General features: G+C 72.4%; 53 protein-coding genes, 5 tRNA genes and 1 pseudogene (2 of these 59 cut by a window edge). 16 read left to right on the top strand and 43 right to left on the bottom strand.

Annotation, left to right across the window (positions count from 1 at the left end; all coding sequences use genetic code 11):
• From smc to ACIQF6_RS13305, 4 genes are all read right to left on the bottom strand, one after another.
• A protein-coding gene (smc, locus tag ACIQF6_RS13320) for a chromosome segregation protein SMC (protein ID WP_400893775.1) crosses the window boundary here: on the bottom strand, positions 1-555 show its start. Its footprint begins 3,072 nt before the window's first position; 555 of the gene's 3,627 nt are visible here — the first part of the coding sequence; its start codon is at positions 553-555; its stop codon lies off the left edge, out of view.
• 280 nt (positions 556-835) lie between these two features.
• Entirely contained in the window at positions 836-1,039 is a 204-nt protein-coding gene (locus tag ACIQF6_RS13315) for a hypothetical protein (protein ID WP_400893773.1), read from the bottom strand.
• Positions 1,040-1,421: 382 nt separating this feature from the next.
• A complete protein-coding gene (locus ACIQF6_RS13310) occupies positions 1,422-1,715 on the bottom strand; it encodes an acylphosphatase (protein ID WP_400893771.1) in 294 nt (97 codons plus the stop codon).
• 131 nt (positions 1,716-1,846) lie between these two features.
• A complete protein-coding gene (locus tag ACIQF6_RS13305) occupies positions 1,847-2,644 on the bottom strand; it encodes a hypothetical protein (RefSeq protein ID WP_400893769.1) in 798 nt (265 codons plus the stop codon).
• A gap of 169 nt (positions 2,645-2,813) precedes the next feature.
• On the opposite strand from ACIQF6_RS13305, the gene ACIQF6_RS13300 reads away from it, so the two are divergent.
• Positions 2,814-4,076, top strand: coding sequence for an MFS transporter (locus tag ACIQF6_RS13300; protein WP_400893767.1), 1,263 nt, complete (start codon positions 2,814-2,816; stop codon positions 4,074-4,076).
• A gap of 54 nt (positions 4,077-4,130) precedes the next feature.
• Here the strand turns inward: ACIQF6_RS13300 and ACIQF6_RS13295 are convergent, their stop codons facing one another.
• A complete protein-coding gene (locus ACIQF6_RS13295) occupies positions 4,131-5,519 on the bottom strand; it encodes a hypothetical protein (RefSeq protein ID WP_400893765.1) in 1,389 nt (462 codons plus the stop codon).
• 201 nt (positions 5,520-5,720) lie between these two features.
• Here ACIQF6_RS13295 and ACIQF6_RS13290 point away from each other — a divergent pair, with 201 nt between their 5' ends.
• Positions 5,721-6,635: a hypothetical protein gene (locus tag ACIQF6_RS13290; protein WP_400893763.1), complete on the top strand. Its 915-nt coding sequence runs from the start codon at positions 5,721-5,723 to the stop codon at positions 6,633-6,635.
• Between the two features lie 154 nt (positions 6,636-6,789).
• On the opposite strand, the gene mutM is transcribed toward ACIQF6_RS13290, so the two are convergent.
• The 10 genes from mutM to ACIQF6_RS13240 form a co-directional block, all read right to left on the bottom strand.
• Positions 6,790-7,644 (bottom strand): bifunctional DNA-formamidopyrimidine glycosylase/DNA-(apurinic or apyrimidinic site) lyase, encoded by an 855-nt coding sequence (gene mutM, locus ACIQF6_RS13285; RefSeq protein WP_400893761.1) that lies wholly within the window; start codon positions 7,642-7,644, stop codon positions 6,790-6,792.
• A 1-nt stretch (position 7,645) separates the two neighbouring features.
• Positions 7,646-8,428 carry a ribonuclease III gene (gene rnc, locus ACIQF6_RS13280; RefSeq protein ID WP_400893927.1) on the bottom strand — a complete coding sequence of 261 codons (783 nt, stop codon included), beginning with the start codon at positions 8,426-8,428 and terminating at the stop codon, positions 7,646-7,648.
• A gap of 20 nt (positions 8,429-8,448) precedes the next feature.
• Positions 8,449-8,622: a 50S ribosomal protein L32 gene (rpmF, locus tag ACIQF6_RS13275; RefSeq protein WP_035866499.1), complete on the bottom strand. Its 174-nt coding sequence runs from the start codon at positions 8,620-8,622 to the stop codon at positions 8,449-8,451.
• Between the two features lie 49 nt (positions 8,623-8,671).
• A complete protein-coding gene (locus tag ACIQF6_RS13270; RefSeq protein WP_400893759.1) occupies positions 8,672-9,265 on the bottom strand; it encodes a YceD family protein in 594 nt (197 codons plus the stop codon).
• A gap of 157 nt (positions 9,266-9,422) precedes the next feature.
• Positions 9,423-10,556: a cell division initiation protein gene (locus tag ACIQF6_RS13265; protein WP_400893756.1), complete on the bottom strand. Its 1,134-nt coding sequence runs from the start codon at positions 10,554-10,556 to the stop codon at positions 9,423-9,425.
• 129 nt (positions 10,557-10,685) lie between these two features.
• Positions 10,686-11,171, bottom strand: a complete 486-nt coding sequence (coaD, locus tag ACIQF6_RS13260) for a pantetheine-phosphate adenylyltransferase (protein WP_400893754.1) — start codon at positions 11,169-11,171, stop codon at positions 10,686-10,688.
• 32 nt (positions 11,172-11,203) lie between these two features.
• Positions 11,204-11,788, bottom strand: a complete 585-nt coding sequence (gene rsmD / locus ACIQF6_RS13255) for a 16S rRNA (guanine(966)-N(2))-methyltransferase RsmD (RefSeq protein ID WP_400893752.1) — start codon at positions 11,786-11,788, stop codon at positions 11,204-11,206.
• A gap of 140 nt (positions 11,789-11,928) precedes the next feature.
• Complete coding sequence (locus ACIQF6_RS13250; protein ID WP_035866487.1) at positions 11,929-12,438, bottom strand: hypothetical protein; 510 nt, start codon at positions 12,436-12,438, stop codon at positions 11,929-11,931.
• A gap of 104 nt (positions 12,439-12,542) precedes the next feature.
• Entirely contained in the window at positions 12,543-14,747 is a 2,205-nt protein-coding gene (gene recG, locus ACIQF6_RS13245; protein ID WP_400893750.1) for an ATP-dependent DNA helicase RecG, read from the bottom strand.
• Between the two features lie 37 nt (positions 14,748-14,784).
• A complete protein-coding gene (locus ACIQF6_RS13240) occupies positions 14,785-16,392 on the bottom strand; it encodes a DAK2 domain-containing protein (protein ID WP_400893748.1) in 1,608 nt (535 codons plus the stop codon).
• Positions 16,393-16,633: 241 nt separating this feature from the next.
• On the opposite strand from ACIQF6_RS13240, the gene rpmB reads away from it, so the two are divergent.
• A complete protein-coding gene (rpmB, locus tag ACIQF6_RS13235; protein ID WP_073813963.1) occupies positions 16,634-16,819 on the top strand; it encodes a 50S ribosomal protein L28 in 186 nt (61 codons plus the stop codon).
• 292 nt (positions 16,820-17,111) lie between these two features.
• On the opposite strand, the gene thiD is transcribed toward rpmB, so the two are convergent.
• The 3 genes from thiD to ACIQF6_RS13220 form a co-directional block, all read right to left on the bottom strand.
• Positions 17,112-17,912: a bifunctional hydroxymethylpyrimidine kinase/phosphomethylpyrimidine kinase gene (gene thiD, locus ACIQF6_RS13230; RefSeq protein WP_400893746.1), complete on the bottom strand. Its 801-nt coding sequence runs from the start codon at positions 17,910-17,912 to the stop codon at positions 17,112-17,114.
• A gap of 31 nt (positions 17,913-17,943) precedes the next feature.
• Positions 17,944-18,969, bottom strand: a complete 1,026-nt coding sequence (locus ACIQF6_RS13225) for an ATP-dependent 6-phosphofructokinase (protein WP_400893744.1) — start codon at positions 18,967-18,969, stop codon at positions 17,944-17,946.
• 134 nt (positions 18,970-19,103) lie between these two features.
• The gene (locus ACIQF6_RS13220; RefSeq protein ID WP_400893742.1) at positions 19,104-20,072 is read right to left on the bottom strand and encodes a thiamine-phosphate kinase; all 969 of its coding nucleotides are present in this window, start codon (positions 20,070-20,072) and stop codon (positions 19,104-19,106) included.
• A 170-nt stretch (positions 20,073-20,242) separates the two neighbouring features.
• On the opposite strand from ACIQF6_RS13220, the gene ACIQF6_RS13215 reads away from it, so the two are divergent.
• Both ACIQF6_RS13215 and ACIQF6_RS13210 read left to right on the top strand, forming a co-directional pair.
• Positions 20,243-20,476 (top strand): Lrp/AsnC family transcriptional regulator, encoded by a 234-nt coding sequence (locus tag ACIQF6_RS13215; RefSeq protein WP_400893740.1) that lies wholly within the window; start codon positions 20,243-20,245, stop codon positions 20,474-20,476.
• Between the two features lie 19 nt (positions 20,477-20,495).
• A complete protein-coding gene (locus ACIQF6_RS13210) occupies positions 20,496-21,032 on the top strand; it encodes a DUF3515 domain-containing protein (RefSeq protein WP_400893738.1) in 537 nt (178 codons plus the stop codon).
• Between the two features lie 20 nt (positions 21,033-21,052).
• Here the strand turns inward: ACIQF6_RS13210 and ACIQF6_RS13205 are convergent, their stop codons facing one another.
• The 3 genes from ACIQF6_RS13205 to ACIQF6_RS13195 are packed head-to-tail and all read right to left on the bottom strand — an operon-like array spanning position 21,053 to position 24,027.
• On the bottom strand, positions 21,053-22,195 hold the full coding sequence (locus tag ACIQF6_RS13205) for a D-alanine--D-alanine ligase family protein (protein ID WP_400893736.1): 1,143 nt from the start codon (positions 22,193-22,195) through the stop codon (positions 21,053-21,055).
• Positions 22,196-22,225: 30 nt separating this feature from the next.
• Positions 22,226-23,227, bottom strand: a complete 1,002-nt coding sequence (locus tag ACIQF6_RS13200) for an NAD(P)H-dependent glycerol-3-phosphate dehydrogenase (protein ID WP_400893734.1) — start codon at positions 23,225-23,227, stop codon at positions 22,226-22,228.
• The gene (locus ACIQF6_RS13195) at positions 23,224-24,027 is read right to left on the bottom strand and encodes a lysophospholipid acyltransferase family protein (RefSeq protein ID WP_400893732.1); all 804 of its coding nucleotides are present in this window, start codon (positions 24,025-24,027) and stop codon (positions 23,224-23,226) included. Before ACIQF6_RS13195 ends, ACIQF6_RS13200 begins: the two co-directional genes overlap by 4 nt.
• Positions 24,028-24,253: 226 nt before the next feature.
• On the opposite strand from ACIQF6_RS13195, the pseudogene cofC reads away from it, so the two are divergent.
• Positions 24,254-24,964, top strand: a pseudogene (gene cofC, locus ACIQF6_RS13190) (2-phospho-L-lactate guanylyltransferase); the annotation flags it as partial.
• Positions 24,965-25,216: 252 nt separating this feature from the next.
• Here the strand turns inward: cofC and ACIQF6_RS13185 are convergent.
• Together ACIQF6_RS13185 and ACIQF6_RS13180 are read right to left on the bottom strand one after the other, a co-directional pair.
• Positions 25,217-25,609: a hypothetical protein gene (locus ACIQF6_RS13185; RefSeq protein ID WP_400893730.1), complete on the bottom strand. Its 393-nt coding sequence runs from the start codon at positions 25,607-25,609 to the stop codon at positions 25,217-25,219.
• Entirely contained in the window at positions 25,606-25,851 is a 246-nt protein-coding gene (locus ACIQF6_RS13180) for a hypothetical protein (protein WP_400893728.1), read from the bottom strand. The genes ACIQF6_RS13185 and ACIQF6_RS13180 overlap by 4 nt, the downstream gene beginning before the upstream one ends.
• Before the next feature lie 141 nt (positions 25,852-25,992).
• Between ACIQF6_RS13180 and ACIQF6_RS13175 the strand changes: the two genes are divergently transcribed.
• Positions 25,993-26,733: a GntR family transcriptional regulator gene (locus ACIQF6_RS13175; protein ID WP_400893726.1), complete on the top strand. Its 741-nt coding sequence runs from the start codon at positions 25,993-25,995 to the stop codon at positions 26,731-26,733.
• A gap of 309 nt (positions 26,734-27,042) precedes the next feature.
• Here ACIQF6_RS13175 and ACIQF6_RS13170 read toward each other — a convergent pair whose 3' ends face one another.
• The 4 genes from ACIQF6_RS13170 to leuC form a co-directional block, all read right to left on the bottom strand.
• Positions 27,043-27,711, bottom strand: a complete 669-nt coding sequence (locus ACIQF6_RS13170) for an HU family DNA-binding protein (protein ID WP_400893724.1) — start codon at positions 27,709-27,711, stop codon at positions 27,043-27,045.
• 133 nt (positions 27,712-27,844) lie between these two features.
• Positions 27,845-28,135, bottom strand: a complete 291-nt coding sequence (locus tag ACIQF6_RS13165) for a hypothetical protein (protein ID WP_400893722.1) — start codon at positions 28,133-28,135, stop codon at positions 27,845-27,847.
• A gap of 134 nt (positions 28,136-28,269) precedes the next feature.
• The gene (gene leuD, locus ACIQF6_RS13160; protein WP_400893720.1) at positions 28,270-28,866 is read right to left on the bottom strand and encodes a 3-isopropylmalate dehydratase small subunit; all 597 of its coding nucleotides are present in this window, start codon (positions 28,864-28,866) and stop codon (positions 28,270-28,272) included.
• A 3-nt stretch (positions 28,867-28,869) separates the two neighbouring features.
• Entirely contained in the window at positions 28,870-30,309 is a 1,440-nt protein-coding gene (leuC, locus tag ACIQF6_RS13155) for a 3-isopropylmalate dehydratase large subunit (RefSeq protein WP_400893718.1), read from the bottom strand.
• Positions 30,310-30,543: 234 nt separating this feature from the next.
• Here leuC and ACIQF6_RS13150 point away from each other — a divergent pair, with 234 nt between their 5' ends.
• The gene (locus ACIQF6_RS13150) at positions 30,544-31,257 is read left to right on the top strand and encodes an IclR family transcriptional regulator (RefSeq protein WP_035866446.1); all 714 of its coding nucleotides are present in this window, start codon (positions 30,544-30,546) and stop codon (positions 31,255-31,257) included.
• A 199-nt stretch (positions 31,258-31,456) separates the two neighbouring features.
• Here the strand turns inward: ACIQF6_RS13150 and ACIQF6_RS13145 are convergent.
• The 8 genes from ACIQF6_RS13145 to ACIQF6_RS13110 all read right to left on the bottom strand — a co-directional run bounded on the left by ACIQF6_RS13145 (position 31,457) and on the right by ACIQF6_RS13110 (position 34,713).
• A tRNA-Gln gene (locus tag ACIQF6_RS13145) sits at positions 31,457-31,531 on the bottom strand.
• A gap of 4 nt (positions 31,532-31,535) precedes the next feature.
• A tRNA-Glu gene (locus tag ACIQF6_RS13140) sits at positions 31,536-31,608 on the bottom strand.
• 15 nt (positions 31,609-31,623) lie between these two features.
• Positions 31,624-31,696: transfer RNA gene (locus tag ACIQF6_RS13135), tRNA-Glu, on the bottom strand.
• A 35-nt stretch (positions 31,697-31,731) separates the two neighbouring features.
• Positions 31,732-31,804, bottom strand: a tRNA-Glu gene (locus ACIQF6_RS13130).
• A gap of 21 nt (positions 31,805-31,825) precedes the next feature.
• A tRNA-Gln gene (locus tag ACIQF6_RS13125) sits at positions 31,826-31,897 on the bottom strand.
• Between the two features lie 197 nt (positions 31,898-32,094).
• Entirely contained in the window at positions 32,095-33,612 is a 1,518-nt protein-coding gene (gltX, locus tag ACIQF6_RS13120; RefSeq protein ID WP_400893715.1) for a glutamate--tRNA ligase, read from the bottom strand.
• Entirely contained in the window at positions 33,609-34,406 is a 798-nt protein-coding gene (locus ACIQF6_RS13115) for a fumarylacetoacetate hydrolase family protein (RefSeq protein ID WP_400893713.1), read from the bottom strand. The genes gltX and ACIQF6_RS13115 overlap by 4 nt, the downstream gene beginning before the upstream one ends.
• 103 nt (positions 34,407-34,509) lie before the next feature.
• Positions 34,510-34,713, bottom strand: a complete 204-nt coding sequence (locus ACIQF6_RS13110) for a hypothetical protein (RefSeq protein WP_400893711.1) — start codon at positions 34,711-34,713, stop codon at positions 34,510-34,512.
• 523 nt (positions 34,714-35,236) lie between these two features.
• Here ACIQF6_RS13110 and ACIQF6_RS13105 point away from each other — a divergent pair.
• From ACIQF6_RS13105 to ACIQF6_RS13070, 8 genes are all read left to right on the top strand, one after another.
• Complete coding sequence (locus ACIQF6_RS13105; RefSeq protein ID WP_400893709.1) at positions 35,237-39,079, top strand: nitrate- and nitrite sensing domain-containing protein; 3,843 nt, start codon at positions 35,237-35,239, stop codon at positions 39,077-39,079.
• 13 nt (positions 39,080-39,092) lie between these two features.
• Complete coding sequence (locus ACIQF6_RS13100) at positions 39,093-39,506, top strand: roadblock/LC7 domain-containing protein (protein ID WP_097236138.1); 414 nt, start codon at positions 39,093-39,095, stop codon at positions 39,504-39,506.
• 169 nt (positions 39,507-39,675) lie between these two features.
• Positions 39,676-40,092 (top strand): DUF742 domain-containing protein, encoded by a 417-nt coding sequence (locus ACIQF6_RS13095; protein ID WP_400893707.1) that lies wholly within the window; start codon positions 39,676-39,678, stop codon positions 40,090-40,092.
• Entirely contained in the window at positions 40,073-40,657 is a 585-nt protein-coding gene (locus tag ACIQF6_RS13090) for a GTP-binding protein (RefSeq protein WP_400893701.1), read from the top strand. Before ACIQF6_RS13095 ends, ACIQF6_RS13090 begins: the two co-directional genes overlap by 20 nt.
• A 321-nt stretch (positions 40,658-40,978) precedes the next feature.
• Complete coding sequence (locus ACIQF6_RS13085) at positions 40,979-44,515, top strand: nitrate- and nitrite sensing domain-containing protein (RefSeq protein WP_400893705.1); 3,537 nt, start codon at positions 40,979-40,981, stop codon at positions 44,513-44,515.
• Between the two features lie 10 nt (positions 44,516-44,525).
• Entirely contained in the window at positions 44,526-44,939 is a 414-nt protein-coding gene (locus ACIQF6_RS13080; RefSeq protein ID WP_014138208.1) for a roadblock/LC7 domain-containing protein, read from the top strand.
• Positions 44,940-45,107: 168 nt separating this feature from the next.
• Complete coding sequence (locus ACIQF6_RS13075; RefSeq protein WP_400893703.1) at positions 45,108-45,752, top strand: DUF742 domain-containing protein; 645 nt, start codon at positions 45,108-45,110, stop codon at positions 45,750-45,752.
• Positions 45,733-46,317: a GTP-binding protein gene (locus tag ACIQF6_RS13070; RefSeq protein ID WP_400893701.1), complete on the top strand. Its 585-nt coding sequence runs from the start codon at positions 45,733-45,735 to the stop codon at positions 46,315-46,317. Before ACIQF6_RS13075 ends, ACIQF6_RS13070 begins: the two co-directional genes overlap by 20 nt.
• A gap of 82 nt (positions 46,318-46,399) precedes the next feature.
• Here ACIQF6_RS13070 and cimA read toward each other — a convergent pair whose 3' ends face one another.
• The 8 genes from cimA to ilvC form a co-directional block, all read right to left on the bottom strand.
• Entirely contained in the window at positions 46,400-48,004 is a 1,605-nt protein-coding gene (gene cimA / locus ACIQF6_RS13065) for a citramalate synthase (protein ID WP_400893699.1), read from the bottom strand.
• A 332-nt stretch (positions 48,005-48,336) separates the two neighbouring features.
• Positions 48,337-48,459, bottom strand: coding sequence for a hypothetical protein (locus ACIQF6_RS13060; protein ID WP_400893697.1), 123 nt, complete (start codon positions 48,457-48,459; stop codon positions 48,337-48,339).
• 57 nt (positions 48,460-48,516) lie between these two features.
• Complete coding sequence (locus ACIQF6_RS13055) at positions 48,517-49,629, bottom strand: branched-chain amino acid aminotransferase (protein WP_400893695.1); 1,113 nt, start codon at positions 49,627-49,629, stop codon at positions 48,517-48,519.
• 165 nt (positions 49,630-49,794) lie between these two features.
• Complete coding sequence (locus ACIQF6_RS13050) at positions 49,795-50,832, bottom strand: 3-isopropylmalate dehydrogenase (RefSeq protein ID WP_043916124.1); 1,038 nt, start codon at positions 50,830-50,832, stop codon at positions 49,795-49,797.
• Between the two features lie 67 nt (positions 50,833-50,899).
• Complete coding sequence (locus ACIQF6_RS13045) at positions 50,900-53,923, bottom strand: S8 family serine peptidase (protein WP_400893692.1); 3,024 nt, start codon at positions 53,921-53,923, stop codon at positions 50,900-50,902.
• Between the two features lie 95 nt (positions 53,924-54,018).
• Positions 54,019-54,180 carry a hypothetical protein gene (locus ACIQF6_RS13040; RefSeq protein ID WP_400893690.1) on the bottom strand — a complete coding sequence of 54 codons (162 nt, stop codon included), beginning with the start codon at positions 54,178-54,180 and terminating at the stop codon, positions 54,019-54,021.
• A gap of 290 nt (positions 54,181-54,470) precedes the next feature.
• Positions 54,471-56,057, bottom strand: a complete 1,587-nt coding sequence (gene serA / locus ACIQF6_RS13035) for a phosphoglycerate dehydrogenase (protein ID WP_400893925.1) — start codon at positions 56,055-56,057, stop codon at positions 54,471-54,473.
• Between the two features lie 221 nt (positions 56,058-56,278).
• Positions 56,279-56,487, bottom strand: the 3' portion of a protein-coding gene (ilvC, locus tag ACIQF6_RS13030; protein WP_035866415.1) for a ketol-acid reductoisomerase. It continues 790 nt past the right edge of the window; only the last 209 of its 999 coding nucleotides appear in the window; the start codon falls outside the window, past its right edge; its stop codon occupies positions 56,279-56,281.

Below are 56,487 nucleotides of genomic sequence, written 5' to 3'. Positions count from 1 at the left end.
CTGCATCGCGTCGATCTTCCGCAGCGCCTTCTCCTTGCGCTTGCGGTGCTTGAGGACGCCGGCGGCCTCCTCGATGAAGGCGCGCCGTCCCATCGGGTCGGCGTGCAGCACGGAGTCGAGCTGGCCCTGACCGACGATCACGTGCATCTCGCGGCCGATGCCGGAGTCGGAGAGCAGCTCCTGGATGTCGAGCAGCCGGCAGACCGTGCCGTTGAGCGCGTACTCGCTGCCGCCGTTGCGGAACATCGTCCGGGTGATGGTGACTTCGGTGTAGTCGATGGGCAGCGCGCCGTCGGTGTTGTCGATGGTGAGGCTGACCTCGGCACGGCCGAGCGGGGGGCGCCCGCTGGTCCCCGCGAAGATCACGTCCTCCATCTTGCCGCCGCGCAGCGTCTTCGCGCCCTGCTCCCCCATCACCCAGGACAGTGCGTCGACCACGTTGGACTTGCCGGAGCCGTTGGGGCCGACCACGCAGGTGATGCCGGGTTCGAAGCGCAGCGTGGTCGCCGAGGCGAAGGACTTGAACCCGCGCAGGGTCAGGCTCTTCAGGTGCACCCGCCCGTCCTCCTCGCCCTGCCGTGATCACCGGCCGCCGGGCCTTCCCGCACGGAGGCCCACCGCTGGCGACTGTATCCGGCCGGGCCGCCCGGCTGCCCTCAGGCGCGGGTTTGGCCACGCCGCGAGCGGGGCATGTTGGGTCAGAAGAAGACACGGACACGACGAAGGGACGTCCGCCTCGGACGTCCCTTGCAGGCAGCCATCCCCTCATCGGGGACGCTCAGTGCGTCACAGCGTCGATCGTGAGGACCACGAGCGATCGGTCGGACCTTGTCGATCAGGTGAGGGCCGGCTCGCGCTGGTCCAGGTCGATGCTGTTGAGCAGCGAGTGCTCGTCGGCGACGGCGATCAGCGCATCGTTCTCGGCCTGGAGCTTGATGAGCTCGTTCTCCAGGTCCTGGACACGCTGCTGCAGCCGTCGCATCTCGGAGAGCATTCGCGGGTCGGGGCCGCCGACGTACCCGAGAAGCGCCTTTGCCATGATGTGTGGTCCTCCACGCTGAGTGACCGAACCGTGTACGGTGTGGGTCTTGGGGGAAGGGATACGCACGAGCCTGCGCGCCGGACGTGCTGGCTGGGCACTACGAAACAGCCGCTGGTGAGTGGCATGCTCACGCGGCGGAGCTTCGCCGGTAAACTCAGACCTGTACGCGGGTTTCCAGCGTCTCACCAAAGACGGTACGGGTCAACACGATCACCGCACGCTACCGCGCCCCTGTCACCTGCATGGCGGGGTCGTCACGCCATCGGCCGGGGTAGTGGATCACTACGCTTGCGGAGTCAACCACGAGTCTGCCCGGTTGGCAACCACACGACACCGGCAGTTGCCGGCGGCTCTCCTCCGACCGGCAACCGCGGTGTACTCATCGGATCGCGAAGCCGTCGTACCCGTCGCCCACGGCGCTCCAGATTTCCGTGACCCCACTGACCCGACCTGGCGTTCCGGGCCCGCGCAGCGCGGCGAGCAGCCGCTCGCAGTCCGCGCGCGACCCCTCGGCGACCACCTGGACACGACCGTCACCGAGGTTGCTCGTGTAGCCCGTCAGCCCGATCTCCAGAGCCCTGGCCCTGGTCCACCAGCGGAACCCCACCTGCTGGACGCGCCCACGCACCCAGATGGTGGCGCGGACGGGACGGTGACTGTCGTGACCTTGCATGCGTCGACCATAGTCGGGCACTTCAGGGGCGCACGGAACGGGTTTCACGCCCCTTCCACCGTGCCTCCGCACCGGCCCGCGCGCATTCACGGCATCGGCATCGCGGCCATACCTCGCCGTGGCGTACGGGTTCAGCGGCGCGGCTCGGCCAGCCGGTGCAGCGTCCAGCCGCGGCCGGCCGGGTCCAGTGGGGCGGTGGCGGCGGTGAACAGTTCGGCGGCCCGGCGGTAGGAGAGCCGGGCCCGGCCGGTGAGCGGGCAGCGGTCGCGCTCCGGGGTGCCGGCCGGAGCCCGGCGGCCGGTGAGGAACAGCGGGCCCGCGCTGCGCCCGGCGATCAGCAGCGGCAGCAGCCGGGCGGTGCCGCCGCGCCAGCGCAGCGGACGCTCGCCGCCGGCGGGCCGGGTCTGCCGGTCGGCCGGGTCGAGCCGGTCCACGTCCAGCGCCAGCAGCCGTTCGATCGGCGCGCCGGTCTCCCGGACCAGGTGCCACAGCACCTTCTCGCGCAGTGGCGCCCGCAGCGCCAGCACGGCCCGCACCTGGGCGTCGGTGAGCGCGGGTTCGGGCGCGGCGGCGGGCAGCGGGCGCAGGCCCTCGGCGGGGTCGGCGGCCAGCCAGCCCCGCTCGCACCACCATCGGACGGCGGCCCGCAGCACGGACAGTTCGCGGTTGGCGGTGCGCACCCCGACCGCCTCGGCGCGGGCGGCGAACGCCTCGGCCACCCGCCGGGACGCGTCCGGCCCGTCCAGCCGGGCGAGCGGCAGCACCGGCGGCGCGGCCCGCCGCCGGTCGGCGCCGACCGGCGGGGTGCGGCCGACCAGCAGCCAGGCCCAGGTGTGCAGGGCGATCCGGTAGACCCGCCGGGAGCCCTCGGACAGTCGGGCCTCCGCCAGGTAGTGCTCGGCCGCGACGGCGAACTCCACAGGTGTCACAACCGCAGTAAACAGCGGACCCGAAGGATCGTCAACACCGCTCCCCACTGCGGTAAACGACCCATTTACTGCGGCCGATCGAGGCTCTCCGAAAATTGATGCCCCAACACTCAACTTTTTCGCCGGAAGCCCTTGTCGGACGCCTCTGCGGCGGGGCACTCTGCCGGTCATGGTGCTGACCTCACGGCGGCTCGCCGTCCTGCGCGGACGGGAGTTCCGCCTCTTCTTCATCGGCTTCGCCGTCTCCCTGTTCGGTTCTTCGATGGCCTCGGTGGCCGTGGCGTTCGCCGTGCTCGACAGCGGCGGGGGCGGCTCCGGGCTCGGCGTGGTGATGACCGCGCGGATCCTGCCGATCGTGCTGCTGCTGGTGCTCGGCGGCGCGGCCGCGGACCGGCTGGGCCCGCGCCCGGTGATGCTCGGCTCGGACGGACTGCGCTGCGCGACCCAGGCGGCGATGGCGGTGCTGATGTTCACCGCGCACGACCGGATCTGGGCGATGGCCGCGCTGATGGTGCTCTGGGGCCTGGCCGAGGCGGTGTTCATGCCGTCCCTGGACGCACTGCTGCCACGGCTCGTCCCGGCCGGGCAACTCGGCGACGCCAACGCCCTGTTGGGGATCGCCCGGAACGGCACCGCGGTGGCCGGCCCGGCCCTCGCGGGTGGGCTGACCGCCGTCGCCGGCCCCGGCTGGGTGCTGCTGGTGGACGCCGCCACGTACGCGGTCGGCGGCGTGGCGCTGGCCCTGCTCCGGCTGCCCGCCGTCGCCCGGGACACCTCCGACCAACCCTCGCTGCTGGCCGAACTGCGGGACGGCTGGGCGGAGTTCAGCTCCCGCCGGTGGCAGTGGGTGAGCACCCTGCAGGCCTGCCTGTTCAACCTGCTGGTCTGGGCGCCGTTCCTGATCCTCGGCCCGGTGGTGGCGGAGCAGCGCCTCGGCGGGGCCGGCGGCTGGGGCGTGGTGATGGGCGCGTACGGGGCGGGCGCGGTGCTCGGCGGGCTGCTGCTGCTCGGCCGCGAACCGGCCCGGCCGCTGCGGACGGCGATCGCGGTGACGGCGGGCTGGGCACTGCCCTCGGGCGCGCTGGCGCTGGGCTGGCCGCTGCCCCTGGTGGCCGTCGCGGCGGTCGGCGCGGGCATCACCTCGATCGTCTGCGGCACCCTGTTCGTCACCCTGACGCAGCGTCACGTCCCGGCCGAGGCGCTGGGCCGGGTCAGCGCGTACGGGACGCTCGGCGCGTTCGCGTTCGGCCCGGTCGGGCTGGCGCTGGCGGGGCCGATCGCGGACCGGGTCGGCACGGCCTCGGTGCTGGGCTTCGGCGCGGCCTGGCAGCTGGTGTCCTGCACGCTGACCCTGCTGGTGGTGGGCCGCCGGGAGCCCGCCGGCCCCGCGCCCGCCGGCGTCGCCGAGACGTCCGCCCCCGCCCGGGCATGACAGCGGCCCCCGGTCCACGAGGGGACCGGGGGCCGGGCAGCGGGCGAACGGGCGTCAGTCGCCGAAGCTCCCGCCGAAGTCGCCGCCGCCACCGAAGTCGCCGCCACCGCCGAAGTCACCGAAGCCGCTGCCGCCACCGAAGTCGCCGGAGAAGTCGGAGGAGTTGAAGGCCGCGCCCGAGTACTCGCCGGCGTCCGCGCCGCCGTTGTAGTCGACGTTGCCGCCACCGCTGTAGTCGTGGTGGCCGCCGGCGTAGGCGTAGCTCGGGCCGGAGAGCATCGAGCCGAGCATGGTGCCGACCAGCAGGCCGGGGAGCATGCCGCCGCCGAAGTAGCCGCCCGCCCACGGGCTGTAGGCCGGGCCGGCGTTCCAGTACGGCTGGTGGCCGTGCTCGGTCTCCACCGTGCGGATGTAGGGGTCCTGGCCGACGGCCAGGCGGGCCGCGTCGTCGGCGCACGCGGGGACGGAGCGCGGCGCGCCGCCGGCCGGCGCCCACTGGACGTCGGTGGTGGAGGGGCCGTGCCGCGGGTCGAAGAAGCACGGGACGCGGCGCTCCGGCAGCGGACGGCCCTCGCGACGGGCGGACAGGGTGGCCAGCGCGAACCGGCCGTCCTCCAGCGCCTCGGTGACCGGGCGGACGTCGTCGGGCTTGGTGGCCTCGTCCATGGTCCGCTTGGCGCGGTCGTAGGAGTCCAGCGCGCGGGTGTAGTCGGCGCGCTGGGTGTCGTCCGCGCCGGGGGCGCCGGGGTTGAAGTCGAGCCGGTCGAGTTCCTCGCCGAACGCGGTGATGTCCTCGTCCACCACGGTGCGCAGCTGGGCGAGTTCGGCCCGGGCCTTCTCCTCCTTGCGCTTCTTGGCGCGGCGGAACAGCAGGAACACGCCGCCGCCGGCCAGCACCAGCAGCACCACGGGGACGACGACCCAGGCCGCGGAGACGCTGTGCTGCGGGCCGTCGCCCTTGGTCTGCTTGGCGGCCTGGTCGACGAAGTCGTTGACGGTGCCGTTGATGTCGCCGCTGTGCGAACGGAAGGACGAACCGGCGATCTTCTTGGCGGAGGTGAGCGGCAGGGCCTTCGGGTCCGAGCCGACGTCGAACGCGTTGCCGCGCCACACGCCGTAGACGCCGACGATGCCGACCTGGGTGCGCAGGTCGCTCAGCAGGGTCTTCGGGGCGTACGCCTGGCTGTCCGGGACCACCGCGACGAAGATCGGCTTGTCGGCGTTCTTCAGCTTCTTCGCCAGCGCGTCGGCCTGGTCCTTGGAGAACCGGCTGCTCATCGCCGGGTCGACGTAGACCTGGACCTTCTTCAGCGAGTCGGCCGCGTCGGCGATTCCGGCCGCCTGCGCGGGCGCTGACAGGCCGAGGACCATCAACAGGCCGAGCAGAGCTGCCAGCACGGCGGCCGGCCCGGTGGCTCGGGAGCGGCGAAGCACAGTTCTCATACCGAAGACCGTACCGGGCCCGATGCCCGATCCACGCCCTCCCACGGGACGGTCCGACCCTGAGATCTCCCCCTACCCGGGGACGAGCCCGACCGGGAGAACCCCCGCCGACCGGCCGGAGTTGGGCCCCGAGCCACCGCGGCCGGGCGGCGAGCAGGCATAGTGGTGACGATCTTCCCTCCCGCGACAGGAGACCCCAGCGTGATCCTCGGCCTCGTCACCGCCGTCGCCGCGTCCGTCTGCTACGGCACCGGCTCGGTGCTGCAAGCCGTCGGCGCCAGGCGTTCGGCCCGGCAGGAGGCGGCCGACGGCACCGTCACCGAGCACGGCGGGCCGAGCCTGGCCTCCACCGCGAAGGCCGCCGTCACCTGGGAGTTCATCCTCGGCACGGTGCTGGACTTCATCGGCTTCGGGCTGGGCGCGCTGGCCGCGCGGCTGCTGCCGCTGTTCCTGTCGCAGACCATCATCAGCGCCAACCTGGTGATCACCGCGCTGCTGTCGGTCAAGCTGCTCGGGCTGCGGCTGCGGCAGCTGGAGTGGCTGTCCATCGGCATCCTGTGCAGCGCCCTGGTGCTGCTCGCCGTCGCCGCCGGGCCGGAGGGCGGCCACCACGCCGCGCGGGCCTTCCACTGGGCGCTGCTGATCGGCTCCGCGGTGCTGATCGCCGGCGGCTCGCTGATCGTCCGCCGGCTGGGTTCCGGCGGGGCGATCGTGGCGGGCCTGCTGTCCGGCCTCGGCTTCGGCGCGCTCGGCATCGGCGTGCGCATCCTGGACGGCATCGAGCCGTTCTCGATCACCGCGCTGCTCGCCGACCCGGCGCTGTACGCCATCCTGATCGGCGGCATCGGCGGCATGTACCTGCACACCGTCGCCCTCCAGGTCGGCTCGGTGAACGGCGCGACCGCCGCCCTGGTGGTCGGCGAGACGGTCGTCCCGGGCGCGGTCGGCGTCCTCTGGCTCGGCGACTCCTCCCGCCCGGGCCTGGCCTGGCTGGCCGTCCTCGGCTTCCTGCTGGCCGTGGTCAGCGCCGTCGGCGTCGCCTACTTCGGTGAGGACGGCGGCGCACTCCAGGCCGCGGCCGAGGAGGAGAAGGCCGCCGCCGGGAAGTCGAGCTGACGGCCTTTCACCGCCGCCGCACCGCGGAACGCCTCGGTCAGGCCGCCGTGACCGGCGGTGTCACGCCGTGGCCGGAACGGTGCGCGCAGGCGGGCGCCGCGTGCGCCGAGCGGCGGCTCCAGGAGATCGAGCGGGTCGCGTCGCGTACGGCTGATCAGCGCGGGCGGCGCTGGCACTTCGGGCAGTAGTAGCTGGACCGGTTCATCCAGGCGTCGCGGCGCATCGCCGTCCCGCAGCGGCGGCACGGTTCGCCCTCGCGGCCGTAGGCGTCCAGGTCGCGGGAGAAGTAGCCGCTCTCGCCGTTGACGTTGACGTACAGCGAGTCGAAGCTCGTCCCGCCGACGGCCAGCGCCGCCGTCATCACGTCCCGGGCGTGGCCGAGCAGTTCGAGGGCGGCGGGCCGGGTCAGGGTGGCGGTGGGGCGGTCGTAGTGCAGGCGGCTGCGCCACAGCGCCTCGTCGGCGTAGATGTTGCCGACGCCGCTGATCAGCGTCTGGTCGAGCAGCGCCCGCTTCACGGTGGTGCGCTTGGCCTTCAGCGCGGTGACGAACGCGGTGTCGTCGAAGCGCGCGTCGAGCGGGTCGCGGGCGATGTGGGCGAGCGAGAGCGGGGTGGCCTCGGGGTCGTCCGGCTCGGTCTCCTCGACGGCGAGGCCGCCGAAGGTGCGCTGGTCGACGAAGCGCAGCTCGGTGCCGCCGTCCGCGAACCGGAGGCGCACCCGCAGGTGCACCGAGTCCGCCAGGTCGGCTTCCTGGACGAGCAGTTGGCCGCTCATGCCGAGGTGGCCGATCATCGACAGGCCGTCGCCGAGCGGCACCCACAGGTACTTGCCGCGGCGCTGCGGCTCCCCGAAGGTGCGGCCACTCAGCAGTGCGGTGAACTCCTCGGCGCCGCCTGCCTGCCGGCGGACGGCGCGCGGGTGCAGCACCTCGACGTCGCTGACGGTCCGGCCGGCGGCCCAGCGGGCCAGGCCGCGGCGGACGACTTCGACTTCGGGGAGTTCGGGCACGTCAGGCGGTGGCGGTCGGCTGGTCGCCGTCCTGCTTGGCCTTGATGGAGCGCCACGCGGATTCGGCGGCCTTCTGCTCGGCTTCCTTCTTGGAGCGTCCGCTCCCGGAGCCGTAGTCCTGGCCGGCCACCCGGGCGGCGGCGGTGAAGGTCTTCTCGTGGTCCGGTCCGGACTCGGTGACCACGTACTCGGGAACACCGATGCCGACGGCGGCGGTGAGTTCCTGGAGGCTGGTCTTCCAGTCGAGTCCGGCGCCGAGCAGCGCGGATTCCGCGATCAGCGGGTCGAAGAGCTGGTGGACGAAGTCCGTGGCCGCCCCGAGGCCCTGATCGAGGTAGATGGCGCCGATCACGGCCTCGACGGTGTCGGCGAGGATCGACGACTTGTCGCGGCCGCCGGTTCCTTCCTCACCCTTGCCGAGCCGGATGAAGGCACCGAGGTCCAGGCTGCGGCCGACCTCGGCGAGCGCGCGGGAGTTGACCACCGCGGCACGCAGTTTGGCGAGCGTCCCCTCGGCGACCTCCGGGTGGAGGCGGTAGAGGGTGTCGGTCACCACCAGGCCCAGCACCGAGTCGCCGAGGAACTCCAGGCGCTCGTTGGTGGGCAGCCCGCCGTTCTCGTACGCGTACGAGCGGTGGGTCAGGGCACGTACCAGAAGGGCGCGCTCAAGTGGGTACCCGAGGCGCCCTTCCAGGACGTCGTATTCGGTCGAAGCCGGCCCGCCGCCCTTACCCCCGTTGGTCGCGGGGTTCGGCTTGCGAGAGGAATTGCTGCCGTCCGACATCGATCCGTGCACCCCGCCGATCAGACCGAGAGGACCTGGCGACGGTTGTACGTGCCGCAGCTCGGGCACGCGATGTGCGCGAGCTTCGGCTCGTGGCAGCGGTCGCACGCGACGAGCGCGGGCACGACGGCCTTCCAGTTGGAACGCCGGTGACGCGTGTTGCTGCGCGACATCTTCCGCTTCGGAACAGCCACGGTAAATCTCCTGGTTCTACGGCGAGACCCTCACGGGTACCGCTGTGTCTTATTCCTCGTCACCCTCGTCGCCGGGGGCGGCGGAGAGTCCCTGCAGAGCCGCCCACCGGGGGTCGGCGGCGTCGTGGTGGTGCGACGGGTCGTCGCTCAGGCGGGCCCCGCACTCGGAGCACAGACCCAGGCAGTCGTCCTGGCACACCGGCTGCAGCGGCAGTGCGAGCACCACCGCGTCACGCAGCACCGGCTGGAGGTCGAACAGGTCGCCCTCCAGGCGGTAAGTCTCGTCCTCGGACTCCTCGTCGAAGTCGCCCCCCGCGATCGCGCGGTGACGCTCCTCGGACTCCGGGTAGTAGTACAGCTCCTGGAAGTCGACCTCCAGGTCGTCCTCCATCGGCTCCAGGCAGCGGGAGCACTCGCCGGTCACGTGGGCTTCGGCGGTGCCGGTGACCAGCACGCCCTCGACCACGGACTCCAGGCGGAGCTCCAGCTTGATCTCGCTCTTCTCGGGGACGCCGATGACGTCTGCAACGCCCAGCTCCGCCGGGGCCTCCGCGGTGCGGGAGACCTTGCGCAGCGAACCGGGGCGACGGCCGAGCTCATGCGTGTCGAACACGAGCGGGTCGCGGTGGTCGAGGCGGTTCAAGGTTTCCTGACTTCCTGGCGGCGGCACGCATCCCTGCGTGGCGCGGATGTGGTTCCTGCAGTGCGCGGCCCGGACGCGGGCACACGGCGAACCCGGCACGAGCAGGCCGGAGTGGTCAGACTACCCGAGAGTCCGGGCCGAACCCAACTCGCCCGGTCTACCGGCCGCCGAGCTCCCGCAGCCGGGTCATGTCGATCATGCTGGTGTCGAAGAAGCTGGTCTCGTCCAGCCCGGGCTGCTGCGGCACCTGGGGCAGCTGCTGCGGCTGCGGCGGGTAGCCGTTCGGGTCGGCGGGCAGCGGGTTGCCCCACTGGTCGTAGCCCGGCTGCTGGTACTGCTGCTGGTAGTACGTCGGGTCGACCGGCTGCTGATAGCCGTAGGGCTGCCCGTACGGGTCCGCCTGCGGGACCGCCGCCGGGTCGTAGCCGCCCCCGTACACCTCGGCGTACTGCGGGGTCTGCGGCTGGCCGTACTGGTCCTCGGCGGGGTTCTGCCAGCCGGCCGCGGCCGGGGTCTGCTCCGGCCAGGTCTGCTGCTGCGGGACGTCCGCGTACCAGGACTGCTCGCCGTCGGTGGTGGCGAAACCGGCCGCCACCGCCTCGGCGCGGTCCTTGAGCTGCTGGGCCTCGTCGGCGGCGGCCAGGTAGGCGCCCAGCTCGTCGATCGGGGCCTTGCCGAGCAGTTTGTCCCGGCCCTTGCCGACCGCCTCCAGGGTCGCCGAGAGCACCGCCTCCAGGGTGGCGAGCTTCACATCGACGTACTCGTCGGCCTCGGGGCTGGGGCTGATCCGCTGCGGCTGGAACTCCTCGCCGTCCTCGGCGCTCTCGCCGTCCGGCTGGTACACCCCGGCCTCGCCGCGCAGCTTCTGCCGGCCGCGGCCGACCGCGCCGAGCGTCTTGGTGAGCACCACCTCGAAGTTGGCGAGCTTGGAGTCGACGTAGTCGTCCGCCTCGGCGCGCTTGGTCCGCTCCTCGGCCCGGGCCTCGCCCAGGATCCGGTCCGCCTCGGCCTGCGCCTGGCGCACCACCTCGGTGTCGGAGATCAGCGAGCCGCGCTCGTCGTGCGCGCCGCGGATGATCTGGTCGGCCTGCGCCTGAGCGTCCGCCACCATCTGCTGATGGTCCGCCACCACCGATTGCGCCTGGGCGAGTTCGGCGGGCATCGCGTCGCGCAGCTCGCGCAGCAGGCCGGTCAGCTCGGCACGGTTGACCACGCAGGAGGCCGACATCGGCATCGCCTTGGCCTTCTCGACCGTGGCGATGATCTGGTCGAGTTTCTGCTGCACGTCCACGGGCGTCTTCAGTCTTTCCGTGTGCCGCCGAGGTGCGGCGGAGGCAGTGCCACGGAGCCGCGAATCGCGGTCCCGGGGCCGGGAGTACAGACTGTACGGCCACCCACCCCGCCGCTCACAACGCCTCCGTCACTTGCGGCGTTCGGCGATCCGCTCGACCAACCGCCGGTGCACCAGGCCGGGCAGCAGGTGGGACACGTCGCCGCCCAGCGTGGCTACCTCCTTGACCAGGCTGGAGGAGAGGAAGCTGTAGGTCGGCGAGGTCGGCACGAACAGCGTCTCCACACCGGTCAGGCCGTGGTTCATCTGCGCCATCTGCAGCTCGTAGTCGAAGTCGCTGACCGCGCGCAGGCCCTTGATGATCGCCGGGATGCCGCGCTGCTTGCAGTAGTCCACCAGCAGGCCGCTGTGCGGCTCCACCTCGATGTTGCCCAGGTGTGCGGTGGTCTCCTCGATCAGCGCGATCCGCTCCTCGGTGGAGAACATCCCCTGCTTGTTGTGGTTCACCGCCACCACCACGTGCACCACGTCGTACAGCTTCGAGGCCCGCTCGATGATGTCCAGGTGTCCGTTGGTGATGGGGTCGAAGGACCCCGGGCAGACGGCGCGACGCATGGGTGTGCTCCCTTGTGGGGCGGGATGTTCTGCTACGAGTCTTGGTCAGCCCCGGTAGCGGCGCGACCGTACCAGAGCGTGCCCTCGCCGTACCGGCGCGAGCGCAGCCCCTCGAAGCCGTCCGGCCAGCCGAACTCGCCCCCTCGGGTGCTGCGTTCCACGGTGACGAGAACATGCTCGGACAGCCAGCCCCCCGAGCGGAGTGTGACCAGCATCTCCCGCAGCACGGCGTCCTCGACCGCGTACGGCGGGTCCAGGAAGACCAGGTCGTACGGCTGGGCCGGAGGAGCGCCCGCAATGACCTTCTCCGCCTTGTCGGCCCGCACCTCCGCGCCCGGCAGCCCCAGCGTCCGGACGTTCTCCCGCACCGTCCTCACCGCGCTCGCGTCCGCCTCCACCAGCAGCGCGTGCGCCGCGCCCCGGGACAGCGCCTCCAGCCCGACGGCGCCGCTGCCCGCGAACAGGTCCAGCATCCGCGCCCCGGCGATCGGCCCGAACAGCGACTCGACGGTGGAGAACATCGCCTCCCGCGCCTTGTCGGAGGTCGGACGGGTGTTCCGGCCGGGCGGCACGGCGAGACGGCGGCCTCCGGCACGGCCGGCAATGACGCGGGGCATGGAAAGTCCTTAAAGGCAGGGGCGCGTGGGGGTACCCCCAGCCCGCTGGGGCTGGGGGAGAACTGCGCCCGACCATAGCCGACAAATAGTGCACGGCAGGTCGGCGCAGCCCCTCGCGCCCCGGTGTCTAGAGCAGGCGGTCACTCATTGGACGCCGCGCCCAACAGGGTCGGCGACGCGTACCGGGACCAGGACAGGCACCCGTCCGGCGGGCAGTACTCCGGGCGGCGCGGGTCGTGGCCGAGTTCGCGCAGCTTGGTGCGGACGGAGTCGGGCGTGCGGCCGTAGCGGGCGGCGATCCGGGCGATGGTGTCGCCGTCGTGGAAGCGGCGGACCAGCTCCTCCTCGTGCTGCGGCACCCACGGGGAGCCGTGGCCGGGGTAGAGCTCGCGCAGCACGTCGCGGTCGGGGATGGGCTCGGAGACGTCGGCGACGATCGCCAGCGCGCGCAGGGCGCGGTTGAGCGCGATGCGCAGCGAGGCGACGTCCTCCACCGGGAGGCGGAGCTTGCCGGAGGCGACCGGGTTGGCGGAGTTGCCCTCGCGCCAGCCGGTCAGGGTGAGGGTGACTTCGCGGTCGTCCTCGCTGGCGACCTCGATCCGGAAGACCTTGTCGCCGAGCGGGAGCTCGTTGAGGTGACGGAATGCCATGCAATGACCCCCAAATCTCGCGCCGGGGACGCCACTTGGAGTGCGCCCCGAACACCTTCATTCTCTCTCGGGGCACTGACAGTCCGGCCTGATCACACGGCCCGTCAGCCCTTCTCCAGGTACTCCGCGCGGTCCTCGTCGAGCAGGCTCTCCAGCGCGGTGCGCAGGTCGGGGTGGGCGGCCAGCGAAGGGTCGGCGGCGACCAGCCGGGTGGCCTCGGCCCTGGCGGTGGCGATGACGTCCTCGTCGTCGAGGACGGAGAGCACCTTGAGCGAGGACTTCACGCCGGACTGGGCCTGGCCGAGCACGTCGCCCTCGCGGCGCTGTTCGAGGTCGATCCGGGAGAGCGCGAAGCCGTCCAGGGTGCCGGCCACCGCGTCGAGCCGGGCGCGGGCGGCGCCGGCCGCGGGCATGTCGCTGACCAGCAGGCACAGGCCGGCGGCGGAGCCGCGGCCGACCCGGCCGCGCAGCTGGTGGAGCTGGGAGACGCCGAACCGGTCCGCGTCCATGATCACCATGACGGTGGAGTTGGGGACGTTGACGCCGACCTCGATGACGGTGGTGGCGACCAGCACGTCGACCTCGCCGGCGGCGAAGCGGCGCATCACGTCGTCCTTGGCCTCGGGGGCGAGCCGGCCGTGCAGGATCTCCACCCGCAGCCCGGCGAGCGGGCCCTTGGCGAGCTTCTCGGCGGTCTCGACCACCGCCAGCGGCGGCCGGCGCTCCTCGCTGTCCGCTCCCCCGCCGACCTCCTCCGGCTCCTCCTTGCGCTTCTTCTTCCCCTTGGTCTGTTCGTCCTCGTCGCCGATCCGCGGACAGACCACGTACGCCTGGTGGCCCTTGCCGACCTCCTCGCGGACGCGTTCCCAGGCGCGGGTGAGGAAGTTGGGCTTCTCCAGGGCGGGGACGACGTGGGTGGAGATCGGGGAGCGGCCGGACGGCAGCTGGTCGAGGACGGAGGTCTCCAGGTCGCCGAAGACGGTCATCGCGACGGTGCGCGGGATCGGGGTGGCGGTCATCACCAGCAGGTGCGGGGGCTGTTCGCCCTTGGCGCGCAGCGCGTCGCGCTGTTCGACGCCGAACCGGTGCTGTTCGTCGACCACCACCAGGCCGAGGTCGGCGAACTGCACCTTGTCCTCGATCAGCGCGTGCGTGCCGATGGTGATGCCGGCCTTGCCGGAGGCCATGTCGAGCATCGCGCCGCGGCGGGCGGCGGCGCCCATCGAGCCGGTGAGCAGGGCGACCCGGGTGCCGATCTCGGAGCCGCCGATCATGCCCGCCTCGGCGAGGTCGCCCATCATCTCGACGATGGAGCGGTGGTGCTGCTGGGCGAGCACCTCGGTGGGCGCCAGCAGCACGGCCTGGCCGCCGGCGTCGACCACGGCGAGCATGGCGCGCAGCGCGACGAGCGTCTTCCCGGAGCCGACCTCGCCCTGGAGCAGGCGGTGCATGGGGTGTTCGGTGGCGAGGTCGGCGAAGATCTCGGCGCACACCTTCTGCTGACCGTCCGTCAGGGTGAACGGCAGCCGGGCGTCGAAGGCGTCCAGCACGCCGCCGGGGACGGCGCGGCGCGGGACGGCGGGCAGCGCGGAGTCGGCGGCCCGGCGCTGGGCGAGGGCGACCTGGAGGACGAACGCCTCGTCCCAGCGCAGCCGGTTCTGGGCGCGTTCCTTCTCCACCTGGTTGCGGGGGCGGTGGATCAGCTCCAGCGCCTCGGGCAACGGGATCAGGTCGTGCTCGGCGCGCAGTTCGGCGGGCAGCGGCTCGCCGACGTCCGCCAGGTGCTTGGTGAGGGCCATCTCGACGCAGAGCGAGAGCTTCCAGCTGGGCAGCTGGGCGCTGGCCGGGTAGACCGGGATGAGCCGGCCGGCGAACTGCTCCGCCGCCGACGAGCCCTCCTCGTCGTCGATCAACTGGTAGTCGGGCGAGGCGAGTTGGCGGGTGCGGTTGAACATGCCGACCTTGCCGGCGAACAGGCCCTGGAGGCCGGGCTTGAGGTCCTTCTGCCGCCAGCCCTGGTTGAAGAACACCAGGGACAGCCGGGACCGGCCGTCGGTGACCACCACTTCCAGCCGGTCGCCCTTGCGGCCGCGGAACGGGATCAGCGTCACCTTCTCGATCCGGGCCAGCACCGTGACGTGCTCGTCCACGTCCAGCTCGTCCAGGCTGGTGAGCTGGCCGCGCTCGACGTACCGGCGCGGGTAGTGGTGCAGCAGGTCGCCGACCGTGCGCAGCTTGAGGGAGTCGGCCAGCACCTTCGCGGTGCGGTCGCCGACCAGGTCCTTCAGTGGTTCATCGAGAGCGCCCATCGGGTCCCATTTCACACCACGGGACCGACGTCCCGGCTCACTCGACGCCGATCAGCAGCGGCGCGGCCTCCTGGCCGCCCCGGTAGGCGACGGTGTCGACCTCGGGGCGGGTGCGCCGGGCGTGCGCGATCAGCCGGTCGGCGAGCTCGGCGGGGGCGTCGTCGCCGAGCACCAGGGTGACGAGTTCGCCGGACGCCGCGATCATCCGGTCCAGCACGGTGAGCGCGGTCTCGGTGAGGTCGCGGCCGATCACCGCGACGTCGCCGTCGATCAGGCCGAGCACGTCGCCGGCCTGGCAGACGCCGGCCATCGTCCAGGACTCGCCCTCGGCGACGGCGAGTTCGGCGTACCGGGTGGCGCCGGCGGCGGACGTCATGGCGACCACGTCCTCGTCGAAGCGGCGGCCGGCGTCGTGCACGGCGAGCGCGGCCAGGCCCTGCACCGGGGAGCGGGTCGGCAGCACGGCGATCCGCACGCCCTCCTCGCGCAGCTGGTCGGCGGCGGCGCCGGCGGCGGCCCGCAGCTCGGGGTCGTTGAGCAGCAGGATCACCTCGCGGGCCGCGCAGCGGTGCACGGCGGCGACCAGCTCGGCGCTGGCCGGGGCGCGGTCCGGGTCCGCGGCGAGCACCACCGAGCCGGCCTGCTCGCACAGCTGGGCCAGCCCGCTGCCGGTCACCACGCTGAGCACGGCCCGGCCGTGCGAGACGGTCTCCTCGCGCTCGCCGGAGCGGGCCGCCGCCTCGGCGAAGTGCGTGATCCGGATCCGGTACGGCCGGCCCGCCTCGACACCGGCCTCGACGGCCGCGCCCGCGTCGTCCACGTGCACATGGACGTTCCACAGGCCGTCGCCGCCGCCGATCACCAGCGAGTCGCCGAGCCGCCCCAGCCGCTCGCGCAGCCGCGGCAGCCGCCCGTCCTCCGCCTCCAGCAGGTAGATCACCTCGAACGCGGGGTGGCCGGGGCCCGGCGGACGCTCGTGGCCCTCGCAGCCGGCCACCAGCACAGGGTCCACCTCGCGCCGCAGCGCGACCGGCCCCATCGGCTGCTGCCCGGACACCGCGTCCACCAGCGCGCCCAGCACCGCGACCAGGCCGCGACCGCCGGCGTCCACCACGCCCGCCTCGGCGAGCACCGCCAGCTGGTCCGGCGTGAGCAGCAGCGCCTGCCGGGCCGCCCGGTACGCCTCCCGCGCCTGGCCGGTCAGTCCCGCCACGGCCTTCGCGGCGTCGGCGGCGGCCGCGGCGACGGTCAGCAGCGTGCCCTCGACCGGCTCCGCGACGGCCAGGTACGCGGAACGCGCGCCGTTGTCGAGGGCCTCCCCCAGCTCGCCGTTCTCCGCCAGCACCTCGGCGAGACCCCGCAGCCACTGCGCGAGGATCACCCCGGAGTTGCCGCGGGCCCCGATCAGCGCCCCCCGGGCCGCGGCGGTCGCGGCGGCGGCCAGCTCGGGCGTCTCCCCACCCGCGAACAGGGTGTCGAGCGCCTCGGCGGCGGACTCCACCGTCAGATACAGGTTGGTGCCGGTGTCGCCGTCCGGAACCGGGTAGACGTTCAGCGCGTCGATCTCCTCGCGGGCCTGGCCGAGGGCCGCCAGCGCGAGCCGGCACCAGGTGCGGACGGCCGGGGCGTCTAGGGTGTCGAGCACCAGGTCTCCTCCGGGTGAACGCCACGGAAACGCGACGGGACGCGGTGGCGAGGGGCGATGCTGGCAGGTTATCGGCCCCCGGGACACCGCCTGCGGCACCCTCCGGTGCAGGTCGCGGGAACGATCACCCCGACGATCGTGGTAGTTTCGTTGAGCGGGAGTCACCGTTGTATGCTCTCCCGGTTGCCTGGAACACCCCGGGCTGTTCAAGTTCCTGATCTGAAGTCTTGGAGTGACTCCTGTGGCTGCCAACTGCGACGTCTGCGGCAAGGGCCCGGGCTTCGGCAACAGCATCTCCCACTCGCACCGCCGCACCCCCCGTCGTTGGAACCCCAACATCCAGACGGTGCGCGCTGTGGTTGGGCGCACGCCGAAGCGGCTCAACGTCTGCACCTCGTGCATCAAGGCCGGTAAGGTCTCGCGCTGACGCGCAGACCGGCATGCCGGTCACCTTTCTTGCTGTAGCGAAAGCCGATCATTCCCTCCGGGGGTCATGGTCGGCTTTCGTGTTTTTCGCGTTCAGGGGGGGGTGCGAATCCAGGGGCCCGGGGAACGGCGGGGTCCTGTTGCTGGCGGCCAGAGACAGCGGTTGGTCATGGCTGCGGCGGGCCTCAAGACAGGAACCCGAAACGGCGGAACGCCAAGCGCCCTGTTGATCACTCGCAGACATGGCCTCGCCGTTCCCCGAGCCCCTGGTGGTGCCCCCCCCTGACGGAGCGCTACCTCTGCTGCCAGAAGTGGTCCACCGGCCCGATGCCGGAACCCAGGGCGAAGCCGTGTTCGATGGCGCCCGTCACGTAGGCCTTGGCGTTCGCGACCGCCGTCGGCATCTCGTCGCCCTTGGCGAGCTGGGCGGCGATCGCGCTGGCGAGGGTGCAGCCGGTGCCGTGGGTGTGGCGGTTGTTGTGGCGGGGGGCCCGGTACCAGTGGGTTTCGCCGGTGGGGCCGAGCAGGAGGTCCGCGGCTTCGCCTTCGAGGTGGCCGCCCTTGACCAGGACCCAGCGCGGGCCGAGGTCGCGCAGCGCCTTCGCGGCACCGAGCATCCGGCTCTCGTCGGCGACTTCGAGTCCGGTGAGTTGGGTCACTTCGTGCAGGTTGGGGGTGACCAGCGTGGCGACCGGCAGGAGCCGCTCGCGGACGGTGGCGACGGCCTCCGCGGCGAGCAGTGCGTCGCCGTGCTTGGAGACGCCGACGGGGTCGACGACCACGGGGGCGGGGGCGTCGGCGAGGAGCGCGGAGACGGTTTCGACGAGTTCGATCGAGGCGAGCATGCCGGTCTTGATCGCCTGGACGCCGATGTCGTCGACGACGCTGCGGTACTGGGCGCGGACGGCTTCGGCGGGCAGTTCCCAGTAGCCCTGGACGCCGAGCGAGTTCTGCGCGGTGACGGCGGTGATGACGCTCATGCCGTGGACGCCGAGGGCGAGCATCGCCTTGAGGTCGGCCTGGATGCCGGCACCGCCGCCGCTGTCGGAGCCGGCGACGGTGAGCACCCGGGGCGGGGCGGTGTTGGTGGTCATGGGCCCCAACCTACCCACCGGGGAGGTCGGGTCAGAGCACGGCCTCGGACTCGACCCAGCGGTCCGGCGGGACGGTCTTGAGCCGGACCACGCCCTCGGCCATCGGCACGAGCCGGATCTCGGTGTGGTGCAGCGCGGTGAAGTGGCCGTAGGCGCCCTGGTGGACGGCTTCGACGGCGTGCCAGCCGAAGCGGGTGGCGAGGACCCGGTCGAGCGCGGTGGGGGTGCCGCCGCGCTGGGTGTGGCCGAGGATGACCGGTCGGGCCTCCTTGCCGAGCAGGTTCTCCAGTTCGAGGGCGAGCCGGGTGCCGATGCCGCCGAAGGTCTGGTGGCCGAACCGGTCGACCTCGCCGTGTTCGAAGCGCAGAGTGCCGGGCATCGGCTGGGCGCCCTCGGCGACGGCGATGATGGCGAACTTCTTGCCGCGCCGGAAGCGGTCCTCGATCATCCGGGCGACGGCCTCGATGTCGAAGGGCTTCTCGGGGACGAGGATGCCGTGGGCGCCGCCGGCCATGCCCGCGGTGAGGGTGATCCAGCCGGTGTGGCGGCCCATCAACTCGACGACCATGACGCGCTGGTGGGATTCGGCGGTGGTCTTGAGCCGGTCGATGGCCTCGGTGGCGACGTGCACGGCGGTGTCGAAGCCGAAGGTGACGTCGGTGGCGTCGATGTCGTTGTCGATGGTCTTGGGGACGCCGACCACCGGCAGTCCGGCGTCGCTGAAGAGTTTGGCGGCGGTGAGGGTGCCTTCGCCGCCGATCGCGATCAGCGCGTCGATGCCGATCCGGGCGGCGAGTTCGGCGCTGTTCTCGACCGCCCAGCGGATCTTCTCGCGCTGCACCCGGGCGGACCCGAGGATGGTGCCGCCGAGGGTGAGCAGGCCGGTGACATCATCGTGCGAGATCGGGCGGGCGCGGCCCTCGATCAGGCCGAGGAAGCCGTCCTCGATGCCGATGATCTCGTCGCCGTGCACGTCGGTGCCGCGGTGCACGACGGAGCGGATGACCGCGTTGAGGCCGGGGCAGTCGCCGCCGCTGGTGAGAACGCCGATGCGCATGGTGGCTGTGCTCTCCTGCTCCCGGGGGCCGGTGCAGGCCCCCGCGTAGGTGGGACCGGGCCGCCGACGTGGCCGGTCGGCCGACAGTCGCCACCCTACGCGTTCACCGAGCTACCGAGGGGTAGCCACAAGGCCTACTGCTCGGCGAAGTGGTCCCAGCCGGCGGTGCGGTCCCAGGGGGCGCCGTCGACCGTGACCACTCCCCCGCGGCCGGCCCGGGCGGGGCGCACCACTTCGCCGATCTGCCGCCAGCGGGCCGGGAGTTGGGTGCTCTTGGGGAAGGTCGCGACGATCGCGTGGTCCTCGCCGCCGGACAGCACCCACACCAGCGGGTCGACGCCGACGGCCTGGCCGATGTCGGCCATCTGCGCGGGGACGTCGAAGTCGGCGGCCCGCAGGTCGATGTCCACGCCGCTGGCCCGGGCGACGTGGCCGAGGTCGGCGACCAGCCCGTCGGAGACGTCGACCATGGCGGTGGCGCCGAGGTCGCTGGCCGCGGGGCCGGCGTGGTACGGCGGTTCGGGGCGGCGGTGCGCCTCGACGAAGGCCCGCGGGGAGCGGAAGCCGCGCTGGAGGACCGTCAGCCCGGCGGCGGACCAGCCGAGCCAGCCGGTGACGGCGACCACGTCGCCGACCTGGGCGCCGGAGCGGACCACGGGGCGGCGGCCCTGCAGGTCGCCGAGGGCGGTGATGGCGAGGGTGATGGTGTCGCCGCGGACCACGTCGCCGCCGACCACGGTGGCGCCGGCCACCTGGCACTCGTCGCGCAGGCCGTCCATCAGTTCGGTGGCCCAGGTGGTGGGCAGGTCGGCGGGTGCGACCAGGCCGAGCAGCAGGGCGGTGGGGACGGCGCCCATCGCGGCGATGTCGGCCAGGTTCTGGGCGGCGCACTTGCGGCCCACGTCGTACGCGGTGGACCAGTCGCGGCGGAAGTGCCGGCCCTCGATGAGCACGTCGGTGGTGGCCACCACCCGGCCGTCGGGGGCCTTGACCACCGCCGCGTCGTCACCGGGCCCGAGTTCCACCGCCGGCGTCATCGGCAGCCGTGCGGTCAGCTCCCGGATGAGCCCGAACTCGCCGAGCTCGCCCACGGTCCCCTGCATCAGCCCGTCCTCCCGCGTCCTTCACGTGATCCGTCTGGGGTGCGCCCCCCGCGCGGCAGCGTACGCCCTCCAGGGGTGCCGAGGTCTCCCCTGTGCCGCTGTCGCGCGGTAGCGTGGTGATCAGACTGCCGGTCAGCAACTCCCCCCGCCCAGCCGCCTGGAGGTCCACCGTGGTGCAGGCCTACATCCTGATTCAGACCGAGGTGGGCAAGGCCACCGCGGTCGCCGAGTCCATCGCCAAGATCCCCGGGGTGCTCACCGCCGAGGACGTGACCGGCCCGTACGACGTGATCGTCCGGGCCGAGGCGGAGTCGATCGACGAGCTGGGCCGCATGGTGGTGGCCCGGGTGCAGCAGGTGGAGGGGATCACCCGCACCCTGACCTGTCCGGTGGTTCGCCTGTAGGGGCGCTTACCATCGACGGGTGCCCTCTCGCGACCTCCTGAACCGCCTGCCCGCGCCGGTCCGCTGGCTCGCGCCCCCCGCCGTGCTGCTGGCGCTGACGGCGGGGCTGGTCGCGTTCTGGAGCGGCGAGCCCGACGTCACCCCGCCCACGCCGAGCGCCCAGGCCGCCGAGTACTGCCGGGCACTGGACGCGAAGCTGCCCGGCGAGGTGCTCGGCCACCCGCGCAAGGACCCGTCCCCGGCCTCCCCGTACACGGCGGCCTGGGCGTCCTCCCCGCGCACCGTGATGACCTGCGGCGGGGACCGGCCCGACTACCTGAACAGCGACCGCAAGGGCCCGTGCATCGACGAGGTCAGCTGGGGCCTGAACGAGGACGGGCAGGGCGGCTACTGGTTCGCCACCGGGCTGCGCAAGGCGTACGTGGAGGTGCACGTCCCGGCGGGCGCGTACGGCAACTACGCGGATCCGCTGAGCTCCTTCGCCGACGCCATCCGGTCGACCGTCCCGATCATCGACGGGCAGGCCGACTCGGACTGCTTCGGCGCCAACGCGTAGGGCCTGTCCGGCCGAGCCCGCTAGCGCAGGCCGGTGGAGCGGCGCAGCGCGGCCGCCAGCAGGCGGTCGATCAGCTCGGCGTAGGGCACGCCGGTGGCCTCCCACATCTTGGGGTAGGCGGAGATCGGCGTGAAGCCGGGCATGGTGTTGATCTCGTTGACCATCCACCGGCCGTCGTTCAGCAGGAAGAAGTCGACCCGGGCCAGGCCCTCGCAGCCGAGGCCCTCGAACACCTCGACGGCCTGGCGCTGGAGTTCGGTGCGCTCGGCGTCGGTGAGCTTCGCGGGGATCTCGACCTCGGAGGAGTCGATGTACTTGGCCTCGAAGTCGTAGAACTCGAAGTCGGCGTCGACCAGTACCTCGGCGGGCACCGAGGCGCGCGGGCCGTCCTCGAACTCCAGCACGCCGCACTCGATTTCGCGGCCCTCGACGCCCTTCTCCACGATCACCTTCGGGTCGTGGCGGCGGGCCTCGTCGATCGCGGCGTCCAGGTCGGCGAGGTCCTTGACCTTGGTGATGCCGATCGAGGAGCCGGCCCGGCAGGGCTTGACGAACAGCGGCAGGCCGAGCGCGGCGATCCGCTCGCGGGCGGCGGCCCGGCCGTCCTCGGACTGCCACTCGCGCGGCTTGACCACCGTGTACTCGCCCGCGTACAGGCCGAGCGACTCGATGATCCGCTTGGTGAACTCCTTGTCCATGCCGACCGAGCTGGCCAGCACGCCGGAGCCGACGTACGGCACCCCGGAGAGCTCCAGCAGGCCCTGCAGCGTGCCGTCCTCGCCCCAGGGGCCGTGCAGCAGCGGCAGCACCACGTCGACCTCGCCGAGCACCTTCGGCGCGGCCCCGGGCTCGCTCCACACCACGTCGCGGTTGCCGGGCGCGAGGGGCAGCGCGACCTGGCCCTCGGGGGACTCGGCGACCTGGTCGACGTCGGGCATCCGGCCGTCGGTGATCGCCATCCGGGCGGGTTCGTCGCCGACCAGGGCCCAGCGGCCCTCGTGGGTGATGCCGATCGGCAGCACCTCGTACTTGCTGCGGTCGATCGAGCGCAGCACGCTGGCGGCGGTGACCACGGACACGCCGTGCTCGGAGCTCCGACCGCCGAAGACGATCGCGACGCGCGGCTTGGCCGACTGGTTCGGGGAGGTCTGTTCGATGCTCATATCGGCCTTGAGACTACCGTCCGATTCCGGTCACCGGCGTTCAGGCTTGGCCGAACGGGCCATCAGCCCCTCCAGCACTTCCTGGGTCGGCCGGCCGTTGTGCACCACGTCGACCACGGCCTCGACGATCGGCATGTCCACACCGTTGCGGCGGGCCAGGTCGAGCACCGACTCGCAGGACTTCACGCCCTCCGCGGTCTGGCTGGTCGCCGCGATGGTCTCGGCGAGCGTCATGCCGCGGCCCAGGTTGGTGCCGAAGGTGTTGTTGCGGGACAGCGGCGAGGAGCAGGTCGCCACCAGGTCGCCCATGCCCGCCAGGCCCGCGAAGGTGTGCGCGTCGGCGCCCAGGCGCAGGCCGAGGCGGGTGGTCTCGGCCAGCCCGCGGGTGATCAGGGTGGCCTTGGTGTTGTCGCCCAGGCCCATGCCGTTGGCCATGCCGACCGCCAGGCCGATCACGTTCTTCACCGCGCCGCCGAGCTCGCAGCCCACCACGTCGGTGTTGGTGTACGGGCGGAAGTAGGGGGTGTGACAGGCCTTCTGGAAGCGCTTGGCGACCTCCTCGTCGGTGCAGGCGACCACGGTGGCGGCGGGCTGCCGGTTGGCGATCTCGCCGGCCAGGTTGGGGCCGGACACCACCACGACGCGCTCCGGGCCGACCTGGGCGACCTCCTCGATCACCTCGCTCATCCGCTTCGCGGTGCCCAGTTCGATGCCCTTCATCAGGCTGACCAGCACCGTGTCCGGGGCGAGCATCGGCGCCCAGTGCGCGAGGTTGTCGCGCAGCGTCTGGGACGGCACCGAGAGCACCGCGAAGTCCGCGCCGGCCAGCGCGGCGGCCGCGTCGGTGGTCGCCCGGATCGACGCGGGGAGCGCCCGACCCGGCAGGTAGTCCGGGTTGACGTGGTCCTTGTTGATGGCGTCGGCGAGTTCCTGCCGGCGGCCCCACAGGGTCACCTCGCAGCCGGCGTCGGCCAGGATCATCGCGAAGGCGGTGCCCCAGGAGCCCGTCCCCATCACCGCGCAGCGGGTCATCGGCCGTCCTCCTTGGCTGCCCGCTCGCGCTTGGCCTCGGCGGCCGTGGCCCGCTCCCGGGCGGCCTTGCGCATGTCGTAGCGCTCGGCGGGCGCCTGCTCGCCTCGGATCCCCTCCAGCACGGCGGTGATCGCCGCCATGATGTCGTCGGTGGCGTCGCGCAGCACCTGGGCGGTGATCTCCTGGCCCTGGTACTTGCTCAGGTCGACCGCCGGGCCGGCCGCGACCGTCACCTTGTGCCGCGGGAACAGGTGGTACTTGCCCTTTCCGCCCTTCCCGTACGGCGGGATGATCTCCTGCGCGCCCCAGTGCGCCACCGGGATCACCGGCGCACCCGTCATCAGCGCGACCCGGGCGGCGCCGCTCTTGCCGGTCATCGGCCACATGTCCGGGTCCCGGGTGAGCGTGCCCTCCGGGTAGAACTGCACGCACTGGCCGGAGTTGACCGCGTCGATGGCGGCCCGGAACGCGTCGGCGGCGTCGGTGGACTCCCGGAACACCGGGATCTGGCCGGTCTTGCGCAGCATGAAGCCGATGAACGGCACCGAGAACAGCGAGGACTTCGCGAGTATCCGCGGCGGGCGGCCCGAGTTGTACTGCCAGTGCCCGTAGAACACCGGGTCGATCACCGAGTTGTGGTTCACCACGGCGATGAACCCGCCCTTCTCGGGCAGGTTCTCCCAGCCCCGCCAGTCCGTCTTCGCCAGGGCGTTTGTCACCGGCTTCACGAGCACCGCCGCGAAGCGGTACCAGATCCCGTAGTCGGCGTTTCCGAACCTGGCATTAGAGCGGCGGGCCACCCCAGCTCCTCCTCATTCGCGCGGCGTCCCGCCCGAGCGGTGCCGCTGGTCTCTCTCCCTCGCCGGGGGGCCGGGCAGTGGCTCCGAGGCGCCGACCAGTCTCACCCGCGAGGGAAGTCCGTGTCGAGCAGCCACCACCGCCACCGGCCGTCCGGTGCCCCGCCGACGGCCCGGACTCCCCGGAACCGCTGGCCAGGCCTCCCCGGCCGACGTCACAATGACGCCGATGACAGAGGACACCGTACGCCCCGCCACCGTCCGCCCGTCCGTCCCGGGGCCGGGCCCGGGACGGGCGACACCGCGGCTCGGCTGGACCCTGGTCGTCCCGGTCAAGCCGCTCGCCGAGGCGAAGAGCCGCCTCGTGGCGCTGGGCGCGCTGCGGCCCCGGCTCGCCCTCGCCTTCGCGCTCGACACCGTCGCCGCGGCGCTCGCCTGCCCCGCGGTGGGACGGGTGCTGGTGGTCGGGCGGGATCCGCACGCCGCGAGTGCGCTGCGCGCGCTGGGGGCCACCGTCCTCGACGACGAACCCGGCGACGGCCTCAACCCGGCGCTCTCGCACGGCAGTAGCGCCGCGCACCGGCTGCACCCCCGCTCCCCCGTCGCCACCCTGTCCGCGGACCTGCCGGCGCTGCGGCCCGCCGAACTCGCCCGCGTCCTCTCCGCCGTGCCCCCGCACGGCCGGGCCTTCCTCGCGGACGCCCCCGGCACCGGGACGGTCCTGCTCGCCGGCCCGCCCGGCGTCCCGCTGCGGCCGGCCTTCGGGCCCGGCTCGCGGCACCGGCACGCGGCCGGCGGGGCGGCCGAACTCCACCTCCCCGACGTGCCGTCCGTCCGGCGCGACGTCGACACCCCCGAGGACCTGGCGGACGCCCACCGACTCGGCCTCGGCCCGGCCACCGGGGCCCTGCTCGAAAGCTCTATGCTGCTTCCCATGCAGGCCACCGCGTTCACCTTCGACCCCACGACCCGCTCCGGCTCGGTCCTGCTCGACGACGGCACCCCCGTCCCCTTCGACGCCCCGGCCTTCGACGCGGGCGGCCTCCGCCTGCTCCGCCCCGGCCAGCGCCTGCGCATCCGCACCACCGGCGAGGGCCCCGCCCGCCGCGTCGTCTTCCTCACCCTCTCCACCTTCCCGGACCCCGAGTCCGCCTGACGCTCCTCGGCGACCGCCGCGCGGCCGGGGCTCCGGTCAGGCGCTGCGCGGGAGGCGCAGCCCCGGGCCGGAGTACCCCGCCGAGTCGTGCAGGCAGAGCGCCATCACGGCCGGGGTGTCGAGCAACTCCAGGCGCTTCGGACCGAGTTGCAGCGGGCCCGCGGTGGTGGGCAGCACCCTGATCAGCCGGGTGTGGCCGAGCAGGGCGAAAGTCAGCACCAGGTGCCCGTCCCGGGCCAGGAACCCCTCGGTGCGCTGCGCGACGCCCGGGCCGAAGAAGTAGCGGTAGGCCTCGTACTGCGTCCAGCCGAGCGGAAGCGTCCGCAGGGTGCCCCAGAGCGAGGCGAGCGCGTCGGCGAGGGAGAGGAACGAGGCCGATTCGGTGATGCCGTCGATGCTGACGGCGTATCCGGACTGCTGGCCCTTCACGGCGGCTCCTGTGGCGGGTCGAGTTCGGCCCAGACGGTGTGGGACCGGGAGGTATGGCGATGGCCGTACCGGTCGGCTTCGGTGAGGACGTCGAGGAGCACCAGGTGGGCCTCGGCGTCCGGGTTGCCGGGGAGGGTGGCTTCGATCCGGTGGCCGCCGCCGGGAAGGCGGCGGATCCGGGCTTCGGCTCCGGTGGCGGCGGCGAGCCTGGATGCAAGGTCGAACACCCTGGTGGTTCGCACGCCACGCCTCTCCCCCGAAGTCGGCCGATCACGCAAAGTGAATCTAAGCCATTAGATTCCACCTGATGCATTAGATTGTCAAGCTGAATCACCCGTCCTGCCGCATCCCGGCAGGTCTCGCCTTTCGCCGGGAGATGCCAGATGCCCTCACAGGACCCGCCGTACCTCCGCATCGCGGACCATCTGCGACGCCGGGTGGCGGACGGCGAGTGGGCGATCGGCGAGCGACTGCCGTCCCGTGCACAGCTGGCCGTGGACTACGGCGTCGGGGCCAACGTGCTCCAGCGGGCACAGGAAGTCCTCATCGCCGAAGGCCTGTTGGAGGGCCGGGCCGGTTCCGGGACGTATCTGCGCGAGCCGGTGGAGCGGCGCCCGATGCTGCGCACCCGATCGGCCGGCGCGTTCCCCGTCTCCGCGGTGCCGAACGGGAGTTGGGAGTCCCACACCGACTCGCGGGTGCCCGCCCCGCCCGCGGTGGCGCGCCGACTGGCCATCGAGCCGGGCGAGTTGACCGTGCACACCCGCTACGAGTTCACCCTGGAGCACAAGCCGGTCCAACTCGCCGACTCCTGGGAGCCGATGGCGATCACCGACGGAACTCCCGTCCTGCTCCCGGAGTTGGGGCCGCTGAGCGGTCGCGGCGTGGTGGAGCGGATGGCCTCGATCGGGGTCCGGGTGGTGCGCGCCGAGGAGCGGCCGCGCCCCGGGCGGGCGACGCCGGAGCAGGCGAACCTGCTGGGGATCGGCGCGGGCGATCCGGTGATGCTGATCGAGCGGACGTATCTCGACGACTCCGGGCGGCCGGTGGAGACCTCGGATCTGGTGATTCCGGATTCCCGCTGGGAGATCATCTACGAGCTGCCGGTGGAACAGCCGGAGTAATTCCGGCCGGCCCCGCGCATTTCCCGGCCGGCCGCGCTCGCCCGGCCGCCGCCCGCTCGCCGTTCACCCGAACAGCCCGTCCCCCGCTGTCCGCCGCCGCTCCCCGAACAGCCTGCCCCCGCCGGCCGTCCGAGCGGTCCGACCCGCGGCGCCCCTCACCGACGCTCGCCGCCCCTCGCGGCCCCTCACGGACGCGAAAAGGCCGCGACGGCCCCGGTCCGGGGCCCCGGAGGTCCGGGTTCCCTGGCGTGGGGCCGTCACGGCCTGGCCGCCCCGGCGCCGGCTGATCCGGCACCGGGCTCGGTACGACTACTTGGCGGTGGACTTGCGCGCCGTGGTCTTGCGCGCGGTGGTCTTCTTCGCCGGAGCGGTCTTCTTGGCGGCGGCGGCCTTCTTGGTCGCGGCCGCGGTGGTGGCCTTCTTCGCCGCGGTGGTCTTGGTGGTGGTGGCCTTCTTCACCGCGGTGGCCTTCTTCGCCGCCGTGGTCGCGGTCTTCTTGGCCGCGGCGGTCTTGGCGGTGGTGGCCTTGGCGGTGGTGGCCTTCTTGGCGGCGGTCTTCTTGGTCGCCGGGGCGGCAGCAGCGGCGGCGGCGCGCTTGGTGGCGGCGCGCTTGGCGGCCGGGGTGGCGGCGACACCGGACTTGCCCGGGGTCAGCGAGCCCTTGGGGGCCTTCTTGACGGACGGGCCGTCCTTCGGCAGCTTCTTGCTGCCGGAGACGAGGTCCTTGAAGCCCTGGCCCGGGCGGAACCGCGGCACAGCGGTCTTCTTGACCTTGACCCGCTCACCGGTCTGCGGGTTGCGGGCGAAGCGCGCCGAGCGCTCCACCTTCTCGAAGGTGCCGAAGCCGGTGACCGACACCCGGTCACCCGCCACGACGGCACGCACCATGGTGTCGAGCACTGCGTCGACGGCCTCTGCGGCAGCCTTGCGACCGCCCAGCTGCTCGGCCACCGCTTCGACAAGCTGAGCCTTGTTCACGTCTTCCCCTTCGGAAACGGGCGCCGGATGATTCCATCCGTTCTTTTCGCACGTTAGGTATGTATCTGCGGACTTTCAATTACCAAACGCGTGAATCACCCTAGTGTCGCAACATATTTGCGCATGGAGGTGCTCACCGGGGAGGCATCCGCCCCTCGTCGAGGTCCTGCACAAAGCGACTCAACCGCCGTGCCGCCTCCGGGAGATCACGCTTGGCGGTCTCGGTGACGATCAGCAGTTGTCGGGTGAGAGCGGTCTTTGCGTCCGTCGACACGTTCAGCGCGTGAACGCGGGCGTGGGCTTGCTTCAACCGCTCGGCCACCAGTGCGTGGAGCAGGGTGACTTCCGAGTCGGCAGCACCGTCCCGATCCTCCGCAGACGCGGGTTCGCCACCCGGGTACGGCGGTTCGGGGTTGTGGTGCATGCAACGATTGTGCCATCTGTGCGCAGTTGCGCTGAACCAGGGTCTATTCCCGGCTGACGAACTCCCCTGCGAACAACGAAGACCCGCCCCGGAGGGGGGCGGGTCTTGTTGTCGGACCGTCAGAATGCCGTCACTCAGACGACCGGGAGGGTGCGCGGCTTGAAGGCCGGTCGCTTCGCTTCGAACGCGGCGACATCGGCCTCGTTCTGCAGCGTGATGCTGATGTCGTCCAGACCGTTCAGCAGCCGCCAGCGCACGTTGTCGTCCAGCTCGAACGGGGCCGTGACGCCCTCGGCGCGGACCTCGCGGGCCTCCAGGTCGACGGTGATCTCCGCGGTCGGGTCGGCCTCCGTCAACTCCCAGAGGCGCTCCACGGTCTCCTGCGGCAGCACCACCGTCAGCAGGCCGTTCTTCAGCGAGTTGCCGCGGAAGATGTCGGCGAACCGGGACGAGACGACGGCCTGGAAGCCGTAGTTCTGCAGCGCCCAGACGGCGTGCTCGCGGGACGAGCCGGTGCCGAACTCGGGGCCGGCCACCAGCACCGTGGCGCCCTGGCGCTCGGGGCGGTTGAGGACGAACTCCTCGTCCTTGCGCCAGGCCTCGAACAGGCCGTCCTCGAAGCCGGAACGGGTGACCTTCTTCAGCCAGTGCGCCGGGATGATCTGGTCGGTGTCCACGTTGGAGCGGCGCAGCGGGACGGCGCGGCCGGTGTGGGTGGTGAACTTCTCCATGGCTCAGGCCTCCACGGCGACGTTGTTCGACAGGTCGGACGACGCAGTCAGATCGGAAGGGGAGGCCAGTCGGCCCAGCAGCGCGGTGGCGGCGGCGACCTGGGGCGACACCAGGTGGGTGCGACCGCCCTTGCCCTGGCGGCCCTCGAAGTTGCGGTTCGAGGTGGACGCGCAGCGCTCGCCCGGGGCCAGCTGGTCGGGGTTCATGCCCAGGCACATCGAGCAGCCGGCGTGCCGCCACTCGGCGCCCGCGGCGGTGAACACCTTGTCCAGGCCTTCCTCGACGGCCTGCAGGGCGACCCGGACCGAGCCCGGAACCACCAGCATCCGCACGCTGTCGGCGATCTGACGACCCTCCAGAACCGCGGCGGCGGCGCGCAGGTCCTCGATCCGGCCGTTGGTGCAGGAGCCGACGAAGACCGCGTCGACCTTGACCTCGCGCAGCGGGGTGCCGGCCTCCAGGCCCATGTACTTCAGGGCGTTCTCGGCGGCGATCCGCTCCTGCGGGTCCTCGAAGTCGGCCGGGTTCGGCACGTCGGCGCCCAGCGGCGCGCCCTGGCCGGGGTTGGTGCCCCAGGTGACGAACGGGGTCAGCTCGGTGGCGTCGATGAGCACCTCGGCGTCGAACACCGCGTCCTCGTCGGTGGCCAGGGTCTCCCAGTAGGCGACCGCGGCGTCCCAGTCCGCGCCCTGCGGGGCGTGCGGGCGGCCCTGCAGGTAGTCGAAGGTGGTGCGGTCCGGGGCGATCATGCCGGCCCGGGCGCCCGCCTCGATGGACATGTTGCAGATCGTCATCCGGGCCTCCATGGAGAGGCTGCGGATCGCCGAGCCGCGGTACTCCAGGACGTAGCCCTGGCCGCCGCCGGTACCGATCTTGGCGATCACGGCCAGGATCAGGTCCTTGGCGGTGACGCCCTCGGGCAGCTCGCCCTCGACGGTGATCGCCATGGTCCTGAACGGGGCCAGCGGCAGCGTCTGGGTGGCCAGCACGTGCTCGACCTGGCTGGTGCCGATGCCGAACGCCAGTGCGCCGAAGGCGCCGTGGGTGGAGGTGTGGGAGTCGCCGCAGACCACGGTCATGCCCGGCTGGGTCAGGCCCAGCTGCGGGCCGACCACGTGGACGACGCCCTGCTCGATGTCGCCCAGCGAGTGGATGCGCACGCCGAACTCCTCGGCGTTCTTGCGCAGCGTCTCCAGCTGGACCCGGGAGACCGGGTCGGCGATCGGCTTGTCGATGTCGAGGGTCGGGGTGTTGTGGTCCTCGGTGGCGATCGTCAGATCGGTGCGCCGCACCGGGCGGCCGGCCAGCCGGAGGCCGTCGAACGCCTGCGGGCTGGTCACCTCGTGCAGCAGGTGCAGGTCGATGTAGAGCAGGTCGGGCTCGCCCTCGGCGCGCCGGACGACGTGGTCGTCCCAGACCTTCTCTGCGAGTGTCCGTCCCATCGGATTCCCTCCAGCCGGCCGCGTTGCCGGCCTTCTCGTGATCGTCGAGGTCTTGTCCCGTGCCGCCCTGTGAGGCTCGCTCGGCATCGTGACCCGCACGCCGGACCGTCCAGCATGCGGACACCGTGGTGACGGCTCCGCGCTGGGTGTTCTCCCGGGCTGCTGACTCCAGAGTGGCGGTTTTCTCGAAAGATTGAACTTGCGTCTCGCTGATTGAGACTGCAGTATCGAGACATGGACAACACTAGCGGCGTCGGCGTTCTCGACAAGGCCGCTCTGGTGCTGAGTGCACTGGAGTCGGGCCCCGCCACGCTGGCGGGGCTGGTCGCCGCCACCGGTCTGGCCCGGCCCACCGCCCACCGACTCGCCGTCGCACTCGAACACCACCGCCTGGTCACCAGGGACATGCAGGGTCGTTTCATTCTCGGCCCCCGGCTCGCCGAACTCTCCGCCGCCGCAGGGGAGGACCGCCTCCTCGCCGCGGCCGGCCCGGTACTCACGCATCTGCGCGACGTGACGGGCGAGAGCGCCCAGCTCTACCGTCGCCAGGGCGAGATGCGGATCTGCGTGGCCGCCGCCGAGCGCCTCTCGGGTCTGCGCGACACCGTCCCGGTCGGCTCCACCCTCCCGATGAAGGCCGGCTCCGCCGCCCAGGTGCTGCTCGCCTGGGAGGAGCCCGAGCGCCTCCACCGCGGTCTCCAGGGCGCCCGCTTCACCGCCACCGCGCTCAGCGGCGTCCGCCGCCGCGGCTGGGCCCAGTCCATCGGCGAACGCGAACCCGGCGTCGCCTCCGTCTCCGCCCCCGTCCGCGGCCCCTCCAACCGCGTCGTCGCCGCGGTCTCGGTCTCCGGCCCCATCGAGCGCCTGACCCGCCACCCGGGCCGCCTCCACGCCCAGGCCATCATCGAGGCGGCCAACCGCCTGACCGAGGCGCTCCGCCGCAGCTGACCCGCCCCCACCGCCACGCGCCCCCGGCCATCGGCCGGGGGCGTCCGCGTTCTCACGGCCGGGCAGTTGACGCGGGCTCAGCGGAGCGCGGGGGAGCCGGTCCTGCGGTGGCCCGCGCGGGCTGACGGGTGCTCGGACGGAACGGCCCGGGAACGCAAAAAAGCCCCGGTTGCCCGGAGCTTGTTTCTTCTTGAGCGTTTGGCTGGGGTACCAGGACTCGAACCTAGACTAAATGAACCAGAATCACTCGTGCTGCCAATTACACCATACCCCAAAAGTACCCCCGACCGGATTCGAACCGGCGCTACCGCCTTGAGAGGGCGGCGTGCTAGGCCGCTACACAACGGGGGCCCTAGCTTGAATGAGTACCCCCGACCGGATTCGAACCGGCGCTACCGCCTTGAGAGGGCGGCGTGCTAGGCCGCTACACAACGGGGGCTTGTCTCATTCATTCTGCAATTGTCAAGAATTGCGTACCCCCGACCGGATTCGAACCGGCGCTACCGCCTTGAGAGGGCGGCGTGCTAGGCCGCTACACAACGGGGGCTTGCGTCACTTGCGTGCTGCGCTGGGGTACCAGGACTCGAACCTAGACTAACTGAACCAGAATCAGTCGTGCTGCCAATTACACCATACCCCACCAGAGTTCAACCCCCTGCGGGGATCTTCCTCGGTGTCTTGCGCCTCCCTGCCCGGGCGGCGCAGAAAGAACATTACCCGACGCCCCGCCCGGCTCCAAAATCGATAACCGCAGGCAGTGCCCCGGACACCTGCGGGCCAGGTCAGGGACCTGGCCCGCGAGGGGTCGGAGGCGGCCCCGGAGGGCCGCAGGGGGGCTCAGGAGGCCGGGAGCAGCTCCAGGGCGGCGAGCAGGCGGCGCAGCGTCTCCTCGCGGCCCAGCAGCTCCATGGACTCGAACAGCGGCGGGGAGACCCGGCGGCCGGTCACCGCGACGCGCAGCGGGGTGAAGGCGAACTTGGGCTTGATGCCGAGGCCGTCGACCAGGGCCTCGCGCAGCGCGGCCTGGATCGGGTCGGGGGTGAAGTCCGTCAGCTCGGTGAGCGCCTTGACGGAGGCCTCGATGACCGGGCGGGCGTCCGCGGTGAGCACCTTCGCGCCGTCCTCGGGGTCGACCGCGAAGTCGGCCGGGGAGACGAACAGGAAGCCGGCCATCGTGACGATCTCGGAGAGGACGACCATCCGCTCCTGGGTGAGCGGCGCGACCTTGGCGAGCAGGTCGAGCTGCTCGGCGGTCGGCTCGGCCGGGAGCAGCTCGGCGGCCTGGAGGTAGGGCACCAGGCGCTCGACGAACTCCGCGGGGGCGAGGCGGCGGACGTGCTCGGCGTTGAGGTGCTCGGCCTTCTTGAGGTCGAAGCGGGCCGGGTTGGCGTTGACGTCGTCGATGTCGAACGCGGCGACCATCTCGTCGATGTCGAAGATGTCGCGGTCGTCGGAGAGCGACCAGCCCAGCAGGGCCAGGTAGTTGAGCAGGCCCTCGGGGAGGAAGCCGCGCTCGCGGTAGAGGTTGAGCGAGGCCTGCGGGTCGCGCTTGGAGAGCTTCTTGTTGCCCTCGCCCATCACGTACGGCAGGTGGCCGAAGCGCGGGGTGGTGCCGTTGCCGACGCCGATGTCCGCGAGGGCGGCGTAGAGCGCGATCTGACGGGGCGTCGAGGAGAGCAGGTCCTCGCCGCGGAGCACGTGGGTGATCTCCATCAGGGCGTCGTCGACCGGGTTGACCAGGGTGTACAGCGGGGCGCCGTTGGCCCGGACGATGCCGTAGTCGGGGACGTCCTTCGGGTCGAAGGAGATCGGGCCGCGGACCAGGTCGTCGAAGGTCAGCGTGGTGTCGGGCATCCGGAAGCGGAGGATCGACGCGCGGCCCTCCTGCTCGTACACGGCGATCCGGTCGGCCGTCAGGTCGCGGCAGTGGCCGTCGTAGCCGGAGGGCTTGCCGGCGGCGCGGGCGGCCTCGCGGCGGGCGTCCAGCTCCTCGGTGGTGCAGTAGCAGGGGTAGGCGTGGCCGGCCTCGTGGAGGCGGCGCGCGACGTCCGCGTAGATGTCCATCCGCTGCGACTGGCGGTAGGGGGTGTGCGGGCCGCCGACCTCGGGGCCCTCGTCCCAGTCGAAGCCGAGCCAGCGCATGGCGTCGAGCAGCTGGTTGTAGGACTCCTCGGAGTCGCGGGCGGCGTCGGTGTCCTCGATCCGGAAGACCAGGGTGCCGCCGTTGTGGCGGGCGTAGGCCCAGTTGAAGAGCGCCGTACGGACCAGGCCGACGTGCGGGTTTCCGGTCGGGGACGGGCAGAAGCGGACCCGGACGTCGGGGTTCTTGTCAGCCACGGTTACTGCATCCTTCATCGCTTGACGACCTTGTTGGCGAGGGTGCCGATGCCTTCGACGGAGACGGCGACCTCGTCGCCGATGTTCAGGGGGCCGACACCCGCGGGGGTGCCGGTGAGGATGACGTCGCCCGGGAGCAGGGTCATCGCTTCGGAGATGTGCGCGACCAGTTCGGCCACCGAGCGGGCCATCTGGGAGGTGCGGCCGGCTTGCCGCAGCTCTCCGTTGACGGTGCAGGTGACGGCCAGGTCGGCGGGGTCGAGGTCGGTCTCGATCCACGGGCCGAGCGGGCAGGAGGTGTCGAAGCCCTTGGCGCGGGCCCACTGGCCTTCGCGCTGCTGCACGTCGCGCGCGGTGACGTCGTTGGCGCAGGTGTAGCCGAAGATCACTTCGGGCACCCGGTCGAGCGGCACTTCGCGGCACATCCGGCCGATCACCACGGCGAGTTCGGCCTCGTACTGGACGTCCGAGGAGAACGGCGGGTAGGCGATGGACTCGGTGGGGCCGATGACGGCGGTGGAGGGCTTGAAGAAGGTCAGCGGCACGGCCGGGACCTCGTTGCCCAGTTCGGCGGCGTGGTCGGCGTAGTTGCGGCCGACCGCCACGATCTTGCTGGGCAGCATCGGGGCCAGCAGCCGGACGTCCTGCAGCCGGTGGGTCTCCCCGGTCGGCTGGGGGGTGCCGAAGGGGTGGCCGGCGAGGGTGTGCACCACCAGCGAGTCGGGTTGTGCGGCGTCCCCCTCGATGACGCCGAAGGAGACCGAGCCCGCCGCGGGGCTCCCTTCACGGACGGAGAACCTGGCGATACGCACAGCCCTGCAACCTCTCGGTTCGTCGGCCGCCCGGACGCTCCCGGGCGGTTGCCGAGCCCGCAGTGCCGGGCCCGGCTGTGCCACCAGGTTATCGGCGCGGAGGTCAGCTCTGCGGCAGGCGGGGTGCCGGTGCGGCCATCAGGACGGTGCGGCGCGGGTTGGCGGTCGCGGTGGGCAGCTCGACGGCGTACTGGCGGACCGTGCGGGCGCCGAAGCCGGGCAGCTGGGAGAAGTCCGCGACGGAGGCCAGCGTGGTGCGGCGCGGGTTGGCCGTGGAACGGGCGGCCTTCGTGGTCGTCTCGGACATTTGCGTCTGCACCCTGTTTCGCTCGAACGGACTTTTGCGCGAGCCCGCCGCTGGGCAGGCTCCGGTCAACCCTGCCAGGTTAGGGAGCGCATTCCACAGCGGCCGTGACCAAAGCTATACATCCAGCTGTGATTTTGCTCACAATTTCTGGTTCAAAGGGCACGGAAGTGACGATTCCGGACCAATGGCAAAATCCGCTATTCGGGATATCACGGACATTTGCCACACAAGCCGATCTTCCTCTTTCTTGACATGACTGCGGCGAGTGTCCGAAAAGGACCATATTCCGAGCCCGAAGCGACACGGACCGTGAGTCGCCGCACGCGGTGGGTAGCCCTGGACACCGTGTCGTAACGGCCCTTGTTGGACTTCCCCCGCTGTGCTGGAATGCCACGGAAAAACTCGACACCGCCTTCTCTCCGCCCGGCGGGGAAGGGCGCCCGGTCCAGAGGTTGCGACGCCAGTGCAGGGACGTTTCAAGAAGGGCAACGGCGCTGCGGGTGAGCCGGAGTCGCGGGAGCCCGTGACCGGCCCCCACCAGGCGGCGCCGACGCCGGGCCAGGGCGAGCGGCCGTTCGGCGCCCCCGCCGTGGCCGCCGCCGACAGCAGTGCCCCGGGTGCCGCGAGCGCGCCCCAGCAGGAGGACGGCGGTGCGCCGGCCGACAAGCAGAGCCGCCGCTCCAGACTGCGCGGCACGCTGAACCGCCGCCGTGCCACCGGCATGAGCCGCTTCGCCATGCGCAACTGGCGAATCCGCACCCGCCTGATCGCGCTGCTCTTCCTGCCCGTGGTGGTCTCGCTGGTGCTGGGCGGTCTGCGGGTGCAGACCTCGATGGAGAACTCCCGCCAGCTGTCGCAGATGAGCGACCTGGCCGAACTCGCCCGCAACGCCACCGCCCTGGCCAACGCCCTGCAGTACGAGCGCGACGTCTCGGCCGGCCCGCTGTCCGCCGGCGGCAGCGCCGACAGCGACCCCGAGATCAGCGACGCGTACAAGCAGACCAACACGCTGTCGAAGACCTTCAACGTCAGCGCCGACAAGTTCGACAACCTCGACCTGGCCGGCTCCAAGACCCTGCTGCTGCAGGTCCGCAAGGACCTCAACACGCTGCCCCGGGCCCGTACCGGCGCGTTCAAGAGCCCCGACAACATCCAGGCCACGATCACCAACTACGACGTGATCATCAAGGACCTGATCGGCGCCGCCCAGGACATCGCGATCACCTCGAACTCGACCGAGCTGATCAAGACCACCCGTGCGCTGTACCAGTTCTCCACGGCCAAGGAGTACACCTCGATGCAGCGCGCGCTGATCAGCGCCGCGCTCGCGAACCCGTCCGGCCCGTCGATGTCGGCCTCCGACGAGACCTTCGGCGTCCGGCTGATGAGCTCCGAGGACAACGCGCTCGCCAACTTCACCGCCATCTACGGCGAGGCCGAGGCCCGCGCGCTGCGCACCAACATGAGCCTCAACCAGGTCGTCGGCGAGGCCGACCGGTTCGCCAAGGCCGCACTGAACACCAACGGCATCCGGCAGGCCGAGAACCCGTCCTACAAGGACTGGTTCGACAAGTCGACCGCCAAGGTCAACGCCGAGAAGACCATCGAGAACAACCTGCTCAACGTCCTCGACGGCAAGGCCCAGGCGCTCCAGTCGGACATCGACACCGAGTCGGTCATCAACGCCTCGCTGGTCGCCCTGGTGCTCGTCGTCGCCATCGCCGGCGCCGCCCTGGTGGCCCGCTCGATGGTGCGCTCGCTGACCCGTCTGCAGTCCGCGGCCGAGGACGTCGCCGAGCGCCGCCTGCCCGAGCTGGTCAAGACGCTCTCCGAGAGCGACCCGCACGACGTCGACGTCACCGTCGAACCGGTCGGCATCGACTCCGCCGACGAGATCGGCCACGTGGCGCACGCCTTCGACATGGTGCACCGCGAGGCGGTCCGACTGGCCGCCGAGCAGGCGCTGCTGCGAGGCAACATCAACGCGATGTTCACCAACCTCTCGCGCCGCAGCCAGGGCCTGATCCAGCGTCAGCTGTCGCTGATCTCCGAGCTGGAGAGCCGCGAGGCCGACCCGGACCAGCTAGCGTCGCTGTTCAAGCTCGACCACCTCGCCACCCGTATGCGCCGCAACGGCGAAAACCTCCTGGTCCTCGCGGGTGAAGACCCCGGACGCCGGTGGACCCGCCCGGTCCCGCTGGTCGACGTGCTCCGTGCCGCCGCCTCCGAGGTGGAGCAGTACGAGCGCATCGAGCTCGCCTCGGTGCCCACCGCCGAGGTCGCCGGCCGCGTCGTCAACGACCTCGTCCACCTGCTCGCCGAGCTGCTGGAGAACGCCACCTCGTTCTCCTCCCCGCAGACCCGGGTCCGGGTCACCGGCCACGCCCTGCCGGACGGCCGGGTGCTGATCGAGATCCACGACACCGGCATCGGCCTCTCCCCCGACGACCTGGCCGACATCAACGAGCGCCTGGCCAACCCGCCGGTCGTGGACGTCTCGGTGTCCCGCCGCATGGGTCTGTTCGTGGTCGGCCGCCTGTCCCTGCGACACGGCATCCGGATCCAGCTCCGCCCGTCCGACTCCGGCGGCACCACCGCGCTGGTCATGCTGCCGGTGGACGTCACCAACTCCGCCGAGCGGCGCGGCAACCGGCCCGGTGCGGGCGCCGGGGCCGGCCAGGGCGGACGCCAGCAGCAGCGCGGCGTCGCGCCGACGCCGCGTCAGCAGGGCCGCCCCGCGGGCGACCTGCCCGGCTCGCGCACCGCGCTCGGCCAGGCGCCGGCCGGCGGCGGCCAGGGCGGCCGTCCGCAGCTGGGCCAGGGCCCGATGGGCGGCAGCCCCGACCTCTTCACCCCGGGCGCGACGTCCGGCCCGTCCGCGCCCTCGGGCCCGGCGGGCACGGGCAGCCGGCGCGGGCCGAGCGAGGCGCCCGGTCAGGGCGGCTTCGGCCCCGGCGGCGCGTTCGGCAGCGGTCCGGCCCAGGGCGGCCGCACCGGTGGTCTGCCGACCCGTTCGGTCGGCCAGTCGCTGCGCGACAACCCGGCGCCGGGCGCCTCCGGCCCGTCGGCTCCGGCCGGTCCGGGTGCGGGTGCCGGTGCGCCGGCCGGTGGCGGGCTGCCGCCGCGGCGGGTGCCGGGTGCGTCCGGCGCCCCGGGCCTGCAGGGCGGGCCGGGCGGCCAGGGCGGGCTTCCGCCGCGCCGGCCGCAGGGCCAGCAGGCTCCGCAGCCGCCGCAGGGCGGCCCGCGTCGGCCGCAGGGCCCGCAGGGTCCGCAGGGCGGTCCGGAGCGGACCCGTCCGGCCGAGGGCCGTCCCGGACTCGAAGGCCGTCCGGCCGAGGGGCGCCCCGGGTTCGAGAACCGTCCGGGCTTCGAGGGCCGTCCGGGCGCGGAGCCGACCCAGCACGGCCGCGCCGAGCAGCTGCCGCCGCGCCGTCCGCTGCCGCAGCAGCAGCCGGCCGCGCCGCTCGAGGCCGCCCCGGCGGACCAGTCGGGCGGGTTCGCCCGGCCGCGGTTCGAGGCGTCCGACATCGACCCGCGCGACCCGCTGGGCCTGGGCCTGGTGGAGCCGGTGCTGCCGGACCCGGTGGGTCAGGGCATGCCCGTGGTCGCGCCGCAGCCGCAGCCGCAGGAGCGCTCGGCCCCGCCGCAGTTCGCGGAGCGGCCGCAGCCGATGGCGCTGCCGACGGCCGGCGAGTCGGCTGCCGCCCCGGCGCCCGCGCGTGAGCAGGTCCGCTCCCGCGGCTACCAGCCGCAGCGGCCCGGCACCAGCGCGCCCGGGTTCGGCGAGCAGCCGCAGCAGGCCCGGCCGGCCCCGCAGGCCGCCCGCCCGCAGCCGCAGGCCGAACCGTTCCCGCAGCCCGAGCAGTTCCAGCAGCAGCAGCGTCCGCAGGGCATGCCGCAGCGTCCGGCGGCCGAGCGGCCGGCCCCGCAGCCGCAGGCCCAGCAGCCGCAGCAGGCCCAGCAGCCGGCCGGTCCCGGTCCGGACGCGCCGTGGCGGCCGTCCGCGAACGACGAGCGCTGGCGGCGGGCCGAGCAGATGCGCGAGCCGCAGACCGACGGCCTGACCACCTCGGGGCTGCCGCGTCGCACCCCGCAGGCCAACCTGGTCTCCGGCAGCGCCGAGGCCAGCCCGCTGACGGGCCCGCAGGTCTCGCGCAGCCCGGAGGAGGTGCGCGGCCGGCTGACCAACCTGCGCCGCGGCATCCAGCAGGGCCGCCAGGCCGGTTCTCAGCAGCCGGGCTCCGGCCGTCCCGCGCCGCAGCAGCGGCCGGGCTTCGACTTCGGCGGCACGTCCGAGGGCCACCGGGGAGCCCAGTTCGACGCCGATGGCAACAACGGCTTCGGCCCCGAGCACCAGGAGCGTTGAGTTGAGTCAGATGATGAGCCAGGCCGCCCAGAACCTGAACTGGCTGATCACCAACTTCGTGGACAACACCCCCGGGGTGTCGCACACGGTGGTGGTCTCCGCCGACGGTCTGCTGCTGTGCATGTCCGAAGGCTTCCCCCGGGACCGCGCCGACCAGCTCGCGGCCGTCGCGTCCGGGCTGACCTCGCTGACCTCGGGCGCCAGCCGGATCTTCGAGGGCGGCGAGGTCAACCAGACCGTCGTGGAGATGGAGCGGGGCTTCCTGTTCCTGATGGCGATCAGCGACGGCTCCGCGCTCGCGGTGCTCGCCTCGCCGGACTCCGACATCGGCCTGGTCGGCTACGAGATGGCCCTGCTGGTCGACCGGGCCGGCGCGGTGCTCACCCCGGCCCTGCGGGCCGAGCTCCAGGGCAGCCTGCTGCACTGACGGCGAGTCGGCCCCTTCGACTCCTCTGCACCACCCTCACCGTGCCGGACCCGGCTGAACCCGGGTCCGGCACACCCACCCCCAAGTCTTCGCGGTTCGGTGGCTGACATCCGGTCAGCCGGCCGGCCCAGGGCTCCGGCCGCGGACGACTGCAGCACAAGGAGGACGCATGCCCCCGACACCCGCCGGCTCATACGGAAACGGGTACGGAAACGGCTACGGCGGCCAGCAGTCGGACGGCTACGAGCAGCAGCCGCTGGTCCGCCCGTACGCCATGACCGGCGGACGCACCCGGCCGCGCTACCAGCTCGCCATCGAGGCGCTGATCTCGAGCACGGGCACCAACCCGCCGGGCACGCTGCTGCCCGAGCACCAGCGGATCGTGTCGCTGTGCCGTGAGGTCAAGTCGGTCGCCGAGATCTCCGCGCTGGCGGGAGTCCCCCTCGGGGTGGCCCGCATCCTCGTCGCAGACCTGGCGGAAGCCGGTCTGGTCGCCATCCACCAGCCCGCCGCGGCGGGCGAGTCGGGCGGTACGCCTGACGTCACGCTGCTCGAAAGGGTCCTCAGTGGACTTCGCAAGCTCTAACGCGGCCGCCCCCAGCCGCGCGACCACCTCCGCCAAGATCGTCGTCGCAGGCGGATTCGGCGTGGGCAAGACGACGCTCGTCGGCGCGGTCTCCGAAATCAACCCCCTGCGCACCGAAGCCGTCATGACCTCGGCCTCCGCCGGCATCGACGACCTCAGCCACGTCTCCGGCAAGACGACCACCACCGTCGCCATGGACTTCGGCCGCATCACCCTCGACGAAGACCTCATCCTCTACCTGTTCGGCACCCCCGGACAGGACCGCTTCTGGTTCATGTGGGACGACCTCGTCCGCGGAGCCATCGGCGCCGTCGTCCTCGTCGACACCCGACGCCTCGCCGACTGCTTCCCCGCCCTCGACTACTTCGAGAACTCCGGACTCCCCTTCGTCGTCGCCCTCAACGGCTTCGACGGACACCAACCCCACACCGCCGACGAAGTCCGCGAAGCCCTCCAGCTCAGCGCCGACATCCCCATCGTCACCCTCGACGCCCGACGCCGGGACAGCGCCAAGAGCGCCCTCATCACCCTCGTCGAACACGCCCTCCTCGCCCGCCTGCGGTGAGGGCCGGAGGCCCGGAGGGGGGCGCGCGCCAAGGGTGGTTCGCGTCCCCCGGTAACAGTTCGAACAGACATTTGCCGGGCCGTTGTGACCGTCCGTAGTCGCCCGCTTCCGGTCCGCCCCAATGGCCTAGACCTTTGCGGAAGTTCAGCCGCAAATGTCCGCTTTCGGCCCCGGGCGTGCGGGGCGGGGCAGCCGTTTGTCCGCTTCTCCGGCTCGTGTTGAATTCCAGCTACCCCGTAGTATCCGAGCGGGTCGCGGCCCGTCGGGGGGTAGCCGCCGGATAGATCCATGGCCGCCAGTCGGTCGAGAGGTTGTTGTCGAGTGAGGCGTAAGCAGCCAGTCACCCCGCAGCGGCGCTCCGAGCCCCGCCCGCAGGAACCGGTAAGCGGCCAGACCACCGGTCAGTTCTCCGCGTTCACGGCGGCCGAGGACCGCGGCGAGCCTCAGCGCACCGCCCCCGCCGCAGCCGGCGAGTCCGCCGAGCGGCCCGGCGCCGGCCGGCCGGCGCCGCGTCCGAGCAGCAGCCGGGCCGACTTCCTGTCCCCGCTGAACTGGCGGGTGCCGACCCGTCTGGTCGCCATCCTGGTCATCCCCGTGGTGATCGCGCTGGTCTTCGGCGGTCTGCGCGTCAACACCTCGCTGGACGACTACACCAACGCCGACCGCGCGGTGCGCGTCGCGAAGGTGGCGAGCGCCGCGACCAAGCTGGCCGACGCGCTGGAGGTGGAGCGCGACGAGAGCCTGGTGCCGCTGCTCACCGGCCAGGGCGACCAGGGCGAGGTGAAGAAGCTCCGGGACAAGACCGACCAGGCCCTGGCCGAGTACCGCTCCGCCTTCTCCAGGATCAAGGACGACCCGACGGTCGCCCGCCGCAACGGCCAGTTCGAGTCGATGGTCGTCTTCCTGCCCCACCTGCGGCAGAACGCGTACAAGAAGGAACTGTTCGCGACCGCGACCACCAACGCGTACTCCATGATGTACGCGCCGCTGCTGGCGATGGACAACTCGGTCGGCTTCGGCTCCTCCAACGTCACCTCCAAGGGCCGCGCCATCTACGCGATGTCGCTGGCCAAGGCCGCCGCCTCGACCCAGCGCGCGCTGATGCTCCACCTGCTGGTCGGCCTCAGCGGCGGCGGCAACGTGGACGGCCACCAGGGCCAGGACCTGATGCAGGCGCTGACGGTCGCCGCCAAGCTGGAGCAGACCGCCCGCGACGAGTTCAACACCGCCTCCAGCGACGAGGAGGTGAAGGTCTACTCGGACGCCGAGGTCGCCCAGGCCACCGCCGACCAGCGGCTGCCGCTGCGCATGCCGGACGGCCACACCATGCCCTCGATGGGCGCGCTGCTGACGGTCGGCATGAGCTACGGCAACCAGCTGGCCACCGCCGCCTCCGACCGCGACGCCGCCGCCAGGATCATCACCCAGGCCGGCGCCGACGGCCTGACCCGCCCGCTGTGGGACCAGGCCACCAAGAGCCACATGAGCGCGCTGCGCGCGGCCGAGGGCGAGCTGCTCGACCAGGTCGTCGCCGACGCCCAGAGCATCAAGGACCGGGCGTTCACCGACTGGGTGCTCAACGCGCTGATCGTGATCGCCTCGCTGGTGCTGGCCGGCCTGCTCACCGGCTACATCGCCCGCTCGATGATCCTCGGCATGCGGACCCTGAACACCGCCGCGCTGGACATCGCCAACCACCGCCTGCCGGAGCTGGTCGACAAGCTCTCCAAGACCGACCCGGAGCGGGTCGACACCGCGGTCGCCCCGATCCCGCTGCACGGCAAGGACGAGATCGGCGAGGTCGCCCGCGCCTTCGACCAGGTCCACCAGCAGGCCGTCTCGCTGGCCGCCGAGCAGGCGCTGCTGCGGGGCAACGTCAACGCGATCTTCACCAACCTGTCGCGCCGCAGCCAGGGCCTGATCCAGCGTCAGCTGGCGCTGATCACCGACCTGGAGAACAACGAGGCCGACCCGGACCAGCTGGAGAACCTCTTCAAGCTGGACCACCTGGCCACCCGCATGCGCCGCAACGGCGAGAACCTCCTGGTCCTCGCCGGCGAGGAACCCGGCCGCCGCTGGAACACGCCCGTCCCGCTGGTCGACGTGCTGCGCGCCGCCGCCTCCGAGGTGGAGCACTACGAGCGCATCGAACTGGCCGGCATCCCCGAGGCCGACGTGGTCGGCCCCGCCGTGACCGACCTCGTCCACCTGCTCGCCGAGCTGCTGGAGAACGCCACCACGTTCTCGTCCCCGCAGACCCGGGTGCTGGTCAACGCCACCGGCCTGCCGGACGGCCGGGTGCTGATCGAGATCCACGACAAGGGCATCGGCCTGACCGCCGACGACTTCGCCGAGATCAACGAGAAGCTCGCCGAGCCGCCCACCGTGGACGCCACCATCTCCCGCCGCATGGGCCTGTTCGTGGTCGGCCGGCTGTCCCAGCGGCACGACATCCGCGTGCAGCTGCGCCCCTCCGGCGAATCGGCCGGCACCACCTCGCTGGTGATGCTGCCCCAGCAGCTCACCCAGCTGGCCCGGATGCCCGAGCCGCAGGGCGAGGAGTTCACCGTCTCGCGGATCTTCGAGCAGGAGCCCACTCCCGCGGAGTGGACCTTCGACGGCCCGGAGCGCACCGCCGCCGAGCTCGGCTTCGACGACCACCTGCCCACCCCCGGCCTGCCGGCCGGCAACGGCGGTTTCTCCCCCGCGCTGGAGTCCATGCAGCGCTCGCAGCGACTGGAGGAGCGTCGCCGGGCCGCCCTGGAGGTGGGCCCGAGCGCCGCCGCCGACGTCCCGATGGAGGCAGAGCTCCTGGAGTCGCCGTACGGCGCCGAGGAGCCCCCCGCCGAGAACGGCTACCAGGCCCCGTACGCGGACGACTACCGCCGTCCGGAGTCCGACCCCTTCACGGCCCCGTACGAGCCGCAGCAGGCCGCCCAGGACGCCGGCTACGGCTATCAGGACACCGGCTACGGCCATGACCAGTACACGTCCGCCGGGCAGTACCAGGACGACCCGTACGCGCCCGTCGAGCAGTACCGGGCCCCGTACCCGCCGACCGGCTACCAGGACGACCCGTTCCAGGGCGGCCGGCCGTACGACGACGGCGGGCAGTACGACGGCGGACAGCAGTACGGCGACGGGCAGCAGTACGGCGACGAGTACCAGCAGCCGTACGCCGCCGGGCAGTACGCCGACGAGCAGTACCCGGAGGCGCAGTACGCCGACGAGTACCAGCAGGAGTACGGCTACGAGGAGCCCGCCGGGCACCCGTACCCGGCCGAGGAGCTGCCGGCGCTGCCGCCGGCCGGCGGGACGACCGACAGCGGACTGCCGCAGCGCCGGCCCGGCCAGCAGCTGGCCGGCCAGGGCGGCGGCCAGGGCGGCACGGAGAGCCCGAACTGGTTCACCGGCGCGAAGGACACCTCGGCGCCCGTCGAGTCGCGCGGCCACGACGTGTCGGCGCTCGGCGGCTACGGTCCGACCGGCCCGACCGCGGCGCCCAGCGAGTGGGAGTCGCCCAACGACGGCGACTGGCAGCGCGCGGAGAAGCTCCGCGAGCCCTCCAGCTCCGGAATGACCTCCTCGGGCCTGCCGCGCCGAGTGCCCCGGCAGAATCTGGTGCCGGGCAACGCCAAGCCCACCCCGCAGGAAGGCCCGCAGGTCTCCCGCGACCCGAACGAGGTCCGCGGCCGCCTGACCAACCTGCGCCGCGGCGTCGAGCAGGGCCGCCAGGCCGGCGGCGACTCCGGCACCACCGGAACTTTCCGCATCGACCCCGACCAGGGGGCGTACGGTGATGGACCGCACAACAGCAGCACCGATCTCTTCGGCGGCTCGAACCAGCAGGAGCGTTGAGTTGACCCAGATGAGCCAGGCCGCACAGAACCTGAACTGGCTGATCACCAACTTCGTGGACAACACCCCCGGGGTGTCCCACACGGTGGTGGTCTCCGCCGACGGTCTGCTGCTGTGCATGTCCGAAGGCTTCCCCCGGGACCGTGCCGACCAGCTCGCGGCCGTCGCGTCCGGGCTGACCTCGCTGACCTCCGGCGCGAGCCGGATCTTCGAGGGCGGAGACGTGACCCAGACGGTGGTCGAGATGGAGCGGGGCTTCCTGTTCCTGATGGCGGTCAGCGACGGCTCCGCGCTCGCGGTGCTGGCCTCGCCGGACTCCGACATCGGCCTCGTGGGCTACGAAATGGCCCTGCTGGTGGACCGCGCCGGCGCGGTCCTGACGCCCGCTCTGCGGGCTGAACTCCAGGGCAGTCTCCTGCATTGACGGTTCGTCGGATACCGTCCTGGTATTCGAAAGACCTCATTGCCCGTCCCGAGGTCGCTTCGGCGGCCTCGGGACCGGGCGTTGTACGGCCTTCGCACCACCGGCCTCGGCGCTCCTCCGGCGACGCGGCCAGCTACGCACCGCCGCACCCCTTTGAGGAGATGAACCGTGACACCGCCCGACCACAGTGGCCAGTTCGGCGTCCCGTACGCGGGCTCCGGCCACGACGCTTTCGGGGCTCCCGGCGTCGGCCACGGTCAGCAGCAGCAGTACGCGCCGCAGTTCGACAACGGTGGCCAGTCGTACCTGCCCCCGCAGTCCGACCCGCGCTGGCATCAGCAGCCGGGCGGATACGGCCAGGCCTACCCCGGGCCGGAGGCGTTCCCGCACGACGGCATGCCGCACCGCTACCACGCGCCGCACGTCGAACAGCCCTATGAGGACGACGAGTTCGACGACCACGAGGACGCCGAACCGCTGATCCGCCCGTTCGCCATGACCGGCGGACGCACCCGGCCGCGCTACGAACTCGCCCTGGAAGCACTGGTCTCCGCGTCGGTCGACCCGGCCCGGATGGCCACCCTGCTCCCCGAGCACCAGCGGATCTGCTCGCTGTGCGCCTCCGACGTCAAGTCGGTGGCGGAGATCTCCGCCCTGCTCGGCCTCCCCCTCGGGGTGGCCCGCATCCTCGTGGCGGACCTGGCCGAGGCCGGCCTGGTCGCCATCCACCAGCCCGCAGCCGGCGGTGAATCCGGCAACCAGCCCGACGTCACGCTGCTCGAAAGGGTCCTCAGTGGACTTCGCAAGCTCTAACGCGGCCGCCCCCAGCCGCGCGACCACCTCCGCCAAGATCGTCGTCGCAGGCGGATTCGGCGTGGGCAAGACGACGCTCGTCGGCGCGGTCTCCGAAATCAACCCCCTGCGCACCGAAGCCGTCATGACCTCGGCCTCCGCCGGCATCGACGACCTCAGCCACGTCTCCGGCAAGACGACCACCACCGTCGCCATGGACTTCGGCCGCATCACCCTCGACGAAGACCTCATCCTCTACCTGTTCGGCACCCCCGGACAGGACCGCTTCTGGTTCATGTGGGACGACCTCGTCCGCGGAGCCATCGGCGCCGTCGTCCTCGTCGACACCCGACGCCTCGCCGACTGCTTCCCCGCCCTCGACTACTTCGAGAACTCCGGACTCCCCTTCGTCGTCGCCCTCAACGGCTTCGACGGACACCAACCCCACACCGCCGACGAAGTCCGCGAAGCCCTCCAGCTCAGCGCCGACATCCCCATCGTCACCCTCGACGCCCGACGCCGGGACAGCGCCAAGAGCGCCCTCATCACCCTCGTCGAACACGCCCTCCTCGCCCGCCTGCGGTGACGAAGCGGTCATGGTCACGCCCAGAAGGGGGCGTGCGGAGCTTTCCGCACGCCCCCTGGGCACTTCCTCGCACCGACCGCTGTTACGGCTGCTGATCGGCCCTCAGCAGGCCGTACGTGTAGGCGTCTTCGAGCGCCACCCAGGACGCCGCGATCACATTGTCGGCGACACCGACCGTCGACCAGGTCCCGGTGCCGTCGGTGGACTCGATCAGCACCCGGGTCTTCGAACCGGTGCCGTGCTGGCCCTCCAGGATGCGGACCTTGTAGTCCACCAGCTCCAGCTTCGCCAGCGGCGGGAAGATCGGCTCCAGCGCCGCCCGCAGCGCCTTGTCCAGCGCGTCCACCGGGCCGTTGCCCTCGCCGGTGGCGACCTTCCGCTCGCCCCGCGCCCACAGCTTCACGGTGGCCTCGTTGCCGGCCCGGCCCTCCGGGCCCTGCTCGCTGATGGACCGCCAGGACTCCAGCTCGAAGAACCGCACCCGCTCGCCGCCGTTCACCTCGTCGCGCAGCAGCAGCTCGAAGGAGGCGTCCGCCGCCTCGTAGGTGTAGCCCAGGTTCTCCTGCGCCTTCACCCGGGCCACCACCCGGCCCGCCAGGTCGCGGTCACTGGACAGGTCGTAGCCCAGCTCCTTGCCCTTCAGCTCGATCGACGCCCGGCCCGCCATGTCGGACACCAGCATCCGCATGCTGTTGCCGACCAGCGCCGGGTCGATGTGCTGGTACAGGTCCGGGTCCACCTTGATCGCGGAGGCGTGCAGGCCCGCCTTGTGCGCGAACGCCGAGAAGCCGACGTACGGCTGGTGCGTGGACGGGGTCAGGTTGACCACCTCGGCGATGGCGTGCGAGATCCGGGTCATCTCGGCGAGGCTGCCGGCCGGCAGCACCCGGCGGTCGTACTTCAGCTCCAGCGCCGCCGTCACCGGGAACAGGTTGGCGTTGCCGACCCGCTCCCCGTAGCCGTTCGCGGTGCACTGCACGTGGGTGGCGCCCGCGTCCACCGCGGCCAGCGTGTTGGCGACCGCGCAGCCGGTGTCGTCCTGCGCGTGGATGCCCAGCCGGGCGCCCGTCTCCGCGAGGACGGCGGCGACGATCTCGTGCACCCCGGCCGGCAGCATGCCGCCGTTGGTGTCGCACAGCACGACCACGTCCGCGCCGGCCTCGTGCGCGGCCCGGACCACGGCCACCGCGTACTCCGGGTTCGCCCGGTACCCGTCGAAGAAGTGCTCGCAGTCGATGAACACCCGGCGGCCCTGGGAGCGCAGGAACTCCACGCTGTCCCGGACCATCTCCAGGTTCTCCTCCAGCGTGGTGCGCAGCGCGAGCTCCACATGCCGGTCGTGGGACTTCGCCACCAGCGTCACCACCGGCGCGCCGGACGCCACCAGCGCCGCCAGCTGCGGGTCCTCGGCGGCCTTCCCGCCGGCCCGGCGGGTCGCCCCGAACGCCACCAACTGGGCGTTCTTCAGCTCAAGTTCGGCCTGGGCGCGGGCGAAGAACTCGGTGTCGCGGGGGTTGGCGCCGGGCCAGCCGCCCTCGATGAAGCCGACGCCGAACTCGTCCAGGTGGCGCGCGATGGCCAGCTTGTCCGCCACGGTGAGGTTGATCCCCTCCCGCTGGGCGCCGTCGCGGAGCGTGGTGTCGAAGACGTGGAAGCCGTCGTGCAGGCGGCTGTTGGCCTCGGTCATGGCCCTGGGTTCTCCGTTCGGTGGAGTGGTGCATTGTTGCCGGGATCGGAATCCGGCTCCACTGTCCAGCATCCCGCGCGCATCCCCGATGTCTCCGGTCCCCTCGTGAGGGCCCGGGCCGGTCCGGGACAAAACAAAAGACCCCTCGCGGGTGCGAGAGGTCTGCGCGCGGGTCTGGACGCTGGTGGTCGCTCCGCGGTCAGGGTGTTGCCACGGAAGCGGTCACTGCGGACCGGCGCGCCTGCTGCTAATAATCAGCGAAAGCGAGGACACCCTCGCAGTCTTGCACACACCTTCTCCACCGCCGGAACCCGTCTCGCCATCCGGAACGGCTACGCGAACAGCCCGGCGGCGGCCGGCTCGAACCCGAACGGCTCGGGCAGCGGCAGCGGACGCCCGACGGGCGCCGTGGCGGTGGTGGCGTGGTCGCCGTCGGCCGGACCGCGGCACAGCACCCCGCACAGAAGTCACCCCGGGGACGCCGCGGCGGCGCACCCGGGGTGGTTGTCGGGTCAGACGATCTTGTGCAGCCAGCCGTGGGTGTCCGGGCGGTGGCCGCTCTGGACGGCGAGGAGGGCCTCGCGGAGCTGCATGGTGACGGGGCCGGGCTCGCCGGTGGCGACGGTCCAGTCGGCGGCCGCGGACTTGACGTGGCCGACGGGGGTGATGACGGCGGCGGTGCCGCAGGCGAAGACCTCGGTGATGGTGCCGTCGGCGTTGCCCTGCTTCCACTCGTCGGTGGAGATCCGGCGCTCCTCGGAGGCGTAGCCGAGGTCGTTGGCGAGGGTGAGCAGCGAGTCGCGGGTGATGCCGGGGAGCAGGGCGCCGGAGAGCTCGGGGGTGACGACGGTGGCGTTCTCGCCCTCGCCGACGACGAAGTAGAGGTTCATGCCTCCCATCTCCTCGACCCACTTGTGCTCGGCGGCGTCCAGCCAGACCACCTGGTCGCAGCCCTTGGCGGCGGCCTCGGCCTGGGCGACCAGCGAGGCCGCGTAGTTGCCGGCGCACTTCGCGGCGCCGGTGCCGCCCGGCGCGGCGCGGACGTAGTCCTCGGAGAGCCAGACCGAGACCGGCTTGACGCCGCCGGAGAAGTACGCGCCGGCCGGCGAGGCGATGATCATGAAGAGGTAGGAGTTCGCCGGGCGGACGCCCAGTCCGACCTCGGTGGCGAACATGAACGGCCGCAGGTAGAGGCTCTGCTCGGGCTGGTTCGGCACCCACGCCTGGTCCTGGGCGACCAGCAGCTCGACGGCCTCGACGAACGCCTCGACGGGCAGCTCGGGCATCGCCAGGCGGCGCGCGGAGGCCTGGAAGCGCTCGGCGTTGGCCTCCGGGCGGAAGGTCGCGATGGAGCCGTCGGCCTGGCGGTAGGCCTTCAGGCCTTCGAAGATCGCCTGGCCGTAGTGCAGGGTCATGTTGGCCGGGTCGATCTCCAGCGGCGCGTACGGCGTCAGCTGGGCGTCGTGCCAGCCGCGGCCCTCGGTCCAGCGGATGGTCACCATGTGGTCGGTGAAGATCCGGCCGAAGCCGGGGTTGGCCAGTCGGGCCTCGCGCTCCGCGTCGGACAGCGGCTGCGCCGAGGGCTTGAGGTCGAACGTGATGGGCGCCTGGGTGGGCGTGCTCATGGCTGTCTGTCCTTCACCGTGGGTTTTGGCTGGGCCACCGCCGGGCGGAGGAACGCATGACGGCACGGCCCACTGTCGATACTCGCATCCAGAGGGCCGTGCCGAACAGCCGGGAGGCTGTACGTCTATGAACCGGCCCGTCGGCCGGAATTGTGGTCCGGCCGGTCAGCCCGATACTCGGGCGGCGAGCGCGTCGCCGACCTCGGAGGTGGACCGGGCGCCGGCCCGCTCGGTGAGGTCCGCGGCGACCGCAGCCTCGACCTGGGCGGCCTCGGCGGCGAAGCCGAGGTGCTCCAGCAGCATGGCGACCGACAGCACGGTGGCGGTCGGGTCGGCCTTGCCCTGGCCGGCGATGTCCGGGGCGGAGCCGTGCACCGGCTCGAACATCGACGGGAAGTCGCCGCTCGGGTTGATGTTGCCGGACGCGGCCAGGCCGATGCCGCCGGTGACGGCCGCGGCGAGGTCGGTCAGGATGTCGCCGAACAGGTTGTCGGTGACGATCACGTCGAACCGCTCGGGCTGCGTGACGAAGAAGATCGTCGCCGCGTCCACGTGCAGGTAGTCGGTGGTGACCTCGGGGAACTCCCGGCCGACCTGCTCGAAGATCCGGGTCCACAGGTGGCCGGCGTGCACCAGCACGTTGTTCTTGTGAACCAGCGTCAGCTTCTTGCGCGGGCGGGCCTGGGCACGGCGGTAGGCGTCCCGGACGACCCGCTCGATGCCGAACGCGGTGTTCAGGCTGACCTCGGTGGCGACCTCCTGCGGCGTACCGGTGCGCAGCGTGCCGCCGTTGCCGACGTACGGGCCCTCGGTGCCCTCGCGGACCACCACGAAGTCGATCTCCGGCTGCCCCGCCAGCGGCGACTGCACACCCGGGAACAGCTTGCCGGGACGCAGGTTGATGTGGTGGTCGAACGCGAACCGCAGCTTCAGCAGCAGCCCCCGCTCCAGCACCCCGGACGGCACGCTCGGGTCGCCGATCGCCCCGAGCAGGATCGCGTCCTGCCCCTTGAGCTCCTCCAGCACCGCATCCGGCAGCGTCTCCCCGGTCCGGTGGTACAGCCGGGCCCCGAGGTCGTACTCGGTGGTCTCCAGCTTCACATCGGAGGGCAGGGCGGCGCGAAGCACCTTGAGGCCCTCGGCCACGACCTCCTGGCCGATGCCGTCACCGGGAATCACTGCAAGACGAATGGTGCGAGACATGTTTCGGACAGTACAACCGTCCCAGGCCCTGAGCACGCACCGTCCACCATCTGGACGGAAGGCCGGCTCAGCCCGGGGTGAGGGCCTGGACGCGGCGGCCGACCGGGTTGAGGTGGTGGAGCAGGAGGGCGTCGCGCAGGGGGGTGTGGAGGATCTCGCCGGGGCGGACGGCGTGCAGGACGGGGGTGGGGCGGGTGAGGTCGACGGGGAACGGGCCGAGGGTGGCTAGGGCGGTGGCGGGGTCGGGGGTGGGGCCGGTCCACAGGGTGTAGTGGAGGGCGGTGGCCGGGGGGAGGGCGGCGAGGCGGACGGGGAGGAGGACGGTGTCGGAGTCGAGCAGGGCGGTGTCGGTGTCGCCCCAGCGGCCGCCCAGCGGCTGGACGTCGAGTTCGGCGCCGGTGCGGGCGTCGAGGGTGCGGGCGACCAGGACGTCGCTGCCGGGGAGGCGGTCGGCGACGACGGTCGCGTCGGGGGCGCCGTCGCCGTCGAGGTCGAGGGAGGCGCGGACGCCGGTGATGCCGGCGGGGGTGGCGGCGGGGGCGGACCGGACGGCGGCGAGGTAGAGGATGCCCTGGTCGTCGACGGCGGCGGCCGCGTACCTCAGGTCGGAGTCGGAGGCGCCGCCGGGCTGCAGGACGGTGAGCAGGTCGGGCCCGGCGACGGCGAACGCGGCGGGGGCGCCGAACGCGGTGGCGTCGGTCGCGTGGCGCGGCGCGGCGAACAGCGGGACGCGGAGGGCGGGCAGCGCGGGGTCGGCGGGAGTGAGCAGCAGCCGCCCGGAGAGTTCGCTCCGGTAGGTGCGGGGGTGCCCGGCCTGGACGAGGTCGAGGGTGGGGTCGGGGGCGCGTCCGAGGCCGCCGGCGAGCCGCAGCGTGACGGTGACGTTCGCGGTGCCGTGCGGCGGGAGGACGACCCGGGGCGGGGCGAACGCGAAGGACGCCCCGGGAACGTCGGTCGAGGAGGAGTAGCCGACCCCGTAGGCGAGTTGACGGTCACTCAGATTGTGGACGGCGACCTCCCGGCTCGCGGTGTACGCCCCGGTCGCCTCGACCACGCCGAACGAGACGCCGACCGCCCCGTCGAGCTGGGTGCCGTAGGCGAGCGCGGGGGTGCGGACGGCTTCGTCCGCCCGGACCCGGCCGCTGCCGGTGCGCTCGGGGCCGTACACCGGCCCGGTGCGGTCGTCGTGCAGGTAGGTGTCGGTGGCGGTGTTCATCAGCGCGGCCTTGATCTCGGCGGCGCCCAGCCCGGGGCGGGCGGAGCGGACCAGCGCGGCCAGGCCGGCCAGGTGCGGGGTGGCCATCGAGGTGCCGTCCTCGCGCATGCCGCCGCTGCCGGTGCCGGCCTTCGCGGACCAGATGGTCTCGCCGGGCGCGGCCAGGTCGGGTTTGACGATGCCGTCCACGCCGATGCCGCGGGAGGTGAAGGAGGCGAGGGTGTCGACGCGCTGCGGCTGGTCCTGCGGGACGGCGCCGTGCAGCGGGTTGCCGGGGGCGGCGAGCCGGACGGTCACGGGGCCTTCCCGGGTGGCCGCCAGCAGGCGTTCGCCGTCGGCGCGGGCCAGGATCGCGGCGGGAATGCGTTCGTCGCCGGCGATCTCGCCGAGGTTGTCGCCGTCGGCGGCGTACAGCGCGCCGATCGCCCCGGCGTCGGCGGCGTGGTCGGCGCGCGGGCCGGAGCCGCAGGCCCGGTCGGCGTCCTTGGTGGTCCAGCGCAGCAGGGCGATCCTTCCGCGCAGTCGGTCGGCGTCGGCCGCGTCGAACGCCGCACAGCCGTCGGAGTCGGCTGCGGGGACGGCGAGTTCACCGCCGACGGCGGCGGTGTCCCACCGGGTGTACCGGTTGCTCCAGTGCGCGGGGACGGTTCCGGCGAGGGCGGCGGGGGCGAGCACGGTGATGCCGTCGGCGTCGCCGTGCCCGTCGACGGAGGCGGCGGCGGTGAGCACCCGGGCGGCGGCGCCGGGGCTGCCGCCGATGCCGTACACGTCGCCCTCGTTGCCGGCGGCGGCGACCACCACGGTGCCGAGTGCGGCGAGCCGGTCGGCGGCGAGGGCGTCGGCGTCGTCGGGGCTGCCGAAGGAGCTGCCGAGGGAGAGGTTGACGACGTCGAGCCGGTCGGAGAGGTCGCCGTCGCCGTTCGGGTCGGCGGCCAGGTCGAGGGCGGCGGCGAGCTGGTCGGTGGAGCCGTGGCAGCCGAACACCTTGATGGCGTACAGCTGGGCGCCGGGGGCCGCGCCGGGGGCGACCTTGAAGTCGGCGGGGTTCAGGCCGGGCCGGTAGGGGCCGCGGTAGGTCTTGCCGTCGGCGGTGACGCCGAGGCCGGCGGCGGTGCCGGCGACGTGGGTGCCGTGGCCGTTGGCGGCGCAGTCGAGCGGGTTGTCGTCGGGGTGCGGGACGGGCTGGTGGTCCTCGGCGGCCGGGTCGGGGTCGTAGTCGTCGCCGACCAGGTCCTTGCCGCCGATCACCTTGTCGTTGGGGAACAGTCCGGCGGGCGCGGGCTTGGCGCTGTCGACGGCGCGGTACGCCTCGGGGGTGCCGGGGCCGCCGAAGTCGGCGTGGGTGTAGTCGATGCCGGAGTCGACGATGCCGATCCGGACGCCTTCGCCGGTGTGGCCGGCGGGCCCGTCCCACACTTTCGGGGCACCGGTGAGCGGCACCGCGTACCCGTTGGCGCGCTGCTTGAGCGTCACGGGGTGGACGGCCCGGACGCCGGGCAGGCCGGCCAGGCGCGGGAGTTCGTCGGCGGGCAGCCGCAGGGCGAGCCCGCTGACCAGGGTGCGGGTGCGGTACAGCGGGCGGGCTTCGGGGACGGCGCGCCGCAGCGTGGCGGTGAGGGTGTCCAGCGAGCGGTCCGCGGCCGCGCGCTGGGCGCTGCCGGCCGCGGCCGCGGCGCGCCTGGTCTGGTCGGGGGTGCGGCGTTCGCGCCGGGCGCCGTCCTGGGCGCGGCGCCAGGCGGTGGCGGCGGGCTCGGTGGTGAGTTCGAGTAAGACCGCGGTGGTCGCCGCGTGCGGCCGGACGGGTGGGGCGGCCGCCGCGGGGGCGGTCGGGGCGAGCAGGGCGAGGACGGCGAGGAGGCCGAGGGCGGTGCGCACCGCCCCAACCTAGGAGCCGTCGCCGGGCCGGGTGCGGACGTTCACCGCATGGGTGACGGTAAGTCACCCGACCGGCCCAGTACGGCCGTTGGGGCTCAGCGTTCCACGGGGGCGCCATTGTCGCGGCGGTCGAGGGCGCGCTGCAGGGCGGCGGCGGTGCGCGGGTCGGCCTGGGCGCGGCGGCGGCGCAGCTGGGCGACGGCGGTGACGGTGGCGGGCGCGGTGGGGGCGGTGGTGCGGTCTGCGACGAAAGGCATACCGGGCTCCTTGGTGCGGGGGCGCAGCAGCGCGCGGGCGAGAGTGGTGAGGAGAGTAGAAGTACGCCCGGCGAGGGTCGCCCGCCACTTCGCGTACGTGCACACGGGCCAGGCGCCCCGGCGTTGCGGGGGTGGCGCACCGTATGACTACTCCACAGTACGGCGGGCGGACCGCGCTGTCGCCGAATTACTTGGATTTCCTAGTATCTGAGACGGCGACGGCCCCCGGGTACACGAACGGCCCTTCCGTCTCAAGGGCGGAAGGGCCGTTCGGGCGTACTGCGGGGGCGTCAGCCCAGGTTCACCGCGCGGGCGAAGCCGGCGCCGATGGCGGCGGAGATCTCCGTCAGGACCTCCTGCGAGACCTCGGTGTCCACGGTGATCGAGGCGAGCGCGTTGTCGCCGTCGCGGGCCACCTGCATGCCGGCGATGTTGATGCCGGCGTCGCCGAGGATCCGCCCGAGGGTGCCGACCACGCCGGGACGGTCCTCGTAGTGGAAGAACGCCATGTGGTCGGTGAGCGCCACGTCCACGTCGAAGCCGTCGACGCCGACGATCTTCTGGGTCTGCTTGTGGCCGGAGAGGGTGCCGGAGATCGACACCTCCCCGCCGTTCGCCAGGGTGCCGCGGACGGTGATCACGTTGCGGTGCTCGGGCGACTCGCTGGAGGTGGTCAGGCGGACCTCGACGCCGCGCTCCTGGGCGAACAGCGGGGCGTTGACGTAGGACACCGTCTCGGCCACCACGTCCTCGAACACGCCCTTCAGCGCGGAGAGTTCGAGCACCTTCACGTCGTGCTGGGTGATCTCGCCGCGGACCTCGACGTCGAGGCGGACGGCGACCTCGCCGGCCAGCGCGGTGAAGATCCGGCCGAGCTTCTCGGCCAGCGGGAGGCCCGGGCGCACGTCCTCGGCGATCACGCCGCCCTGGACGTTGACCGCGTCCGGCACCAGTTCGCCGGCCAGCGCGAGGCGCACCGACTTGGCGACCGCGATGCCGGCCTTCTCCTGCGCCTCGTCGGTGGAGGCGCCCAGGTGCGGGGTGGCGACCACGTTGTCGAAGGCGAACAGCGGCGAGTCGGTGCACGGCTCCTTGGAGTAGACGTCCAGGCCCGCGCCGGCCACCCGGCCGTCCTGCAGGGCGCGCAGCAGCGCGTCCTCGTCGACGATGCCGCCGCGGGCCGCGTTGACGATCCGCACGCTCGGCTTGACCTTGTGCAGCGCCTCGTCGCCGATCAGGCCGATGGTCTCGGGGGTCTTCGGCAGGTGCACGGTGATGAAGTCCGCGACCTCCAGCAGCTCTTCGAGGGAGAGCAGCTTGACGCCCATCTGGGCCGCGCGGGCGGCCTGGATGTAGGGGTCGTAGGCGACGATCTTCATGCCGAACGCGGACATCCGCTGCGCGACCAGGACGCCGATCCGGCCGAGGCCGACCACGCCGAGGGTCTTCTCGCTGAGCTCGACGCCGGTGTACTTGTTGCGCTTCCACTCGCCGCCCTTGAGCGCGGCGTTGGCGGGCGCGATGTTGCGGGCGACCGAGATCAGCAGACCGCAGGCGAGCTCGGCGGCGGTGACGATGTTGGAGGTCGGCGCGTTGACGACCATCACGCCGGCCTTGGTGGAGGCGGCGACGTCGACGTTGTCCAGACCGACGCCGGCGCGGGCGACGACCTTGAGCTTCTTGGCGGCGGCCAGCGCCTCGGCGTCCACCTTGGTGGCGGAGCGGATCAGGATGGCGTCGACGTCGGCGATCGCGGCCAGCAGCTCGGCGCGGTCGGCGCCGTTGCAGTGCCGGATCTCGAAGTCGGGGCCCAGCGCGTCCACGGTGGCGGGCGAGAGCTCTTCGGCGATGAGGACGACGGCGTTCTTGGAGGTCACAGCGCTCACGACAGTGTGTCCTTAACTGTCCGGTTCACCCCACCGGGCGGAGGGCACGTGAGGTGGCGTGCGCGCGGCGGGGGAAGGTGGCATGTCGCGTAGCTAGACGCACGACGCTGTGGGCCTGACGCGTATTCGGGAGTCTATCGGCGGGCCGCCGGGGGGACTGCTCCCGTCCGGCGAAATCACCCGGACGGGAACAGCCTTGTTGTACAAGCCGATCAGGCTTCCTGGTCCACCCAGGACATCAGCTTGCGGAGCTTCTTGCCGGTGGTCTCCAGCAGGTGGTCGGCGTCCGCGTTCTTGTACTCGTTGTACTTCGGCAGGCCGGCCTTGTACTCGGCGATCCAGGTGTTGGCGAAGGTGCCGTCCTGGATCTCCGCGAGGACCTTCTTCATCTCGGCCTTGGTGTCGGCGGTGATGATGCGGG

Source organism: Kitasatospora sp. NPDC092948 (genome assembly GCF_044754805.1).
In the GTDB taxonomy this organism is placed as follows: domain Bacteria; phylum Actinomycetota; class Actinomycetes; order Streptomycetales; family Streptomycetaceae; genus Kitasatospora.
Note: the sequence above shows the minus strand (reverse complement) of the source record. Positions and strands in the feature narration are given on the sequence as shown.

Bases quoted from the DNA above. Each gene is read 5' to 3' on its own strand.
- ACIQF6_RS13315 (WP_400893773.1), bottom strand. From the start codon at position 1,039: ATGGCAAAGGCGCTTCTCGGGTACGTCGGCGGCCCCGACCCGCGAATG.
- ACIQF6_RS13310 (WP_400893771.1), bottom strand. From the start codon at position 1,715: ATGCAAGGTCACGACAGTCACCGTCCCGTCCGCGCCACCATCTGGGTG.
- ACIQF6_RS13300 (WP_400893767.1), top strand. From the start codon at position 2,814: ATGGTGCTGACCTCACGGCGGCTCGCCGTCCTGCGCGGACGGGAGTTC.
- ACIQF6_RS13295 (WP_400893765.1), bottom strand. From the start codon at position 5,519: ATGAGAACTGTGCTTCGCCGCTCCCGAGCCACCGGGCCGGCCGCCGTG.
- rnc (WP_400893927.1), bottom strand. From the start codon at position 8,428: ATGTCGGACGGCAGCAATTCCTCTCGCAAGCCGAACCCCGCGACCAAC.
- coaD (WP_400893754.1), bottom strand. From the start codon at position 11,171: ATGCGTCGCGCCGTCTGCCCGGGGTCCTTCGACCCCATCACCAACGGA.
- rsmD (WP_400893752.1), bottom strand. From the start codon at position 11,788: ATGCCCCGCGTCATTGCCGGCCGTGCCGGAGGCCGCCGTCTCGCCGTG.
- ACIQF6_RS13250 (WP_035866487.1), bottom strand. From the start codon at position 12,438: ATGGCATTCCGTCACCTCAACGAGCTCCCGCTCGGCGACAAGGTCTTC.
- recG (WP_400893750.1), bottom strand. From the start codon at position 14,747: ATGGGCGCTCTCGATGAACCACTGAAGGACCTGGTCGGCGACCGCACC.
- thiD (WP_400893746.1), bottom strand. From the start codon at position 17,912: ATGACCACCAACACCGCCCCGCCCCGGGTGCTCACCGTCGCCGGCTCC.
- ACIQF6_RS13225 (WP_400893744.1), bottom strand. From the start codon at position 18,969: ATGCGCATCGGCGTTCTCACCAGCGGCGGCGACTGCCCCGGCCTCAAC.
- ACIQF6_RS13220 (WP_400893742.1), bottom strand. From the start codon at position 20,072: ATGCAGGGGACCGTGGGCGAGCTCGGCGAGTTCGGGCTCATCCGGGAG.
- ACIQF6_RS13205 (WP_400893736.1), bottom strand. From the start codon at position 22,195: ATGAGCATCGAACAGACCTCCCCGAACCAGTCGGCCAAGCCGCGCGTC.
- ACIQF6_RS13200 (WP_400893734.1), bottom strand. From the start codon at position 23,227: ATGACCCGCTGCGCGGTGATGGGGACGGGCTCCTGGGGCACCGCCTTC.
- ACIQF6_RS13175 (WP_400893726.1), top strand. From the start codon at position 25,993: ATGCCCTCACAGGACCCGCCGTACCTCCGCATCGCGGACCATCTGCGA.
- ACIQF6_RS13165 (WP_400893722.1), bottom strand. From the start codon at position 28,135: ATGCACCACAACCCCGAACCGCCGTACCCGGGTGGCGAACCCGCGTCT.
- leuD (WP_400893720.1), bottom strand. From the start codon at position 28,866: ATGGAGAAGTTCACCACCCACACCGGCCGCGCCGTCCCGCTGCGCCGC.
- leuC (WP_400893718.1), bottom strand. From the start codon at position 30,309: ATGGGACGGACACTCGCAGAGAAGGTCTGGGACGACCACGTCGTCCGG.
- ACIQF6_RS13150 (WP_035866446.1), top strand. From the start codon at position 30,544: ATGGACAACACTAGCGGCGTCGGCGTTCTCGACAAGGCCGCTCTGGTG.
- gltX (WP_400893715.1), bottom strand. From the start codon at position 33,612: ATGAAGGATGCAGTAACCGTGGCTGACAAGAACCCCGACGTCCGGGTC.
- ACIQF6_RS13110 (WP_400893711.1), bottom strand. From the start codon at position 34,713: ATGTCCGAGACGACCACGAAGGCCGCCCGTTCCACGGCCAACCCGCGC.
- ACIQF6_RS13100 (WP_097236138.1), top strand. From the start codon at position 39,093: ATGAGCCAGGCCGCCCAGAACCTGAACTGGCTGATCACCAACTTCGTG.
- ACIQF6_RS13095 (WP_400893707.1), top strand. From the start codon at position 39,676: ATGCCCCCGACACCCGCCGGCTCATACGGAAACGGGTACGGAAACGGC.
- ACIQF6_RS13080 (WP_014138208.1), top strand. From the start codon at position 44,526: ATGAGCCAGGCCGCACAGAACCTGAACTGGCTGATCACCAACTTCGTG.
- cimA (WP_400893699.1), bottom strand. From the start codon at position 48,004: ATGACCGAGGCCAACAGCCGCCTGCACGACGGCTTCCACGTCTTCGAC.
- ACIQF6_RS13055 (WP_400893695.1), bottom strand. From the start codon at position 49,629: ATGAGCACGCCCACCCAGGCGCCCATCACGTTCGACCTCAAGCCCTCG.
- ACIQF6_RS13050 (WP_043916124.1), bottom strand. From the start codon at position 50,832: ATGTCTCGCACCATTCGTCTTGCAGTGATTCCCGGTGACGGCATCGGC.
- ACIQF6_RS13040 (WP_400893690.1), bottom strand. From the start codon at position 54,180: ATGCCTTTCGTCGCAGACCGCACCACCGCCCCCACCGCGCCCGCCACC.